At 56.0% G+C, this 56,917-nt stretch carries 52 protein-coding genes and 6 pseudogenes (2 of these 58 running past the window's edge); 24 read left to right on the top strand and 34 right to left on the bottom strand.

Annotated elements, in window-relative coordinates:
- The 3 genes in view from BLR63_RS31380 to BLR63_RS26110 are tightly spaced (each overlapping or abutting the next) and all read left to right on the top strand, a layout consistent with a single transcriptional unit that may run on beyond the window.
- On the top strand, nucleotides 1–252 hold the final stretch of the coding sequence (locus tag BLR63_RS31380; protein ID WP_042946276.1) for a tyrosine-type recombinase/integrase. Its footprint begins 981 nt before the window's first position; 252 of the gene's 1,233 nt are visible here — the last part of the coding sequence; the start codon falls outside the window, past its left edge; its stop codon occupies nucleotides 250–252.
- The gene (locus BLR63_RS26105; protein WP_010562368.1) at nucleotides 239–1,210 is read left to right on the top strand and encodes a tyrosine-type recombinase/integrase; all 972 of its coding nucleotides are present in this window, start codon (nucleotides 239–241) and stop codon (nucleotides 1,208–1,210) included. Before BLR63_RS31380 ends, BLR63_RS26105 begins: the two co-directional genes overlap by 14 nt.
- Complete coding sequence (locus BLR63_RS26110; RefSeq protein WP_042946277.1) at nucleotides 1,207–2,232, top strand: tyrosine-type recombinase/integrase; 1,026 nt, start codon at nucleotides 1,207–1,209, stop codon at nucleotides 2,230–2,232. The genes BLR63_RS26105 and BLR63_RS26110 overlap by 4 nt, the downstream gene beginning before the upstream one ends.
- An 86-nt stretch (nucleotides 2,233–2,318) precedes the next feature.
- Here the strand turns inward: BLR63_RS26110 and istB are convergent.
- From istB to BLR63_RS26135, 6 genes and pseudogenes are all read right to left on the bottom strand, one after another.
- Nucleotides 2,319–2,819: pseudogene (gene istB, locus BLR63_RS26115) on the bottom strand (IS21-like element ISPsy14 family helper ATPase IstB); the annotation flags it as partial.
- 19 nt (nucleotides 2,820–2,838) lie between these two features.
- Nucleotides 2,839–4,353: an IS21 family transposase gene (gene istA / locus BLR63_RS26120; protein WP_010562371.1), complete on the bottom strand. Its 1,515-nt coding sequence runs from the start codon at nucleotides 4,351–4,353 to the stop codon at nucleotides 2,839–2,841.
- A gap of 80 nt (nucleotides 4,354–4,433) precedes the next feature.
- Nucleotides 4,434–4,760, bottom strand: a complete 327-nt coding sequence (locus BLR63_RS26125; RefSeq protein ID WP_042946279.1) for a reverse transcriptase domain-containing protein — start codon at nucleotides 4,758–4,760, stop codon at nucleotides 4,434–4,436.
- Nucleotides 4,761–4,767: 7 nt separating this feature from the next.
- Entirely contained in the window at nucleotides 4,768–5,604 is an 837-nt protein-coding gene (locus BLR63_RS32005; RefSeq protein WP_231998117.1) for a zinc ribbon domain-containing protein, read from the bottom strand.
- A 156-nt stretch (nucleotides 5,605–5,760) separates the two neighbouring features.
- A complete protein-coding gene (locus BLR63_RS32010) occupies nucleotides 5,761–6,480 on the bottom strand; it encodes a recombinase family protein (RefSeq protein WP_231998118.1) in 720 nt (239 codons plus the stop codon).
- Nucleotides 6,481–6,774: 294 nt separating this feature from the next.
- Nucleotides 6,775–7,392 (bottom strand): reverse transcriptase domain-containing protein, encoded by a 618-nt coding sequence (locus BLR63_RS26135; RefSeq protein ID WP_010562372.1) that lies wholly within the window; start codon nucleotides 7,390–7,392, stop codon nucleotides 6,775–6,777.
- Between the two features lie 982 nt (nucleotides 7,393–8,374).
- Between BLR63_RS26135 and BLR63_RS26140 the strand changes: the two genes are divergently transcribed.
- Both BLR63_RS26140 and BLR63_RS26145 read left to right on the top strand, forming a co-directional pair.
- Nucleotides 8,375–9,427, top strand: a complete 1,053-nt coding sequence (locus tag BLR63_RS26140) for an HlyD family secretion protein (RefSeq protein WP_010562373.1) — start codon at nucleotides 8,375–8,377, stop codon at nucleotides 9,425–9,427.
- Nucleotides 9,424–11,064, top strand: a complete 1,641-nt coding sequence (locus BLR63_RS26145; RefSeq protein ID WP_130926026.1) for an MFS transporter — start codon at nucleotides 9,424–9,426, stop codon at nucleotides 11,062–11,064. The genes BLR63_RS26140 and BLR63_RS26145 overlap by 4 nt, the downstream gene beginning before the upstream one ends.
- 412 nt (nucleotides 11,065–11,476) lie before the next feature.
- Here the strand turns inward: BLR63_RS26145 and BLR63_RS26150 are convergent, their stop codons facing one another.
- Nucleotides 11,477–12,100 (bottom strand): TetR/AcrR family transcriptional regulator, encoded by a 624-nt coding sequence (locus tag BLR63_RS26150; RefSeq protein ID WP_010562375.1) that lies wholly within the window; start codon nucleotides 12,098–12,100, stop codon nucleotides 11,477–11,479.
- 290 nt (nucleotides 12,101–12,390) lie between these two features.
- Here BLR63_RS26150 and BLR63_RS26155 point away from each other — a divergent pair, with 290 nt between their 5' ends.
- Nucleotides 12,391–12,798 carry a carboxymuconolactone decarboxylase family protein gene (locus tag BLR63_RS26155; RefSeq protein ID WP_010562376.1) on the top strand — a complete coding sequence of 136 codons (408 nt, stop codon included), beginning with the start codon at nucleotides 12,391–12,393 and terminating at the stop codon, nucleotides 12,796–12,798.
- A 222-nt stretch (nucleotides 12,799–13,020) separates the two neighbouring features.
- Here the strand turns inward: BLR63_RS26155 and BLR63_RS32015 are convergent.
- Both BLR63_RS32015 and BLR63_RS26160 read right to left on the bottom strand, forming a co-directional pair.
- Nucleotides 13,021–13,176, bottom strand: a pseudogene (locus tag BLR63_RS32015) (IS5/IS1182 family transposase); the annotation flags it as partial.
- 433 nt (nucleotides 13,177–13,609) lie between these two features.
- Nucleotides 13,610–14,239 carry a glutathione S-transferase family protein gene (locus tag BLR63_RS26160; protein ID WP_010562378.1) on the bottom strand — a complete coding sequence of 210 codons (630 nt, stop codon included), beginning with the start codon at nucleotides 14,237–14,239 and terminating at the stop codon, nucleotides 13,610–13,612.
- A 403-nt stretch (nucleotides 14,240–14,642) separates the two neighbouring features.
- On the opposite strand from BLR63_RS26160, the gene BLR63_RS26165 reads away from it, so the two are divergent.
- From BLR63_RS26165 to BLR63_RS26205, 8 genes are all read left to right on the top strand, one after another.
- Complete coding sequence (locus BLR63_RS26165; protein ID WP_010562379.1) at nucleotides 14,643–15,236, top strand: TetR/AcrR family transcriptional regulator; 594 nt, start codon at nucleotides 14,643–14,645, stop codon at nucleotides 15,234–15,236.
- A 119-nt stretch (nucleotides 15,237–15,355) separates the two neighbouring features.
- Nucleotides 15,356–16,390, top strand: coding sequence for an NADP-dependent oxidoreductase (locus BLR63_RS26170; RefSeq protein ID WP_010562380.1), 1,035 nt, complete (start codon nucleotides 15,356–15,358; stop codon nucleotides 16,388–16,390).
- A gap of 462 nt (nucleotides 16,391–16,852) precedes the next feature.
- Nucleotides 16,853–17,314, top strand: coding sequence for a (2Fe-2S)-binding protein (locus BLR63_RS26180; protein WP_010562382.1), 462 nt, complete (start codon nucleotides 16,853–16,855; stop codon nucleotides 17,312–17,314).
- A 1-nt stretch (nucleotide 17,315) separates the two neighbouring features.
- On the top strand, nucleotides 17,316–19,508 hold the full coding sequence (locus tag BLR63_RS26185; RefSeq protein ID WP_010562383.1) for a xanthine dehydrogenase family protein molybdopterin-binding subunit: 2,193 nt from the start codon (nucleotides 17,316–17,318) through the stop codon (nucleotides 19,506–19,508).
- Nucleotides 19,509–19,518: 10 nt separating this feature from the next.
- Nucleotides 19,519–20,739, top strand: coding sequence for a cytochrome c (locus BLR63_RS26190; RefSeq protein ID WP_010562384.1), 1,221 nt, complete (start codon nucleotides 19,519–19,521; stop codon nucleotides 20,737–20,739).
- 13 nt (nucleotides 20,740–20,752) lie between these two features.
- Nucleotides 20,753–21,958, top strand: coding sequence for an XdhC family protein (locus BLR63_RS26195; RefSeq protein ID WP_042946283.1), 1,206 nt, complete (start codon nucleotides 20,753–20,755; stop codon nucleotides 21,956–21,958).
- A 28-nt stretch (nucleotides 21,959–21,986) separates the two neighbouring features.
- On the top strand, nucleotides 21,987–22,325 hold the full coding sequence (locus tag BLR63_RS26200) for a putative quinol monooxygenase (RefSeq protein ID WP_010562386.1): 339 nt from the start codon (nucleotides 21,987–21,989) through the stop codon (nucleotides 22,323–22,325).
- Nucleotides 22,322–23,290, top strand: coding sequence for a GTP 3',8-cyclase MoaA (locus tag BLR63_RS26205; protein WP_010562387.1), 969 nt, complete (start codon nucleotides 22,322–22,324; stop codon nucleotides 23,288–23,290). The genes BLR63_RS26200 and BLR63_RS26205 overlap by 4 nt, the downstream gene beginning before the upstream one ends.
- On the opposite strand, the gene BLR63_RS26210 is transcribed toward BLR63_RS26205, so the two are convergent.
- Nucleotides 23,268–23,867, bottom strand: a complete 600-nt coding sequence (locus BLR63_RS26210; protein ID WP_010562388.1) for a nucleotidyltransferase family protein — start codon at nucleotides 23,865–23,867, stop codon at nucleotides 23,268–23,270. The genes BLR63_RS26205 and BLR63_RS26210 overlap by 23 nt on opposite strands.
- 118 nt (nucleotides 23,868–23,985) lie before the next feature.
- On the opposite strand from BLR63_RS26210, the gene BLR63_RS32020 reads away from it, so the two are divergent.
- Complete coding sequence (locus BLR63_RS32020; protein WP_010562389.1) at nucleotides 23,986–24,111, top strand: hypothetical protein; 126 nt, start codon at nucleotides 23,986–23,988, stop codon at nucleotides 24,109–24,111.
- 168 nt (nucleotides 24,112–24,279) lie between these two features.
- On the opposite strand, the gene BLR63_RS26215 is transcribed toward BLR63_RS32020, so the two are convergent.
- The 9 genes and pseudogenes from BLR63_RS26215 to BLR63_RS26255 form a co-directional block, all read right to left on the bottom strand.
- On the bottom strand, nucleotides 24,280–24,585 hold the full coding sequence (locus BLR63_RS26215; protein WP_010562390.1) for an ArsR/SmtB family transcription factor: 306 nt from the start codon (nucleotides 24,583–24,585) through the stop codon (nucleotides 24,280–24,282).
- A 138-nt stretch (nucleotides 24,586–24,723) separates the two neighbouring features.
- On the bottom strand, nucleotides 24,724–25,707 hold the full coding sequence (locus BLR63_RS26220; protein WP_010562391.1) for an LLM class oxidoreductase: 984 nt from the start codon (nucleotides 25,705–25,707) through the stop codon (nucleotides 24,724–24,726).
- A gap of 66 nt (nucleotides 25,708–25,773) precedes the next feature.
- Entirely contained in the window at nucleotides 25,774–26,898 is a 1,125-nt protein-coding gene (locus BLR63_RS26225) for an alkene reductase (protein WP_010562392.1), read from the bottom strand.
- Nucleotides 26,899–26,961: 63 nt separating this feature from the next.
- Complete coding sequence (locus BLR63_RS26230) at nucleotides 26,962–28,461, bottom strand: aldehyde dehydrogenase family protein (RefSeq protein WP_010562393.1); 1,500 nt, start codon at nucleotides 28,459–28,461, stop codon at nucleotides 26,962–26,964.
- Nucleotides 28,462–28,722: 261 nt separating this feature from the next.
- Complete coding sequence (locus tag BLR63_RS26235; protein WP_010562394.1) at nucleotides 28,723–30,114, bottom strand: NAD-dependent succinate-semialdehyde dehydrogenase; 1,392 nt, start codon at nucleotides 30,112–30,114, stop codon at nucleotides 28,723–28,725.
- 92 nt (nucleotides 30,115–30,206) lie between these two features.
- Entirely contained in the window at nucleotides 30,207–30,500 is a 294-nt protein-coding gene (locus BLR63_RS26240; protein ID WP_010562395.1) for a DUF1330 domain-containing protein, read from the bottom strand.
- 10 nt (nucleotides 30,501–30,510) lie between these two features.
- Nucleotides 30,511–31,188 carry a type 1 glutamine amidotransferase domain-containing protein gene (locus BLR63_RS26245; protein ID WP_010562396.1) on the bottom strand — a complete coding sequence of 226 codons (678 nt, stop codon included), beginning with the start codon at nucleotides 31,186–31,188 and terminating at the stop codon, nucleotides 30,511–30,513.
- Between the two features lie 81 nt (nucleotides 31,189–31,269).
- Nucleotides 31,270–32,427 carry an iron-containing alcohol dehydrogenase gene (locus BLR63_RS26250; protein WP_010562397.1) on the bottom strand — a complete coding sequence of 386 codons (1,158 nt, stop codon included), beginning with the start codon at nucleotides 32,425–32,427 and terminating at the stop codon, nucleotides 31,270–31,272.
- Between the two features lie 65 nt (nucleotides 32,428–32,492).
- Nucleotides 32,493–33,085, bottom strand: a pseudogene (locus tag BLR63_RS26255) (TetR/AcrR family transcriptional regulator).
- A 7-nt stretch (nucleotides 33,086–33,092) separates the two neighbouring features.
- On the opposite strand from BLR63_RS26255, the gene BLR63_RS31385 reads away from it, so the two are divergent.
- Entirely contained in the window at nucleotides 33,093–33,296 is a 204-nt protein-coding gene (locus BLR63_RS31385; RefSeq protein ID WP_130926025.1) for a hypothetical protein, read from the top strand.
- A gap of 593 nt (nucleotides 33,297–33,889) precedes the next feature.
- Here the strand turns inward: BLR63_RS31385 and BLR63_RS26260 are convergent.
- The 9 genes and pseudogenes from BLR63_RS26260 to BLR63_RS26295 form a co-directional block, all read right to left on the bottom strand.
- Nucleotides 33,890–34,900: a zinc-dependent alcohol dehydrogenase family protein gene (locus tag BLR63_RS26260; RefSeq protein ID WP_010562400.1), complete on the bottom strand. Its 1,011-nt coding sequence runs from the start codon at nucleotides 34,898–34,900 to the stop codon at nucleotides 33,890–33,892.
- 55 nt (nucleotides 34,901–34,955) lie between these two features.
- The gene (locus BLR63_RS26265; RefSeq protein WP_042946287.1) at nucleotides 34,956–35,252 is read right to left on the bottom strand and encodes an ArsR/SmtB family transcription factor; all 297 of its coding nucleotides are present in this window, start codon (nucleotides 35,250–35,252) and stop codon (nucleotides 34,956–34,958) included.
- Between the two features lie 378 nt (nucleotides 35,253–35,630).
- Complete coding sequence (locus BLR63_RS32480; protein ID WP_373419523.1) at nucleotides 35,631–35,915, bottom strand: integrase; 285 nt, start codon at nucleotides 35,913–35,915, stop codon at nucleotides 35,631–35,633.
- The gene (locus BLR63_RS32485) at nucleotides 35,912–36,481 is read right to left on the bottom strand and encodes a tyrosine-type recombinase/integrase (protein WP_231998119.1); all 570 of its coding nucleotides are present in this window, start codon (nucleotides 36,479–36,481) and stop codon (nucleotides 35,912–35,914) included. Before BLR63_RS32485 ends, BLR63_RS32480 begins: the two co-directional genes overlap by 4 nt.
- Before the next feature lie 277 nt (nucleotides 36,482–36,758).
- Nucleotides 36,759–37,732 (bottom strand): annotated as a pseudogene (locus tag BLR63_RS26275) (FUSC family protein).
- A 652-nt stretch (nucleotides 37,733–38,384) separates the two neighbouring features.
- Nucleotides 38,385–39,574: pseudogene (locus BLR63_RS26280) on the bottom strand (MFS transporter).
- 103 nt (nucleotides 39,575–39,677) lie between these two features.
- Entirely contained in the window at nucleotides 39,678–40,655 is a 978-nt protein-coding gene (locus BLR63_RS26285; RefSeq protein WP_010562407.1) for an NAD(P)H-dependent flavin oxidoreductase, read from the bottom strand.
- Nucleotides 40,656–40,691: 36 nt separating this feature from the next.
- A complete protein-coding gene (locus tag BLR63_RS26290) occupies nucleotides 40,692–41,354 on the bottom strand; it encodes a 3-oxoacid CoA-transferase subunit B (protein WP_010562408.1) in 663 nt (220 codons plus the stop codon).
- Nucleotides 41,351–42,037 (bottom strand): CoA transferase subunit A, encoded by a 687-nt coding sequence (locus BLR63_RS26295; protein ID WP_010562409.1) that lies wholly within the window; start codon nucleotides 42,035–42,037, stop codon nucleotides 41,351–41,353. The genes BLR63_RS26290 and BLR63_RS26295 overlap by 4 nt, the downstream gene beginning before the upstream one ends.
- 181 nt (nucleotides 42,038–42,218) lie before the next feature.
- Here BLR63_RS26295 and BLR63_RS26300 point away from each other — a divergent pair, with 181 nt between their 5' ends.
- Nucleotides 42,219–43,145 (top strand): LysR family transcriptional regulator, encoded by a 927-nt coding sequence (locus BLR63_RS26300; protein WP_010562410.1) that lies wholly within the window; start codon nucleotides 42,219–42,221, stop codon nucleotides 43,143–43,145.
- A gap of 107 nt (nucleotides 43,146–43,252) precedes the next feature.
- Here BLR63_RS26300 and BLR63_RS26305 read toward each other — a convergent pair whose 3' ends face one another.
- From BLR63_RS26305 to BLR63_RS26315, 3 genes are all read right to left on the bottom strand, one after another.
- Entirely contained in the window at nucleotides 43,253–44,527 is a 1,275-nt protein-coding gene (locus BLR63_RS26305; protein ID WP_010562411.1) for an MFS transporter, read from the bottom strand.
- 64 nt (nucleotides 44,528–44,591) lie between these two features.
- On the bottom strand, nucleotides 44,592–45,746 hold the full coding sequence (locus BLR63_RS26310; protein WP_010562412.1) for an acyl-CoA dehydrogenase family protein: 1,155 nt from the start codon (nucleotides 45,744–45,746) through the stop codon (nucleotides 44,592–44,594).
- A 57-nt stretch (nucleotides 45,747–45,803) separates the two neighbouring features.
- The gene (locus BLR63_RS26315; RefSeq protein ID WP_010562413.1) at nucleotides 45,804–46,670 is read right to left on the bottom strand and encodes an IclR family transcriptional regulator; all 867 of its coding nucleotides are present in this window, start codon (nucleotides 46,668–46,670) and stop codon (nucleotides 45,804–45,806) included.
- Nucleotides 46,671–46,906: 236 nt separating this feature from the next.
- Between BLR63_RS26315 and BLR63_RS26320 the strand changes: the two genes are divergently transcribed.
- The 7 genes from BLR63_RS26320 (at nucleotide 46,907) to BLR63_RS26350 (ending at nucleotide 55,023) form a co-directional block, all read left to right on the top strand.
- Nucleotides 46,907–47,692, top strand: a complete 786-nt coding sequence (locus BLR63_RS26320; RefSeq protein ID WP_010562414.1) for an enoyl-CoA hydratase — start codon at nucleotides 46,907–46,909, stop codon at nucleotides 47,690–47,692.
- A 3-nt stretch (nucleotides 47,693–47,695) separates the two neighbouring features.
- Nucleotides 47,696–49,225 carry a 3-hydroxyacyl-CoA dehydrogenase gene (locus tag BLR63_RS26325; protein ID WP_010562415.1) on the top strand — a complete coding sequence of 510 codons (1,530 nt, stop codon included), beginning with the start codon at nucleotides 47,696–47,698 and terminating at the stop codon, nucleotides 49,223–49,225.
- Between the two features lie 27 nt (nucleotides 49,226–49,252).
- On the top strand, nucleotides 49,253–50,455 hold the full coding sequence (locus BLR63_RS26330) for a 3-oxoadipyl-CoA thiolase (protein ID WP_010562416.1): 1,203 nt from the start codon (nucleotides 49,253–49,255) through the stop codon (nucleotides 50,453–50,455).
- 25 nt (nucleotides 50,456–50,480) lie between these two features.
- Nucleotides 50,481–51,719 carry a CaiB/BaiF CoA transferase family protein gene (locus BLR63_RS26335; RefSeq protein WP_010562417.1) on the top strand — a complete coding sequence of 413 codons (1,239 nt, stop codon included), beginning with the start codon at nucleotides 50,481–50,483 and terminating at the stop codon, nucleotides 51,717–51,719.
- A 60-nt stretch (nucleotides 51,720–51,779) separates the two neighbouring features.
- Nucleotides 51,780–52,544: an electron transfer flavoprotein subunit beta/FixA family protein gene (locus BLR63_RS26340; protein ID WP_010562418.1), complete on the top strand. Its 765-nt coding sequence runs from the start codon at nucleotides 51,780–51,782 to the stop codon at nucleotides 52,542–52,544.
- 2 nt (nucleotides 52,545–52,546) lie between these two features.
- A complete protein-coding gene (locus tag BLR63_RS26345; RefSeq protein ID WP_010562419.1) occupies nucleotides 52,547–53,476 on the top strand; it encodes an electron transfer flavoprotein subunit alpha/FixB family protein in 930 nt (309 codons plus the stop codon).
- Between the two features lie 278 nt (nucleotides 53,477–53,754).
- Entirely contained in the window at nucleotides 53,755–55,023 is a 1,269-nt protein-coding gene (locus tag BLR63_RS26350) for an OprD family porin (RefSeq protein WP_010562420.1), read from the top strand.
- 98 nt (nucleotides 55,024–55,121) lie between these two features.
- Here BLR63_RS26350 and BLR63_RS26355 read toward each other — a convergent pair.
- The 3 genes and pseudogenes from BLR63_RS26355 to BLR63_RS26365 form a co-directional block, all read right to left on the bottom strand.
- A pseudogene (locus tag BLR63_RS26355) lies at nucleotides 55,122–55,348 on the bottom strand (type II toxin-antitoxin system RelE/ParE family toxin).
- A 576-nt stretch (nucleotides 55,349–55,924) separates the two neighbouring features.
- On the bottom strand, nucleotides 55,925–56,713 hold the full coding sequence (locus BLR63_RS26360) for a hypothetical protein (protein ID WP_010562421.1): 789 nt from the start codon (nucleotides 56,711–56,713) through the stop codon (nucleotides 55,925–55,927).
- 110 nt (nucleotides 56,714–56,823) lie between these two features.
- Nucleotides 56,824–56,917, bottom strand: partial view of a hypothetical protein gene (locus tag BLR63_RS26365; RefSeq protein ID WP_010562422.1) — the end only. Its footprint extends 260 nt past the window's final position; only the last 94 of its 354 coding nucleotides appear in the window; the start codon falls outside the window, past its right edge; its stop codon occupies nucleotides 56,824–56,826.

Genomic DNA, 56,917 nt, shown 5'->3' on the forward strand with positions numbered 1-56,917 from the left:
TACGAGAAGCGCGCGCGGCAAAGCGGACTGTCGCTCGGTGGCAGCTCTTCCTATTGCCTGCGCCACGCCTTCGCCATGCGACTGCTTGAGCGCGGTGTAGGCGTCAAGGCGATCGGCGATCTGCTTGGGCATCGCTCGCTGGAAAGCACTTGCGTTTACCTTCGGCTGCAAACCGAGTCGTTACGTGACGTGGCACTACCCCTTCCATGCCGGCATGCTGCGCAAAAGGGGGATCACCATGTTCTCCACTGAGACCGCACTCGACCTGAGCATTGCGCGCTATCTGCAACTTCAGCGATCGCTTGGTCGAGCTTATGAAAATGAAGAGCGTGTCCTCACGTCGGTCCGCCGGTTCCTGGTGGCGGCGACAGGTACAGATCTGGACTACGATCGCTTCCTTGAGTGGTGCAACACGCTCGCCGGGCTTAGCAGCACGGTGCGACGCAACCGGCAGCGCATCGTGCGCAATTTTTGCCTGTATCGACAGCGCACCGAACCGCAGTGCTTTGTACCCGACCCCAACCACTTCCCACGACCCTGTCCCGCTGTCACCCCCGTCATCTTCGGTTCGAGCGAGGTCGCGAGTATGCTCGCGGCTGCGGAGCAATTAGGTCCGGTGCCCACGTCGCCTCTGCGGCCAGCGGTCCTGCGGCTGGCCGTCGTGCTCCTCTATACGGCAGGATTACGTCGCGGCGAACTGCTACGGCTGACCCTAGCCGATGCCGACTCGGCGCAAGGCGTATTGCATATCCGCGAATCGAAGTTCCACAAGTCCCGCTTCGTTCCACTATCGCAGGACGCCCATCGTGAACTGCGCGCCTATCTCAAGCAGCGGCTGGCGCCGCCCTTCAGCATCACGCCGAATTCTCCCTTGCTGTGCAACTGCGCCAGAGGCTTGCGCGGCTATACGGGGACAGGAATAAGCCGTGGCATCCAAACGCTATTCCAAACGGCAGATGTTCACAGTAGCGATGGTCGACGGCCGCGGATTCATGACTTTCGGCATAGCTTTGCCGTTCAGGCACTGCTGCGTTGGTATCGGCAAGGCGCCGATGTGCAATCCAACTTACCGAAACTAGCGCTGTATATGGGACACGTGTCGATTGTCTCTACCGCTTATTACCTGCGCTGGATGCCGGATATTGCGGCAGCGGCCAGTGATCGCTTCCAAGACCACTTCGGCCATTTGATTGTTGGAGGTGCGCCATGAAGCCCGCTCGGCCCAACTCGCTTGGTAATTGCATCACGCACTTCTTCCGGGAATACCTGCCCGAGCTCCGTGGCATGAGCCTGCACACGATTCGCAGTTATCGCGATGCTGTCGTGCTGTACTTGCGATTTGCCTCAGCTCGCAGCAAACGAGGCGTCGAGGATTTGGACCTCGACGATTTTACGGCAGATCGAGTCAGCCAATTCCTGACGCATCTGGAACAGGAGCGTCACAATGGTGTCGCGACGCGCAATGCACGGCTGGCCGCTATCCATACCTTTGCCCGATTCCTGGCCAGCGAACACCCGGAGCATCTAGCCGAGCTGCAGCGGGTACTTGGGCTGCCGTTCAAGCGCGGCGCCCGAAGCGTACCCATGGCGTATTTCGAGGCTGACGAAGTCGACGCGATGCTCAATAGCATTGATCGCACTACCAACTCGGGGCGGCGCGACTATGCGTTGTTTGCACTGATGTTCAATACCGGTGCGCGCGTGCAGGAGGTACTCGATCTGCAGGTACGCGACGTGAGAACCGAGCCACCGCACCAAGTACGTCTGCGTGGCAAGGGCGGGAAGATTCGTTTATGTCCCATCTGGCCGCATACCGCGGGGTTGTTGCGGGAACTGGCTCAGCAGTCGGTACAGACCCTAACGCCGGAGGCGTTTCTGTTCACCAACCGACACGGTGCCAAACTCACGCGGTTCGGTGTTCGCTACCTCCTCAAGAAATATGTGGCCGCGGGTACACCGGTGGCCAACACCATGCGAGAGAAGCGACTTCATCCGCATTCGCTTCGACACGCCACAGCGGTTCATTTGCTCAAGGCTGGCGTTGACTTCGCCACCATTAGCCAGTGGCTGGGCCATGCGACGCTGAACACCACCATGGTCTATGCCCGGGTGGATTTGGATATCAAGCGCCAAGCGCTTGCCCAGGTGTTCCCCGAAGTACTGGCACCGCCACGTGCCGGCCATCTGTCGCCGGCTGCGGTCGATGTGGTCGATTGGCTGAAACGGCTGTGAGTGGTTATGTGGAGTTCGGGCGGCTGGAGTCGGCGCAGCGCGCCATGTTTACTGCTCAACTCCACATAACGAGGTGCGTAACATAAGTCCAGGATCAGGAGGTCGGTCTTGGCATAACCCGCCATCAGTTTCGCGAAGCGCCCGTCGCCGTGGGCCAGGCCTAGTTCTTCCATCAAGCGCGGCAAGCGCAGATAACGCACGCTGTAACCGTCGCGGCAGGCCTTGTGAGCCAGCGCGCAGGCGAGCCAGGTTTTGCCCACGCCAGTTGGGCCGCCGATGATCAGGTTCAGGCCGTCGCGCAGCCACTGGCCGCTGCCCAGTTGCAGGATCAGAGATTTGTCCAGGCCGCGCGGGCTGCGGTAGTCGATGTCTTCCAGGCAGGCGTTATGGCGCAGTCGTGCGGCTTTGAGGCGAGTAGTCAGGCGGGCGTCTTCGCGCTCGGTCAGCTCGCGGTCGACCATCAGACCGAGGCGTTCGTCGAAGCTGAGATCGTTGATGTCAGGCGTTGCGTGTTGTTCGCCAAGCGCCTTGATCATGCCGTGCAGGCGCAGGGTTTGTAGCTTGTCGAGTGTCGGGTTGGGCAGCATGTTGGTGCTCCTTTTTCAGTCAGTGGTAGTAGCCAGGGCCGCGCAGATTGATGTGTTCTTCGGGCAGTAACGGCAGGTTTTGCTGGGCAAGCGGCAGCCGTTCCAGCCCTTGGCGCAGGATCGATTCCAGGCTTTTGTAGCTGCACGCGCCCAGTGCCAGCGCTCGCTGGCAAGCGGCTTCCAGCCGCTCTTCGCCGTGCTGTTTGCTCAGGCGCAGGATCCCCAGGCAGGCGCGGAAGCCGTGCTGCGGATGGATTCGGCGTTCGAGGATGTAGGCGATTACACCTGCGGTGTTCGGCCCGGTCTGCTCAGCCCAGTGGATCAGTCGCTGCGGCGTCCATTCGGCATGTTCGCGGTGACTTTTGGGCATGTGCTCGGTTTGGGTGGTGTGGCGGCCTTTGTGCGGCGAGCGCACATGGCTGGCCACCCGCTGGTTGGCGTGGAAGCACTCGACGGTCTTAGCGGTTAGCCGCACTTCGAGTTGGTGCTTCACCAGCTGGTACGGCACCGAGTAGTAATGGCCCTCGACCTCGACGTGGTAGTCGATGTGCACCCGCACCTTTTTCCATTCGGCGTAGACATACGGATGTTCTGGTAGCGGTTGCAGTGCGGGTTGGTCAATGGTCTCGAAGGCCGAGCGGCGTGAGCCGGGCAGCTTCTTGAAGGGCTTCTGATTGAGGCGATCCAGCAGCAGCGCGATGGCTGTGTTGAGTTCGCCCAAGGAGAAGAACTGGCGGTTGCGCAGCACCGCCAGGATCCACCGCTCGACTACCTGTACGCCGACTTCAACCTTGGCTTTGTCCTTGGGTTTACGCGAGCGCGCGGGTAGCACGGCTACGCCGTAATGCTCGGCGAGATCGCGGTAACTGGGGTTGATGTCCGGCTCGTAGCGATGCGCTTTGGTAACGCCGCTGCGCAGATTGTCCGGTACCAGGATCTGCGATGTACCGCCGAGAAAGGCGAAGCAGCGTACGTGCGAGCCCAGCCAGTCGGGCAGTTTCTGCGACCAGGTGGCCTCGGCGAAGGTATAGCTGGACGCGCCGAGGACGGCGACGAAGATCTGCGTCTGGCGGATCTCGCCGGTTCGCCGATCAATGACCGGCACCGTCTGGCCGGCGTAATCGACAAACAGCTTTTCGCCCGCACGGTGCTCCTGGCGCATGACCACATCGACCTTGGCAGCCCAGAGGCGGTAGTGCTCGCAGAACCAGCTGTACTGGAAGCCTTGCGGATGGGCGAGTCGATACTCTTGCCAAAGCAGGGCCAGGGTGACGCCGGAGCGGCGCAACTCGGCGTGAACCCATGCCCAGTCGGGCATCGGACGCTGATCGCTGGGAACGGCGGGCGGCGGTGGAAAAAGCCGCCGTTGCAACTCGGCGTCCGTTAGCGCAGACGGCCAAGTCAGGCCGCTGGCAGCAAAGCGATTGAGGTACTCACCGACGCTGGCTCGACCCACTTGCAAGCTGACAGCGACCTGGCGGGCAGATAGGCCGACCTCGAATTTGAGACGTAGCACTTCTCGAATCTTACGCATGGATAACCGCTCCACGACGACCTCTCTGCTTCGATAAAAGAGGTCGATGGTAGTGAATTAATCCTGCGTTGCTGCCTGCTTTAAGGGTGGCCGGATGAGCGTGGAACGGGTGGCCGGATCACCGTGGAATCAGTGGCCGGATGTTCATGGAATAGGTGGCCGGATGGCCGTGGAATCCGCACCTTGAAGTCATAACCGAGAAAAGTGAAGCTCGTGGCGACATTGTGCCGCTCGAATATGTCGATGTAGACAATCTTCGACTTTTCTTCGTTGATAGTTAGGCCCACTTCACCCATCCGTTGCGTCAGACTTTCCCTGATACGAACAGCCTCGCTCATCCTTGTGCAGTGAATAACAATATCGTCAGCATACCGTTCGAACGGCACACCGCGATGCGTCCTATCCATCCAGCGATCAAAGGCATAATGCAGGAATAAATTGGCTAACAAGGGCGAAATTACGCCGCGTACGTTCTTGCATACTTTTCTCTCCGGTGCCTGAGCCAGTCGACGTCACGCTGGCGTTGAACCCGGGATCCGGATCAATCCGGAACACCACCAAAATTTCGTCCTTATGAATTTCGACACGCTTGACCAGGCTGCGGATGATCTCGCGTTTTGTGACGAAATCCAGTGCGCCCAATCGGTCATGGGCAGCCGCGGCAAACTCTTCGAGACGATTAATGACGAGAAACAACTCGCGCTGACCCACCTGATGACGCCGTGAGTCCTGAATCTGCTGATCAAGCTGTTCCAGGCGGCGCTTCAAGTTCCGCATCTTCGGATCAAAGTCCGTTTTGTCGATCATACCCTCGGCATAACTATCGATGAGCCGCGACTTGCCTTTATCCAGCTGCAGTCGTTGTCGTTCCAGCGCTGCGGTATCAGGATTTGTTTGTTCTTTTTCTTCGAGGACACCCAGCCGGCGTTCATATTCATTCTTTAGCCTTCCAGGGTGCGCGAGCAGTTCAACAACCTGCTGCCAGACCAGTTCATCGAGACGATCCGTTCGTATTTGCTGATTGTCACAGACGCGTTCGCCACCAAAGCGGTAGGCATCGGTTCCAATGCAACGATAATAGGCATAGTCCCGGCGTTGGCCTTTGGCCGCTGCCTTGCTGACCTTTTTACCGTAATAGGCGTAGTGACAATGGCCGCAAACGGTCAAGCCCTGAAGCAAATAGACCGCACCATGACTGCGCTGACGTGCTCTGCGATTCTCGGCAAGCTGCTCTTGAACAGACTGAAACAATCCTTCGCTGACGATTGCCGGTACAGATATCTCGACCCACTGACCTGGATCCGTACGTACGGTTGAATACCCCTTCCTGGGCACCTCGGCACTGTGGCGTTGTGCGCGTATCCGAGGTAAACGATCACGCGTCTGTGTTTTGCCGAAAGCAGCTCGTCACATGTAGGCTGGATTTTGCAATATCCCCCACACGGTACTGCGATCCCAGTACGGTTTACCTGAGGCGGTTAAGGTGCCTGTTGCCCCAAGGCGCCGTACCACTTCGCCGATGCTCAGTCGCTCCATCCCAATCCACTGAAATATGGCTCTGACCGTCGCCGCTTGTGGCAATTCGATGACGTACTGTGCGGGTGCTCCATCAAGTTGCTTACGAATGTAGCGATAACCGTAGGGCGCAGTCGAAAGCACATTGATGCTGCCGCGTTTGGACGCATGAAGCTTGCCGCGACGATTGCGCTCCATGATTTTGGCACGTTCATATTCCGCGATCATGCCCTGCATTTGCAACAGCAACGACTCCTCCGGCATGACGCCAATGGCATGATTGAGAAACACAACCTGCACGCCACACGCCGATAGCTCTTCCATCAGCAATGCCTGATGAGCATATTTTCGCGACAGCCGGTCTGGGGACAGAACGTAGAGACGATCGACCAAGCCAAGTGCAGCGCGGTCTCTGAGCCGTTCCAATTGTGGGCGAATCAGCGTCGCGCCGCTGACGCCGACATCGACAAAGCGCATGTCTTCAGCAACCTGGGCTCCATCAGCCACGATCCGCTCTGTCAACGCGGCAATCTGGCTTTCAATCGTGCCGCGTTTAGCATGTTGGTCAGAGGACACGCGGGCGTAGAGCGCCACCATCACCGTCTGGCTCATTGCTCACCTCGCTTGGCAGCACGATGCTTTGTCACAGAGGGCTGGGATGGCGACAATTCTGAGGACGCCCGCGATTCTGTCGGCTTAAGCTGCTCGTAGGCCCTCTCGAGCTGCTCACAAGAGAACCGATTTGGCTCAAAAGCCAGACGAATATGCCAGATACGCGGTTTTCGGCTCATGACTGAAGTCTCCCATCAGTGGGGGTAATGCCCTCAATGACGAGAGCAATCTCGACGTCGGGGCATCCTGCATGCCTTGGGGCGAAACTGTCCCTGGCAATGCGCAGCCCCCATTTTATCCGAGAGTTTGCTCTGTTGTTGCCGGCGTAATAACACCTCCTTGAGGTGTTCCCCGTCCACGCTCCTGAAGCAACCCCGCCTCACTCCGCATCGACGCTTGTAGCCAGCGTCGACAGTACAAGATCACCCAATTCGTCATCTGATGATGCTCCAGAGCCTTGATGATCAGGTCATGCCCAACGTGGTCAAAGAACGCACTTATGTCCACTTCCAGTACCCAGTTCTTGCGTCGGCACCGAATGGAACACTGACGCAGAGCGTCGTGGGCCGATCTCCCTGGTCTATACCCATACGAGTCAGCATGGAAAATCGGATCGATCACAGCCTCCACGTATCTTTTCACCGCGCCTTGGGCTACCCGATCAGAAACAGTTGGGATGCCAAGGATGCGTTCCTTGCCGTTGTCTTTCGGAATGCGTTTTTCCCGCACAGATGGCGGGAAATACGATCCTGAGCACAACCGGTTCCAGATGCGGTAAAGGTTTTGATCTCGTTGCCGACCAAAGTCCGTGAGCGTCTGACCATCACAGCCCGGCGCACCACGGTTACGACGTACATCTTGATATGCCATCCACACCAGCGACTTCGGTATTTCGAATGCTTTTCGCTGCACTAAAACGTCATCCTCGTTCGAGTTGTGTCCTGCACAACGAAAGTGATCCCCACCCCTTCGCTCCAGTCCCATTACAGGCCCTTCGTCACTACTACGGGTGAGTCCGTCCCTATCCCTGCGATACGTGCCGAGGATAGGTTCTCACGTTCCCCAAAATGGCTTGGCTCAGGTTCTTGCTGCCTTAACAACGGGTGCCGTGCAGTCGGTAGACAGGTGTCCTCTGCACTTCTCGGGGCCCGGCTTTACAAGCCCGTTTTGACACCAGCTAAGATTTCGTCGCTTCATCAGTCAGTTCACTTGCGTTCAACTACCTGAGCCTTACGTGACAGTAGTTTCTCTGCCTTTACCCGAATCGCTCACCACCAGCATGCTGAACATGCTCGCAGCATCGGGTCGTTTGGTCAGTGCGCCTGTACGCCCTGACCGGAGGGCCGACCTCCATCCATTTTGGAACATGGATTGTCACGCCACCATTTTCATGCCGTCATGACTTCTCCTTCGTGACACACAAAACCAATTCTTATGTCCTAGCCGTCTACAGTCGTGTGTTGCCTATCGGCACCGTGCCGTCGTTCAGGTAACGACTCAGCGCTGTCCAGCGCCTGAATTTTTCGCGTGTCCATACATACGCAGATCCTCTCCAGTGATGAGCGTGCTGAGCCAAAAGTGAGCACGCCAAATCCCCGACAGCAGTCGATACCGTGGGGCGTTCACGGAGGTGAAATAGATCTGAAATATTTTCGGATGTGATTTCGATCGGTAACAGCTGGTGCTTGCGGTAACTGAACTTGGGTTGACTTGCCGATCTCAAGACCTATAATTACCAAATGGTAATTAATGGTGGTTGTAGATGCTCCGACAATCTGCGGCAAAAAGTGGGGATGCGACGTGCAGATCTCGTCGCAGAATAAAAAGTAGATGGGCGTTAATAGTGGGTTGGCCGCTTGTTACAACCAGAGTGCGAATGTCAAGGCGCTTTGCTATGGCATCGTCCGTGCTGTTCGCTTCTGCGGTGGCAGTCTGGTACCCGATTCCTTACAGGGATAGTGTGACTACTGATGATGCCTACGTCCGGGCCGATCTGACCCCGCTAGTATCACACGTTGAAGGATATCTCGTGGATGTGCCGATCCGCGACAATCAGAGAGTGCGCTCTGGCGATTTGTTGGCATTAGTGCAGGATACTGATTATCGAGAAAAGGTTGCCGAAGCTCAGGCTAAGGCTGATTTAGCCGCTGCCGCGCTGGTCGAATCTCGCAGCCAAAAGCAATATCAACAGATTCAAGTAGAAGCGGCTGCGGCATCCTTACGGGCTTTACAGGCTGAGTTGGATCGCGCAGTTGCTGATCACAGTCGCTATCATGCTTTACTGCCAAGTGGATCGGTGTCTCGCCAGCAGGTTGATGGTATTGATGCAGACGTTAAGCGTTTGAGCGCTAATCTTGCCCAGAGGCGCGCCGAGTGGATGGCGGCGCAACAGCGGGAGAAAATGAGCAATGCGAGTATAAACAAGGCGAGAGCCAATCTTCAGGCTGCACAGTCGAGTCTGAATCTGCGCAATATAGATCTTGGCTGGACACGTATCACGTCTCCGGTTGATGGCGTCATTGGCGAGCGTCATGTGCGTCCTGGTATGTATGTGCGCACCGGAACGCTGATCGCCGATGTAGTTCCGCTGCCACATGTTTGGGTGGTCGCAAATTTTAGGGAAAGCGAGATAACGCATATACGCCCAGGACAGCGCGTTACTATTTTGGTTGACAGTCTGCCTGGCCAAGCATTCGAAGGTAAGGTTGACAGTCTTCAGCCTGCCAGCGGGGCGCAGTTTGCTTTGCTTCCAGCCGACAATGCGACAGGTAATTTCACTAAGGTAGTTCAGCGTTTTCCGGTGAAGATCACACTTGACCCGAGTCAGGATTCGCAGTCCTCTCTGCTCCCGGGTATGTCCGTTACTACGACCATTCACACATCAACCGGACTGAGTTCAGGAAATTTTATTGATTGGTTAACCGGCTGGCTGCGAGGGCGGGTGTGAGTGACTCTTTAGGCCCTGCCGTATCAGAAGTGAATAGTCGGCTGAAGTCGCGACTTTTTCCCGGATCTTTGATTCGATGGGATCGTCGGCGTTTTTCGGCCTGCGTGGCCGCTATTGCTGCAGCCTGGATGACCGTGCTCGGTGCCCGATACGTTGTGCTGGGATTTGCCGATGTACGGGGTGGTTTAGGCCTGGGGGTTGACGAAGGTACTTTGCTTTCTTCAGCTTATGCCGCTGGAGATGTCGTCGGCGTGGTGATTGGCTGCTGGTTGGCAACTGCGTTATCACTTCGACGGGTGTTGTTAGGGGCAACGTTGCTCTTTATGGCTACCTCGGTATTAATGGCGTTCAGCCCTCCTTATGCTGCTCAGGTCATCGTTCGCTTTGCACAGGGTATGGCCGGCGGGGTCCTATTACCGATGGCGATAGTTGCGCTATTGCGAACTCTACCGGCTAGGCATCGTGCTCTTGCTTTGGCACTGTATACCTCCGCCTCGACTCTGGCCCCGCAGTTGGCCGCTGCAATCACAGGCTGGCTGCTCGACCACTGGGGATGGCGCGCACTGTTTCTCGCAAACCTACTGCCTGGCATATTCGCATTGATCGCGGGTTTCTATGGTCTGCCGCGCGAAAGACTGCGTTTGCGGCCTTTGCTTCATATGGATCGGTTTGGAATGCTCCTGTTCGTTGGCGGGCTTGGCATGCTCGCCTGTGCTTTCGATCAGGGTAATCGGCTTGATTGGTTACAGGCAACCCCAATTAGAGTGTTGCTATTCGCCGGTACGGTTGCCATATGCGGATTTATATATCACGTGGTCAGAGTGAGGCATGATCGCCTGCTAAATGTAGAACTGCTGTCGAGACGCAATATAGTACTGGGCATTTTGGGAATTTTGCCTTTCAGTGTCGCCGTGACAGGTTGCAGCTATGTGATTCCCCAATTCCTTATACAGATACACAGCTATCATCCGCGCGAATTGGGAGCGGTACTGTGGGATGCAGGCTGGCCGCAATTGATTAGTTTTGCGGGCGCGGTAGTGTGCTTGGATAGGAAATGGTTGGGAGGTCCCCGTCGTTTACTTGTATTGGGGGGCGTATTGGTCGCCACGGGTGCTCTGCATGACAGCTTGAACATCGACGGCTCATGGGAGGGCGGTGAGTTGCGCATTGGGCAGATATTGCAGGGCTTAGGGCTGCCCCTGATCTTGTTGCCACTGCTGTATTTGTATGTTGGCGATCTTTTGCCGCGCGAGGGATTGCATGCTGCTATGGCATTCAATGTTATGCGCAGTATCTGCGGTACGGCGGGTTTGGCTTGGGTTAGCACTTTGGATCGAGTACGTGAGCAAACCCGATCTAATGTACTTATGGATCATGTGAGCACATCCTCGGCCGCTGTTTCAGCGAGGCTGGATGCCCTTATCTCGGCAGTCAGTATGCGGTCCAGCGGCAGTGATCAGGCGACGGAACAGGCATTGCATCTACTAGCTAGTAATGTGCGGCTTCAATCTCAGATTTTGGCGCATGCCGATACCTTGGCAGCGATCGCTGTGGTTACATTAATAGGTGCAGTGTTGGCGGCATTTATGATGCCCTACGGATCGGGACATCCCAGTTCTAATGTCCGCCACGCTTGAGTACCATCTTATTAGCACTCCCGCCAGAGTGTATGATATTTAATGGTATCCATACTCAAAGGACTTCATTGATGTTGAGTCTGAATAATGCCCTTTAGTCTATTGCGACGGCGCAATTTAAGACTGAGCGAATCAGTCAGCCGATGAGGATTGCGGTGGAGGACGCTGGAGGGGATTTAATCGCGCATATCCGGATTGGTGAGTTCGGTATTAGCCCTTTAGATCTGGCTCGATATATTCAGTCAGACGGACTGCTCTTCGCTATAAATAGTTCGCACGGGGAGGGGGGCAGTTGCGATATATTCTTGGCGAATACAGTTGCTTTGCGACGGTACTGTTATAGGAGCCGTCGGAGTGATTGGCGGTGCGCGTGAGCGGGACGATTTAATCGTGTGAGCTGGCGTCGCAACTTTTAGTTAGCTCCGTCGCGCGTCAATGCCTGCATGGCAGCAGGTGCTCCATGCAGGAAGCGAATGATAGATATTTCGATAAAGCGATCCAGATCTTCCGGAACTGTCATGTCATATACCCAGCGACGTTGGGCAAGATAAAATAATTCACCATGTAATCCCCATGCAACTTCAAGCTCAGCCGACGATAAGGTCTCACCGGGCGGCTTTTCGCAGGAAAGCTCACGTAATTCCATCGCCACTGGTTCGATCACTTTGGTCTGGATTAGGGAAAGATAACGTTGACTGATGTCGACGCCCTTGAGTCCTGCAAAAATAAAAATCCTAACCCAGTCATATCGAAAGATCGCAGGCAAATATGCCTTGTAAAAGTCGATTAATCGCGCTTCCAAGGTCTTTCCAGGCTGCTTTAGCATTGCCTCCCATTCAGGTTGCCAGCGGCTAAGGTAGACCTCTTGGTACACTCTATCTATCAACGCCTCTTTCGTTGCGAAATAACGAAACAGGTTCTGGTGTGTGATTCCAAGGCGTTCGGCTAACTCGCGTAGGGTACCTTCGAATCCGACCTCGGCGAAAAAGCGTACCGCCTCTTCAATAATCTCCCTCTCACGCTCTTGGGGGGGCATGCGTTTGCGTTTGTTTGGCGTTGGCCTCGAGGAGTCGTCGATCGTCTCGGTGGGGGCACATTTGCGTTTCGATTGTGGTGATCTGATCATGCTTTCAGCATAACGATAGACAATCGCTTGGTAAACAAGGTGGGACGCTTTGCAGTGAAATGTCGCACCACGCTCACTAATTACTGATTGGTAAATAACTGTTGATCGGTTGATTTTTTGCCCTATAATTACCATCCGGTAATTATTCGCGTTGAGGACAAACTGAAGCGCATTTCAAATCAATTAGGAGGATTTCTGTAATGGCTAAAGCCCCCGAAACTGTATCAGTCAACGATCAGCGTTTCCTTGCTGGCCAGGCGGCGTTTGAGGAGATCACTGGGCTGCGTTCTAGTGAATTCTTGGACGGGCTAAAGGACCTTGCTCCTGCTATAGGCCGATTTGTTATGGAGTGGGAATTTGCCGATGTCTATGGGCAGAGTTCGTTAGATCTGCGTACCAGAGAACTCATTATGGTAGCTGGATGTGTTGCGCTAGGAGCAACTGCTGCTCCCATTCTGAAACTGCGAATTGGCTCAGCCTTGCGTGCCGGTGTTTCGCGTCAGGAAATTATTGACACAATTATCCAAATAGGTATAGCTGCCGGAGTTCCTGCTGCACTAGCGGCGATTCAGTCTGCTGGAGAAGTATTTGCAGTGCTCGATGCTTAAAGTGTTATCTGTTGCTTTTTTAGTAGGGAGCTCGAGAATAAAAAAAGGCTCTGCGATGTTTGGAAGGCCCGGCTAGGGGTGGTCTGAGGTAGCCATATTTTTTTGTAAAATTCGGCTGCCTCCAATTTTGAAAGTGCCGATTTGATCCAAAACGCTCAGATCACTCACTCATTCCTATCTTTATTAGCCGCCGTGAGAGCCTCACGGCGGCTATTCCCTATATTACAGGCACACCTCTCCTGTATCGCTCGCTAAATGTCGGAATGCCATCCACAGATTCGACATTGCAAATCGCGTCGCCAGATGTGCCGTGTCCTTTGCCAGGCTAGGGAAGCGTGTTTTCACAAAACTGAACTGGCTATTGATCATTGGAAAGGGTGTTAGAACTTATTCAACATTACTTTACCGGTCGCTTCTGTAGGCTCGTTATATACGTCGCTCTGAATCGCATGCCTACCTGCAGTGGGTGTCGATGCGACTTCAGTGGGGATACTACTGCCAAGCTTATCCACTGCTACTGGGGCACAAAAACATAAATCTTTCTTGGGTCATTTTTCAATAAGCTCCAACATGTAAGCCTGTGCTTGCTATTGTGTAGCTGCGAAGCGACGCCCGGTCTGGCTCTGACGTAACAGCCGTATTCATCGTTAGCCGAGTAAATTTTTAAGCCCGGTTACTGACAAGCTTTTAAGCAGGTTGATCATCACTCCAGTGTTCCGTCACTTGAAGGATGTCAGCTTTGGTGGTCTTAGCTTCATGATGGTGAGAGCCATGGCAGTTTGAGAGTCTGCCACAGCTATTTGTTAAAAAGCTAAACTCGCTTCGCGTCTATATTCAGCGCTAGCTTGTAACTTTTCTGGTTTTCAAGGTTTTTAATGTAGTTTTCAATATGTGGAAATTCGCTCTTGGATTTGAGCAGGTTGAGCGCGCCTTTTACCACAAATCCTAGCATGAAGTCTGCTCCTGTGAGTCTCTCCTCGATTAAAAACTTTTTGTTATTCAAGTGGTTGTTTAGATAGGAAAAAACTTTATTGAATTCAGCTTCGGCGTAGTTGTTAAGGAATTTTAGTTCGGTTCCAGATTGTGTTTCAAACTCATTAAATATTTTCAGTAAGAACGGAAGCATTGCCGAGCTTTCTGAGAAATGGATCCATTGTAAGTAGTCAAGGTATTCTGCAGAGCTTTCTGTTGGTGCTAAATGAGGTGCAAATTTTTTTATCAGGATTTCTGCGATCGCGCCTGACTCCGCAATTATTTTTCCATCAAGCTCGATAACTGGAGATTTGCCTAGGGGGTGAATGCCCCTCAGTGTCTCGGGGGCTAGATGTGTTTTTTTATCACGCTGATACCGAATAATTTCATATGGTTGGCCTATTTCTTCCAGCAGCCACAGAATACGAAACGACCTGGAGTCATTGAGGTGGTGAAGTTTTATCATCATTTTTACGCCTTCTGAGTGATCTCGGTAAGGGAAATGTGCATTGTCTGAGGCTATCGATAGGTAATTTGCGGACTCGCAACGAGTAGGCAAGAAATTGTATCTGTCAATATGCGACCAGTCTACTATTCTGGTGGGCTGAATGCTCCGATAGCACTTACGGTCCGCTCCGAGTCCTTTGAGATCTGCATCTCGATGCTTGTCTTCTAGCGAGAGAGGAGTGCGCCCACAGAAATCCAAGGAGCTTTGGGAGGCTTAGGATTGGTTCTTTGCGTGTACTGCGGCGCTATGAGGATGCCGAGCGTGGGTTGGTGTTTAGACCTGCGGCGGCCATCAACAATTGCTACAATCTCTGGAGCAAAAAACTCACATAGACGACTGGTCTATTTTATGGTAGCTTGCACTGATGAAACCACGTTACGATGATACGCGCCAACATTTGCTCGATACGGGTCACCGAATGATGGTGGTTAAGGGGTTCACGGGTGTTGGGCTTAACGAGATTCTGCAAGCCGCAAGTGTGCCAAAAGGTTCGTTCTATCATTACTTCAAATCCAAGGAGCAGTACGGGCAGTGCTTGCTCGAGGATTACTTTCGCAATTATCTGGCGAACATGGATGAACGATTTGCCGCTACCGGCAATACAGCCCGTGAGCGGCTTATGGGATATTGGCAGAAATGGCTTGAAAGCTATTGTAAGCCCTGCGATGAGCAAAAGTGTCTTGTAGTTAAACTGAGCGCTGAGGTTGCAGATCTTTCGGAGGTTATGCGCCTCACTCTCCGTGACGGAACAGATCAGATAATTGAACGTATTTCTGGCTGTCTTGAGCAGGGTCAACTAGACGGTTCTTTGCCGCAAGGTGATGCTTACCGAACGGCCTTGGCGCTATACCAGCTTTGGCTTGGTGCAAGCCTGCTGAGCAAGCTGCACCGTAACAGTCGGTCGCTAGAAAATGCCATGGCTACTACTCTGATGATGCTGGTCCCTGAGGAGGCGTGATTACGAGATCGCCCACCCTCCCGCCTCGGTAGGGTGGCTTTTTTATGTGAAAAATAGCAGACTGGTCTAATTTTTCCGTTGATGCGGTTGTTTTTCCCCGCCATCCAAGGAGTGTGAAGATGTCTCAATCAAAGCAAATCAATCGAAGCGTTGTTCTGGCATCGCGTCCACATGGTGCGCCTGTCGAAGCGAATTTTCTTATTGAACAAGGTCCAATTCCTGAACCCGCAGAGGGGCAGGTACTTCTGCGTACTATCTATCTATCGCTAGACCCTTACATGCGTGGTCGCATGAGTGATGCGCCGTCCTATGCCCCTCCTGTCGAAGTGGGCGGAGTAATGGTGGGGGGCACTGTATGTCGTGTGGTTGCCTCAAAGCATCATGCCTATAAAGTGAATGACTGGGTGCTGTCTTTTAGTGGTTGGCAGGACTATGCGCTGTCTGATGGCAGCGACCTGACCCCTTTGGGCGATTCGCCAGCGCAGCCGTCTTATGCATTGGGCATATTTGGAATGCCAGGCTTCACCGCATACATGGGCTTACTGGATATTGGTCGGCCGCAGGCGGGTGAAACGCTGGTGGTGGCGGCTGCTACCGGGCCGGTCGGTGCGACTGTCGGGCAAATCGGCAAGATCAAGGGCTGTCACGTGGTCGGTGTGGCCGGAGGGGCGGAAAAGTGCCGGCATGCTGTCGAGGTGCTAGGTTTCGACGCCTGCCTCGATCATCGAGCGCCGGACTTCGCCGAGCAACTGGCCAAGGCCTGCCCGTCGGGTATCGACATTTACTTCGAGAATGTCGGTGGAAAAGTCTTCGATGCTGTGCTGCCGCTGCTCAATGCCAAGGCCCGAGTGCCGGTCTGCGGAATTATTGCGCACTACAACGATACCGCTTTACCCGACGGGCCAGATCGCTCGCCTGCCTTGATGGGGGCTATTCTGCGTAAGCGTATTAAAGTCCAAGGCTTCATTATTTTTGATGATTACGCGCACCGCTACGACGAATTCTTTAACGATATGTCAAGCTGGTTTGCGCAGGGCCGGATTAAGTATCGTGAAGAATTGGTGAGTGGTCTAGAGGAGGCGCCTAAGGCCTTTATCGGCCTGCTAGAGGGGCGTAATTTTGGCAAGCTAGTGGTTCGGGTAAGTGAAGACTGATTGCCTGTTGTTGGAATGACAGTGTTTTTTGCTCTGCCAGCTCAAGCTCCTTGCTGGTAGGGCTTTTTTATTTAAAAAGATCCAGGCCACTAAGTACAAGTAATGCCTGTGGGGGGATTATGCACGCACGCAGTAAGCGCTCGCATCAAATAAACGCCGCGTTCTGGCGTGTACTGGTTGGCTGCTTGGGGCTTTACCCAACGCTTTTGTTGGTGCTGAGTATATTAGCCCCGCTGACCCGTGATTTGAGTTTCCCAGTAATGGTATTGGTGGAGGTGCTGGTATTGGTACCAATCACCCAGCTTGTCTCCTTTCCGCTGGCCGGGTGGTTGGTTGCCCGTTTAAGGCGGATTAATTCGTGAACGTATGAGGCTGTTTTGGCCTGTTTCCCATACCGCACCCACATGATTAAAGCGATAACTAAGGTTGTCAGCATTAAAAATACTAGTATGAGGAATGAAGATGCAAACGCTAATCATCAATGGACAGTCGCACCAAGTCGACGTGCCGCAGGATATGCCTCTGCTTTGGGTCTTACGCGATGTGCTTGGCCTCACCGGGACAAAATACGGCTGTGGTATTGCTCAGTGTGGCGTTTGCACCGTGCATCTTGATGGTCAGCCGATACGTTCGTGCGTGACCCCTGTTGCTGCTTTGACGGGCCGCTCAATCACCACCATTGAAGCCATCGGTGAGACTGCTGTCGGTCAAGCCGTTCAACAGGCTTGGCTGGCGCATGAGGTGGTGCAATGCGGTTACTGTCAGTCAGGGCAGATCATGGCGGCCACTGCTCTGCTGCAGAGCCAGCCCGCGCCAGACGATCAGGCGATTGATGCTGCAATGGCAGGCAATCTTTGTCGCTGCGCCACCTACACCCGTATTCGCACAGCCATCCACAGTGTTGGCCGTGTAGAGGAGGCGTGAGATGAAGAAGACAATCGAAATGAATGTTGATATGTCCCGTCGCCGTCTCTTGCAAGGCAGCGGTATCGCGGTCGGCGGCTTGGTGTTGAGTACCTGGCTACCGCCGTTGGTGTCCAAAAGCGCTGCCTCCGAGGCTGCTGCCTTAGGCCGGCTGGGTGATCGCTCCGCTGAGGGGTTCGGGGCCTTTGTGCGGGTGGGCCCAGATGGCGTGGTCACGGTGATCTCGCCGAAGATTGAAATGGGTCAGGGCGCGCAAACTGGTATAGCAATGATGGTGGCGGAGGAGCTTGAGGTCGATTTGGATAAGGTAGTAATCCAGGAGGCCCCACCGAACTCCGCACTGTATACCGATACCTTGCTTCAGTTTCAGGCCACTGGTGGCTCGACCTCTACCCGTTACACCTGGGAGCCGCTGCGTCGGGCGGGCGCTACAGCGCGCATTCTGTTGATTCAGGCGGCAGCGCTGCAATGGCGCGTCGCGCCGAGCCTGTGTCATGCGCAGAATGGCCAGGTGTTTGGCCCCAAAGGCCTGCAGGCTGACTACGGCGATTTGGTCGAGGCCGCTGCGACGCTGCCGTTGCCCGACGCGGTGCCGCTGAAAACCCCCGAGCAGTTCAAGCTGTTGGGCACTCCCGCGCAACGCCTGGACACGCCCGCGAAGGTCAACGGCAAGGCGCGTTTTACCATTGACCTGCAAATCCCCGGGATGCTGGTGGCCTCCAGCATCACCTGTCCGGTGTATGGCGGACGGCTGCGTTCGGTTGATGAAACTGAGGCGCGACGGGTGTTAGGGGTTCGCGACATCGTGCGTTTGGACAATGCCGTGGCCGTTACCGCAAGTAACTTTTGGGCCTGCCAGCAGGCCATCAAAGCGTTAAAGATCGAGTGGGAACTTGGGTCGAACGCTACTATCGGATCAAAGCAACTGGACCAGGAGCTGCTAGCCGCAAGTAGCCGTGATGGCGTGGTCGCTAAGCGCACAGGCGATATTGAGCAAGCCAAACAGGGATCTTCCAGCCAGTTCGAGGCCGTTTACGAGCAAGCGCTGTTGTCGCATTCGCCGCTTGAGCCCATGAGCTGCGTGGCCCATGTGCGTAAAGATGCGTGCGAGCTATGGGTGGGCACCCAAGTGCCGGTCTTCGCCCAACAGACGGCCGCCCAAGTCACCGGGCTGCCCTTGGAAAAAATCCAGGTGCACAATCAATTGATCGGTGGGGCATTTGGCCGGCGTCTGGAGTTCGACTTCATCACCCAAGCAGTGGCCATCGCGCGTCAGGTCGATTACCCGATCAAGCTGGTCTGGAGCCGTGAGGAGGACATGACCCACGACCTGTATCGGCCGCTCTATGCCGATCGTATGCAAGCCGCCCTCGATAAGCAGGGGCGTCCGCTGGGCTGGGAACACCGTATCGCTGGTGCCTCGATTCTCGCCCGCTATGCCGGCAGCTTGCCTCCCAGCGGCGTGGATGCCGATGCCGTTGAAGTCGCGGTGGAACCCATCTACCGCCTGCCGCATTTGCAGGTTCGCTATATCCGCCAGGAGCCGAGTGTCGTGCCCGTGTCCTGGTGGCGAGGCGTGGGCCCTCTGCGGGGGACCTATGCCCTGGAGTGTTTTATTGATGAGCTGGCGCACAATGCCAAGGCCGACCCGGTGGTCTACCGTTTGGAGCTGTTGGCGGACCAGCCACGTGCCCAGGCGGTGCTGCGCTTACTTGCTGAGAAGAGTGACTGGTACCAGTCTTTACCTGCTGGGCAGGGTCGGGGTGTGGCAGTAAGTTCGGTGTTTGGCAGCTATGTAGCAACTCTCGTTGAGCTTGAGATGCAGGGTGAATTTGGCTTGCGCATTAAACGCTTGATCAGTGTTGTGGACTGCGGCTTCGCGACTAACCCGACGTCGGTCTTGGCGCAGGTTGAAGGTGGGACATTATTCGGTCTGTCTGCTTCGTTGTTCAACGAAATTCTTATCGAGAACGGTCAGGTTCAGCAGACCAACTTCCACAACTATCGGCAGCTGCGCATAAGTGAGGCGCCAGCAGTTGAGGTGCACCTGCTGCCTAGCCTGGAAGCACCGGGCGGAGTCGGGGAAGCCGGTACTGCGCTGATCGGTCCAGCTTTGGTTAACGCTCTCTACGCTGCTTCCGGTACGCGCATTCGTCGGTTACCACTTAGCCGTGCTGGCTATTATCCGGTTTGAGGAGTTACTCGTGAATTTGATAACAAGTTGGCTATTGCTCGCTAGCGGATTCCTGGTGGCGCAGTTTGCGTATGCGCAGGAGGACTTACTTGCCAGGGGCGAGTATCTTGCGCGCGCTGCAAATTGCGTGGCTTGCCATACCGTGCCCGGTGGTAAACCCTTCACCGGTGGTGTCGAATTTAAGCTGCCATTCGGCTCGCTTTTTTCGCCCAATATCACTCCAGATAAGCAAACTGGCATCGGAGCCTGGACTGATGATGAGTTCGTTAGCGCGCTGCGAACCGGCGTGGGGCGCGATGGCAAACACTACTATCCAGCATTCCCTTATACGTCCTACAGCAAGATGTCGCGTGACGACATCCTGGCCATCAAAAGCTATCTCGATAGCCTGGAGCCAATCGAGCAGGTGGCTCAAGAGAACCAGCTGAACTTCCCGTTCAATCAGCGTTGGGGGATGTTTTTCTGGAATATGCTGTTCCTGGACGACAAGCAATTTCAAACCGAGGCCCAGCACTCTAGCGAGTGGAATCGAGGCAAATACCTAGTGGAAGGTCCTGGCCACTGTGGTGAGTGCCATTCGCCTCGGAACCTGTTCCAAGCTGTCAGCAAAGACCGTTCGCTTGCCGGTAACCTGATACAGGGTTGGAACGCTTACAACATCAGCTCTGACCCGATAAATGGCGTCGGTGCCTGGCCCACGGACGTGCTGGCGCGTTACTTGAAAGACGGCGCAGCGCCAGGATTCGGGTTGTCCACCGGGCCGATGGCGGAGGTGGTGGAGCACAGTCTGAGCCATCTGACCGACGCCGATCGTCACGCGATCGCCGTTTATCTCAAGGACTCACCGGCGCGCAGCGAAGGTGTGGCTCGTCCCCAGAAGGCTAAGCTTGCACCGCAGGGGGGCGACAATGCCCTTGGCAACAAACTGTTCGCCGAAGCCTGTTCTAGTTGTCACCGCTGGGACGGGACCGGAAACCAGAGTCAGACGGCCATGCTACGGGGTCTAAAGACGGTCAACGATCCTGCCGCCAGTAACTTGCTGGGCGTCCTGCTAAATGGGCATGGTTCGACCGACACTCGGGTAGATCGACGCATGCCGTCGTTCGGGACCATTTACTCCGACCAGGAATTGGCTGCGCTGAGCAGCTTCGTACTGAAACGCTTTGGCGAGACTGGTGCGCAGGTATCGGAGCAAGCTGTGGCCAAGCGCCGTACTGAGTCCCTTCATTGAGCCGAGGTGCCTCATGTCTGGTCTGATTCCACTGCTGGATGTACTCCTGGCGGAGCGCAATGCTGGCCGAGAAGCGGTGCTTGCGACCGTGGTAAAAGTCGACGGCTCTGCGTATCGGCGACCAGGAGCGCGGATGCTAGTCTCGCGCTTCGGCAGGCCCGAGGGGACCATCAGTGGTGGCTGCCTGGAGGCGGAAGTCGCCAGAAAAGCCTGGTGGTTAACTGAAGCTGGGCCTGCACTGCGTAGCTACAGCACCTCCGAGGCGGATGAGGGCAGTGAGGAAGCGCTGAGTTTCGGGCTGGGCTGCAACGGTAAGGTTCACGTATTGTTCGAGCGGCTGCCTGCCAGTGGACCTTGCGCGTTGATTACTGCGTTGCTTGGCGTTCGCGACACCCAGCAACCGGCGGCCATCGCCACGGTGATCGCCAGCTCGGCTGATGGTTCACACCGGTTAGGTGATCGCCTGTTATTAGTGTCAGGACAAAGCGCCGAGGGCGAGTTGCTGCAGTCGGCGCTGGCTGAGCAGATCAGGATTGATCTCCAACAGACCTTGGTGCGTGGAAAGTCATCCCGATATCTTTACCCGAATGGCACCGGCAAGATTGAAGTGCTTATGGAGTACCTGCCGCCCGTGCGGCGTTTGGTAGTGTTTGGTGCGGGCCATGATGCCCAGCCGCTGGTGCGCATGGCCAAGCTCTTGGGCTGGCATGTGACAATCATCGATGGGCGGTCACACTTTGCCCGAGCAGAGCGTTTTCCCGACGCTGACCAGGTGCTGGTTGGCGATGTTGAGCAACCTTTCGCCTACCGTGAACTTGTACGCGGCGCAGCGGTGGCGGTGATGACTCACAGCTTGGTGCAAGACGCGCACTGGCTGCAGGGAGTGTTGCACAGTGAGCCCTGTTATGTAGGGCAGTTGGGCCCGCGTGAGCGCACCGAGCGCCTGCTGGCCGGTATCCACGAGCAGCAGGGCGAGTTGCCGGGGCTGGCGTGTTTGCATTATCCGATTGGCCTGGACCTGGGCGGCGACACTCCGGAAAGCGTGGCTATGGCGATGCTGGCGGAAATTCAGGCGGTGCTCAATGGCCGCAATGGTGGCAGCCTGCGTTTCAGGTCCGCGAGTATCCATGATAGCGACCCAGTGCTGATCGCTAGCGAGACCGAAACCGAAATCGCTTTTGCTGCAGAGGCTTATCGGCGGTTCGCCGTGCAGCCTTGACGACTGATCAACCGAGGAACCTATCAGCATGAATCAAGCCATACGCGTTGTAGCGATACTGACCGCCAAAGGCGGCAAAGAGCAGCAGGTCGAGCAGATTCTGCGAGCTTGCGTGCATCCCTCGCGGGCCGAAGACGGTTGCCTGTCTTACGTCCTGAGTCGGTGCATTGAACAGGTCGGACGGTTTGTCTTCGTCGAGCGCTGGGCAAGCCATGAGGCGATAGCGCTTCATCGGCAGATGCACCATTACACGACCATGGCCAATGCCCTTGGCGAGCTGCTGAGCGATCGTCAGGTTTATGTGCTGGAGGCGTTGGCTGAGGATGGCGAGTCAGCCACTGGCTTCGACACGGACATGGCAGGGTGATCGTCGATCGACAGGGTCGGCGTTTCCGCAAACTTCGCCTGAGCCTCACGGCTGCCTGCAATTACGCCTGCACCTACTGTGTGGCCGATGGCCGCCGCTTGGTGGCCGCGCGTGATGAGCTGACGGCCGCGTCGATGCTGCGCGCCGTCGAACTGCTCAGGGATGTCGCCGGTATCGACGCGCTGCGCATTACCGGCGGTGAGCCGCTGCTGAGTGATCGGCTGGAGCCTTTTCTGCAGGGCATCGGTGCGCTAGCGTTGCAGGACATCAGCCTGACCACTAATGGACAATTGCTGGCCGGCAAGTTGCCGTTATTGCGCAGCGCGGGCATCCAGCGGGTCAATGTGTCCCTCGACACACTTGACCCGCGCGCCTTCCGCAAGATCGCAAAGGGCGGCGATCTGCAGACTGTGCTTAACGGCATTGAGCTGGCGCGTCGATCTGGTATGAGCATCAAAATCAATATGGTGCCGATGCGTGGCAGCAACCTCGACCAGGTCATGCCCATGTTGGCGTTCTGCCTGGAGCAGGGCTACGAATTGCGCTTTATCGAGCTGATGCGCATGGGCCATCTGGCCCAGCATGCAGAGGCTTTTCGTACCCAGTTCGTCGGCCAGCGCGAGCTGCTGGAGCTTATCGGCGAGTGTTATGTCTTCACACAAACCGAGGCAGCGCTAGATGCCACTGCGCTGCGTTATAGCGTGGGCGAGCGCGGGGCGTTCGGTATTATTGCCAACGAAAGCGCGCCCTTTTGCCGGAGCTGCAGTCGTCTGCGGTTGTCGTCTACGGGCTGGTTATACGGATGCCTATCATCCAATCGCGGACATTTTATGGGCGCGCTGTTGGATCTGCCGACTGAGCAGGCGCAGCCGCAACTGAAAGGGTTGCTCAGTCGTGCGCTGCAGGACAAACAAGACGCCACTTTTACCGGCAGTGCCCTGATTATGAAATCGGTGGGTGGCTAAGGTCGGCCGGCTTGTCGACGTCCAGCAGGATGCCCCTGTCAGCAAGCGTCACTTCTATCACCTGTTGCGCATGGGTGGCGATTAAAGCCTTGGCCCCATTCTCCCCTTGCAGTTGCATCAACTCCGGCCAAAAGCGCCGGCCGAACAACACGGGGTGTCCGCACTGGCCATCGCAGTAAGCGACAACAATATGTTCAGCGTGCGCATGCGCGCGCAACTGCAACAGCGTTGCGAGAGTAATCCACGGCATATCCCCGAGCAGCACCGCCACCGCAGTGGCCTGCGTATTTGCCAGGCTCTGGATGCCGGCGGCCAGGCTTGAGCCCATGCCCTGTTTGGCGTGGGCCGCACGTACCAGATGAATGTCATGCGGAATAGCCAAGGCCTGTGCATCATCCTCAGCCTTTAATACGACTCGAACATCGCTGAAGGCTTCTTTCGCGCGCAACAACGTCGCGCGCAAAAGGCTGCTGCCGTCTGCCAGCTGGGCAAGGCGTTTGTCGCTGCCGAAGCGTTGCCCGGAGCCGGCGGCGAGAACTAGGCCGACATATTCAGGCTTGCGGTGCGGTTCTGTCATGTTGAAAAAATCCTATGCTGCCCCCTGAAGAAGAGGGCCGGCCGTAAAAAACCACTAGGAGGCTTCGCGCTTCTCTCTGGAATGTGCAGTATTTTGCGTATACCGCTCCGGTTTCAGAGTGATTAAGTGGCAGTTTGGCGAAACCAAAGTGCGTTTCCACTGGGTAGTGAAGAACGCCGCGCCACAGGTCAAGTTGTTCGATCTGTCGAACCTGCACATGTCCTGGCTGGCCGGTATTTGCTGATCACCCCAGGCGAGATGGGGGCGTAATGCAGAGTATGCCCGCTACCAAATGCTCGCTGCGGCTAAAAACTCATAAATGAACGGGTTAGTTGATCGTTACTTGGTCAGATTGCTGTTTTTGAAATCGGCAAGCACTGAAATCAGCCAGAAATACAAGGTTTCTTCAGCCTTAGATTTTTTCTTGCAGCGCTTTGAAAAAGGCATCGATATTTTCGTCGTGGCGTTTGTAGTAGGTCCAGGGGCCGATCCGCTGCGATGTCACCAATTGCGCGCGCTGCAGAGCTGCGAGATAAAGCGATGTGGTGGACTGCGAGAGGCCCGTGCGCTCTTGGATGATACTGACGCACACGCCTACCGTTTCTGGGTCGACCTCCTGCTCTGGAAAGATTGTCCTGGGATCCTTGAGCCAATTGAGGATGGCAAGGCGCATCGGGTTTGCCAATGCTTTCAGTGCTTCGTTGACGTCAATGGTCATGGAATTTTGATACCTGTTTTTTGCGATATTTAGATATCTTCCGGGTTTGCGCAGAAAAATGGAAGGTATTGACGTGACCTCTGCGCCCGCCGTCTGTTGCAAGGACTGGCCGCTCCTGGCTGAAGTATTGTTGCTCTGTCAGGCAGCACTATCAGAAGCCTGGACGCCGAATTGCGGGACGATATGCTTGCCAAGTTCCTCGATAACCTCTGCTGCGGGGCGTTTACCATACTTGAGGTTCAGGATGACGTGATCTACACCGATTTCCTGAAGTGTATCCAGCAAGGCCCGAAGGTGGTTACGTCCTAGTCGAAATCCTAGATGGATATGCGAGGGCGGCGTGGACGGGTGTTCGTCCAGGTCGATATAAAGCGATTGCAAGAACGGCTTGTAGATAGTGCCACACTGTTTAACTATTTCCTGTCGCCAATCCTCCACGATCAGTCGCTGTATTTTTGGCGGACGTGGATAGTTGATCCATCCATGGCTTTCACGTGCGATCCAATCGAGCGGCTGGCGGCTGTGTCCGGTTACGAATAGCGGTATTTCCCGAGTCGTAGGTTTGGGAACGAGGTCGGCCCCCACTAACTCGCCGCCACTCCAGCGAATGGGCTCGAAGTGTGTTCGATGGGCTTGGCGTATCACATTGAAGTTTTCTTGAAAGGTCTCGCCACGCTTTTCTGGATCAATGCTGAATGCGGGAAACTCCACGGGACGATCGCCAGAGGCTACTCCCAGGAGCAAGCGACCTCCGCTCAACTGATCAATGCTCGCTGCGGCCTTTGCCGTGTGCAAGGGATTACGCAAAGTAAGGGCGATGGAGGCGGTACCTAGTGCGATTTCTGTTGTATGGGCTGCCATGTAGCCCAGATACACCCAAGGGTCGAAAACCTGGCCGACATCGCCGAAGCTAGGGTCCCTGAGTGGGACGTCGCGAAACCAGAGCGCCGAAAAACCAAGTGCCTCTGCACGTTTGGCCAGCGCGACCTGATCTAGCATGCTCGGTGTATCACCTTCGAAAGCCTCTAGGGGAAAGAACAGCCCAAGGCTTAGATGACCCTGCCTGAAGGTTCGTTTGAATCCCCTATGCTCTTGGTAGGGGATCGTGCTCGGTTGGTACATGCTTAACTTCCTCGGTCAGCAAACGCTGAGCCACGCCCCTGAGTTATGGGGCGTGGCATTGAGCGTTTAGGATTTGTAAGTCGGGTAGTCGGTGTAGCCCTTATCGGTACCGCCGTACATGCTGCTTGGATCAACTGGGTTAAGCGGCCAGTTGTTGGCGATACGAGCGGGCAGGTCGGGGTTCGCAATGAAGGGGCGACCAAAAGCGATCAGGTCGCCCCAGCCAGCTTTTATCACGCGATTTCCTCGTTCAGCGGTGTACTTGCCGGCATAGAGAATCTTGCCGCTGAAGGTCTTACGAACATCTTCCCGGAACGTCTCAGGCAGCTCGGGTGCGTTTTCCCAATCGGCTTCGGCGAGCGACAGGTAGGCAATGCCCACTTCCTCGAGGATCTTCACTGCCTCGATGTAGGTTTGGTGAGGATCTTCTTCGACCAGGCCAAGGTATACGCGGTCTTCGTCTGTGGTCGCGAACAGCGGGGCGAAGCGAACGCCCATGCGCTCCTTGCCGACGACACCAGCAACGGCCAGGGTGATTTCGCGCAGGAAGCGAAGACGGTTCTGCAGCGAACCGCCATATTCATCATCACGCTGGTTGGTATGGGCCGAAATGAACTGGTTTACCAGGTACCCGTTCGCGCAATGAAGCTCCACCCCGTCAAAACCTGCGTCCAAAGCATTTCGGGCTGCTTGGGCGTAGAGCTCAACCAGTTCCTTTACCTCCTTGGTGGACAGGGCTCGTGGGGTCGATGGGTCGGCCAGTGCACCCGTGCCGGGTCCAGTTTCGATGAACACCTTGACGTTGTCCGCGCGGATGGCTGATGGCGCGACGGGCGCTTCACCACCGGGTTGCAGCGATGTGTGTGACACGCGGCCTACATGCCAAAGTTGAGCAAAGATCACCCCCCCTTCGGCGTGAACAGCGTCGGTGACCTTACGCCAGCCTTGTATCTGTTCTGGGCTATGAATGCCGGGTGTCCAGGCATAACCCTGTCCTCGGGGTTCGATCTGTGTGCCCTCGGTCACCATGAAGCCAGCACCGCTGCGCTGACGGTAATATGTGGCCATTAGGTCGTTCGCAATATTGCCGGGTTGGGAGCTGCGCGAACGCGTCAGTGGCGGCAGAACGATACGGTTCTTGAGGGTGTATGGGCCCAGCTGAGTGGTTTTAAAAAGTTCTGATTGTGTCATTTCGTTTACCTGCATATCTAAAATATTCGATGTTATAGGTCAAAAAAACATGGATCAGCGAGGTCAGAAGAGCCCGAGCGGTGCTTCGTTGAGGCTGACGTAGATGTTCTTCTTCTGGCTGTAGGCTTCCAGCATTGACTTGTGAGTTTCCCGTCCTAGGCCAGATTTCTTATAGCCACCAAAGGGGGCGTGGGCAGGGATCTCATGGTAGGTATTTACCCACATACGTCCGGTTTCCACCGCGCGTGCCACACGTAACGCCCGGTTGATGTCTTGGGTCCAGACTGCGCCCGCTAGGCCGTACTCGGAGTCGTTGGCCATGGCAATGACCTCCGCTTCATCCTTGAAAGGAATGACGCACAGAACAGGGCCGAAAATTTCCTCGTAGGCGACGCGCATATCGTTGCGCACACCGACCAGAATCGTTGGCTGGATGAAGAAGCCGGCATCGTAATCGGCACCTGTAAGGCGACCGCCGCCGATCAGTACCTCGGCACCTTCCTGTTTGGCGATATCAACGTAGCCGAGGATCCGTTCCATCTGGGTCTTGCTGACCTGTGCGCCCATCATGGTGTCTGGGTTCAATGGGTCACCCACACGCACAGCTTCGAACTTATGCTTGAGCTCAGCCAGGAATTGCTCGTAGATGGACTCGTGAACGAACAGCCGTGCGCCGGATTCGCAGACTTGGCCTTGGTTCCACAGGATGGCGAGGACTGCGCCTTCCACGGCCTTGTCCCAGTTCGCATCGGGGAAAACGATGTTGGCTGACTTGCCGCCCAGTTCAAGGGTGGCAGGAATGATTTTCTTCGCTGCCGCATTGGCGACGAGTTCGCCGACACGCGTCGAGCCAGTGAAGGCAAGCTTGCGCAGGTCTGGATGATCCAGTAGCGCCTGGCCAACTGAGGTGCCTAAGCCTGTGACGATGTTGACCACGCCGGCCGGAAGTACCTTGGCGAAGATCTTCGCCAGTTCAAGGATGGTTACCGGGGTTAGCTCAGAAGGTTTGATGACTACGGTGTTACCCGCCGCGATGGCTGGAGCGATCTTCCAGGCGGCCATAAGAAGCGGGAAGTTCCACGGAATCACTTGGCCCACGACGCCGAGGGGTTCACTGAGAGCGATGCTGAGTGTTTGCTCATCCAACATGACCGCCTCATCCGATTGGCTGCGGATTGCGCCGGCGAAGTAGCGGAAGTGATCAATCGCCAGTGGGATGTCGACGGAGCGACTTTCACGAATGGGTTTGCCTACATCAAGGGTTTCCAGAACGGCGAACCGATCGGCATCGGCTTCCAGCAGGTCGGCGATCTTCAGCAACGCATTGGCGCGTTCCGCTGGCGAGGTGGTACGCCAGGTCACGAAGGCGCGTTTTGCGGCCTGCACCGCGCGGTCGACGTCGGCAGCTGTGGCGTTTGGGATGTTGGTGAGAATTTTTCCGTTGGCGGGGTTGATAATGTCGAGGGTTTCACCGTTTTCGGCCGCCACCCACTGGTTGTCGATAAACAGGCCGTAGCTGTTGTCGGGAAGGTAGCTCGGATGGGTATCACTGGAATTTTGCATGGGTTACCTCCTGAGGTAAGTGCGATGGGTTTGGTTGAGATTATTTTAGATATTGATATATGTCAATATGTAGTTGTGTATTCGCGCAGGCATTCCTATCGCCGCACCTTTTCAGCCTGCTTCTGGATCGGCGGGGAGCGCGCTGTGCTGCGCGCCAGGCTTTGCTACGTAGTCCAGCCCCCCCCCCGATCTCTTCATCAAGGAGGGGGGGCTGCTGCATAAAAGCACTGAGGCCTGTTTGCGTTGAGGTGAAGATGTAAGTTAGAACGGCGCGTCGATATCCATGACGTTAATCAGCTTGTGGTTGACGAATTCCTTGATTCCCAAACCAATCAGCTCGCGACCGTAACCAGATCTTTTGATTCCGCCGAAAGGTAGGTCGGCTTTCGATGACGTTGGGTGATTGACGAACACCATGCCTGTCTCGATGCGCTTAGCAACCTCAACACCATGCTGTCCGTCTGCGGTGAATACCGAACCACCGAGCCCGAACGGAGAGTCGTTGGCGATAACTATCGCGTCTTCTTCGTTTTTAGCTCGTAGGATCATCGAGACCGGACCGAAGAACTCCCAGTAGTAGGCAGGGTTATCAGGCGTCAGGTTGGTCAGAATGGTCGGTTGAACAAATGCACCCTTGCTTGGTACCTTGGGCCCAACCTCGGTGGCCGTAGCACCGTAGTTGACTGCTTCACGAATCTTCGCGCGGATTTCGTCGGCGGCAGTTTGAGATGACAGGGGGGCTAGATTTGTTTCCGGATCGAACGGGTCGCCGGCCTTCAGTTGTGCTACACCTTCGGCATAAAGGCGCAGGAACTCGTCGTAGACTTCTTCCACTACAATCATGCGTTTGGATGATATGCACACCTGTCCAGCATTCCAGTGACGGCCTACAACAGCCCACTTCACGGTCTTTTTCAGTTCAGCGTCGCGCAGAACTATGAAGGCATCTGCCCCCCCCAGTTCCAATGTAGATTTCTTCAGTGCCTTGCCAGCCTGGGAGGCGATTATGGCACCTGCGCCTTCGGAACCGGTCAGTGCCACACCGTGTACTCGAGAGTCGTTGAGGATTGTCTCGATTTGCTGGCGAGTTGCGTACATGTTGCTGAATGCGCCAACAGGTAGACCAGCATCAAGCAGTAGTTGTTCGAAAGCTTCGGCACATTGCGGTACGTTTGAAGCATGTTTGAGCAGCACGGTATTACCCGCTGCCAACTGCGGTGCGAGAATGCGAGCAATTTGATAGTAAGGAAAGTTCCATGGTTCAATGGCCAGGATAGTGCCCAACGGCTCATGGACCAAGATTGCTTCACCCTCGGCTGGGTCGGCTACCGGCAGCTTCTGCGGAGTTAACAACGCTTCTGCATGTTTAACGTAATACTCAAAGATACTTGCTGAGATTTCTACTTCACCTAATGCTTCGGCAGTGATCTTGCCCATTTCCAGTGTTAGCAACCGGGCATAGTCGTTTGCTCGCGCGCGCAGCAGGTCGGCAGCTCGCTGAAGGACGGCCCCACGCTCTGCGATTGAGCAATTCTTCCAGACAAGAAATGCGTTGTGAGACGCCTCAAGAGCCTGTTCAATCTGAATATCTGTTGCATCTGGAAAACTTTTTAGAACTTCACCTGTATAGGGATTAACGGATGCGTATGCCATGCTGTTTCTCCAGTAATTTAAGTAAATTTGATTTGTTAATGAGACTGGTAAGTAGACAGAACCTAAACTGCGGGAATATTTTGGTGCATTTACTAATGATTGATGCCATCAATCAGGAATACTCGGTAAACCGCACCTTTAAGACGATGTTGCAGTGCCTCTTGGTAGGCGGGGCTGGAGTACCACTCTCGAGCTGCTGCTATGTCCGGAAATTGAAGAATGACTGCGCCCTCAATCGGTCCGCCTTCGAGCACCTCCAGTTGGCCGTAGAAGGCCAATGGTGTGAGGTTCCGACCCTGGCGTGCCGCCGGTGCTTTACGGGCATAGAGTTTCAACTCAGCCTCGTCTGTGGTGTGTTCACGTGTGAAGACTACGTAGGCGGACATTGACGTAGTCTCAGGCCAACAGTTTGAGCAGCGAATGAGCCGTAGCTTCAGAGGAAGCTGGGTTCTGGCCAGTTACGAGCAACCCATCGACTTCGACATGAACGCTCCAGTCAGCACCCTTGGTATAGCGCCCACCATTTGCCTTGAGCATATCCTCTACCAGGAAAGGCACGATTTGAGTTAGACCCACCGCAGCCTCCTCGCTATTGCTGAAACCGGTTACTTTCTTGCCTGCAACCAGAGGTTTGCCATCTACACACTTGACATGGCGCAAAACCGCTGGTGCGTGACAAACCGCTCCGACAGGTTTGCCGGATTGGATTGATTGCTCGATCAGAGAGATAGAAAAGGTGTTCTCCGCAAGATCCCACAGCGGACCATGGCCGCCAGGGTAGAACACCGCATCAAACTCGGAACTGATCACGTCGCTCAGTTTCTCGGTGTTGGTCAGCGCGTGAGTGGCGACTGAATCGGTCTCAAAGCGACGGGTGGCGTCTGTCTGGAAGTCGGGCTCATTGCTCTTCGGGTCGATGGGTGGTTGGCCGCCTTTCGGCGATGCTAGGGTCACTTGCACGCCAGCGTCGATGAAGGCGTAGTAAGGCGCGGCCAGCTCTTCGAGCCAGAAACCGGTCTTCTCGCCAGTGTCACCAAGCTGGTCGTGGGAAGTCAGAACGAGGAGAATCTTCATGTCGTATACCTTGCAGTTGTGCGTGCTTGTGGATGTTTTGTAATGCGCTGCCTGTGTGGATAAGCAGTGCGGGAAGTTGGCTTATAGGCTCGCTTCAAGCACACGGCGGCTGACGTCTAAACTGACGTTTTTGTGTTCGCCGAGTGCGGTGAGGTGGTGTGTGTCGAGCTGGTTTATTAGCGCGTCTATAGCGTCAGTGCCGAGCTTGTAGGCGGATAAGTGCGTCGGTAAGCCCAGGCTCTCGAAGAACATCCGGGTCTGTTGTATGGCCGTGTCAATCCGTTGTTCTTCGTCCCCTTGGCTGATCTGCCAAACCCTCTCGGCGTACTGCAGCAGCTTCGCGCGCTTGGCTTCACGACGAATCTCTAGGTTCGCAGGAAGCACGATGGCCAGGGTCCGTGCGTGATCGATGCCGTACAGTGCGGTGAGCTCATGGCCGATCATGTGGGTGGACCAGTCCTGTGGTACGCCCGCTCCGATCAGGCCATTGAGCGCCAAAGTGGCCGTCCACATGAGGTTGGCACGCGTGTTGTAGTCCGCGGACTCTTTCAGTACAAGTGGGCCAATTTCGATCAGCGTTTGTAAAAGACCTTCGGCAAAACGATCTTGGACGCGCGCATCGATTGGGTAGGTCAGGTACTGCTCAATGACATGCACGAACGCATCGACAACGCCGTTTGCGAGTTGACGGGTGGGGAGGGTTTGGGTTTTGGTGGGATCGAGAATCGAGAATTGTGGAAACATGTAAGCGCTTCGAAACGGCAGCTTGTCTTGTGTCGCCCGGCGAGTAACCACGCCTCCATTGTTCATCTCCGAGCCAGTTGCCGGTAGGGTCAGAACGGTGCCAAATGGCAGCGCTCGTCGAATACTTGCACCCCGCGTTTCCAGAATGTCCCAAGCATCACCCTCGTAGCCAACAGCAGCGGCAACGAACTTGGTGCCATCGATGACCGAACCTCCACCGACAGCCAGGAGAAAATCCAAGCGATGGGTGCGAACCTGATCAACAGCCTTGATTAGCGTTTCATAGCTGGGGTTTGGTTCTATACCCCCGAATTCTTGCACTTCCCGAGAGCCTAATGCGTCACGGACTTCGCGGAGCGTACCGTTTGCACGAGCGCTCTGGCCACCATAGAGCAGCAGGATGCGGGCCGCAGCCGGAACCAGTTCATCCAGGCGGCTGATGGTTTCGTTGCCGAAGACAATTCGCGTAGGGTTGTAGAAGTCAAAATTAAACATTGCTTTAACTCCGATTAAATAGACCAGTCGTATATTTTTTGAGTAAATTTTTTACATTGAAAATCTCATCGGTCGGATATCTGACTGAGTAACAGAGAAGTAGTCTCGAAGGCCGCCTGCAAAGGCATCTGATCACGCGTGACCTTGGCCCTTAGACTGGCTCCGAGCCAAAGTTGGTACAGCATGGTCGCCAAGCCACGGGTGTCAGTACCGCCCGGCAGAGATCCATCGTTTACAGCGTCACTCACCGCATTGGCTAGACGAGTAATTACTCCTTCCATGCCATCCTGGACCACCATGCGCATTGGCTCCGATAGATCACTGACTTCCGCTGCAAGCTTCACTGCCAAGCATTTCCCCTCGGGATAACAGGCTGATTGGGTTTCAATCCAGGTAGCCCAGTAGGCCAGCAAGCGTTGTGCTGCTGATACACTTGGACGGTTCATAGCGTTTCCAATTGCACCATGTAGTCACTGAAATAGCTCTCCAAGAGCGCCTCGCCAAAGGCTTCCTTGGAATTGAAGTAATGATAGAACGAACCTTTTGGCACATTCGCAGATAGAAGGATTTCGCTCAAACCAACAGCTGTGAATCCTCGCCCGACGATGATGTTTTGAGCAGTGTCGAGGATGTGTTGCCGTACATCGGTGGTTGTCATCGTATTCATGGATGTACCATATCAACAATTAGACCAGTCGTCTACTTTGGGTTTTGAGCAAGCCCTCAACGAAATTTTGGTAATCGCAGTTCGTGAGCCAGCCATCACTTCATTTGATGCGCAGCATTATGTCGGTGCGATGATCGCCGCCGCGTTAGGAAGAAAGATCTATGATGCTCGTTGGAGGGGAGCAAATTGCAGCTCTTCTTGAACCGAGCTGATTTTGCTACAGCATTGCTTAGGCTGGGAACGAGTTTTGACATCCATCGTGAACCAAGCGGCTCGCCATAGTTTTGGACAACGAACTGTACGCATCAAATTTGACGAAAAATAGCGCGCTGCCTGCACTGTGGTTTGAGTCGGAACGGCTGCTGGGCGGATTATCCGGATCTGTGGACTGGAACAGTGGGTAATTGCACAGGCTTGCCCAGCCATTTGCATTCGACCTGACCAAGCATTTGCCTCGGATTTCACCATCACGTTGCGTGAACCATGACCGGCAGAGAGCGACCATGGCTCTGTGAGAATGCCTGCGATTGTCTATTCTTCAACCCAATAACTGCATGACAAAATTGTTGTAGCCCTAATGATTCTGCTTTGACTAGAGGGGCTAAATCGAATCGTTTTCATGACACTTAGAATGACTGCTTCTTAGCTGATTGCCTCGGAGCACAGCATGGGTGAGTCGACCCAATGCTGCCGGTTGCGACAGACAGCAATGGGCAAATCCGTCTCGCGCTGCGTCGGCAGCCACCTCGACACGACTTTGAGGAGGGCATACGGATCTTGCCCATTCATGCGCGCTTAGATATCCAGGCAAATTTTGCCGAAATGCTGGTTGGTTTCCTGATACTTGAACGCTTCTACAATCTCGCTCATAGGGAAATGACGATCAATAATCGGGCGTATACCGTTAACGTTGATGGCTCGGACCATGTCTTGCTGCTGGCTGCGGCTGCCTACCAACACACCCTGCAGGCGCACTTGCTTGATCAGTGCCGGTACAAAATTCATTGCACCGCTTACGCCACTCAGTATCCCGATGACGGAGATGTGACCAGCAACCCGAACTGCAATCATCGATTGCTCAAGCGTCGCAGGGCCGCCGACTTCTATGATGTGATCAATACCGCGGCCCCCCGTTAGAGCGCGTGCAGTTTCGCCCCAGTTAAGGTCTTTGCGATAATTGATCACATGATCAGCGCCTAGTGCTTTCAGACGTTCAAGTTTTTCGTCGCTTGAAGAGGTAGCAATGACGGTAGCACCGGCCATTTTAGCGAACTGCAGGGCAAAAATTGAAACGCCACCAGTGCCTTGAACGAGCACGGTGTCGCCCGGCTTGAGTGAGTCATCGGCCATCAGAGCGCGCCATGCAGTAAGGCCGGCGGTGGTGAGCGTCGACGCTTCAGCGTGGCTGTATCCGGTCGGCGCGAGGGTGAACGATGTGGCTTGGGCAGTCACTTGCTCACGAGCGTAGCCGTCAATGCCATCACCTGGCACGCTAACAAAGCCTTCAACCAGTGGTGCGCCGCTGATCCACTCCGGGAAGAAGGTACTGACGACCGAGTCACCCACCTTGAATTCAGTGACATCTGGGCCGACAGCAATGACTTCGCCTGCACCATCGGCCATGGGGATGCGTTTTTCGCTAGGGCCCCACATACCGCTGACTACCGCGAAGTCGTGGTAGTTAAGCGAGTTGGCGTGCAGGCGCACGGTGATTTCGCCATGGGCTGCGGCTCGGGCTTCGCTGCTGCCAACCACAACCTTTTCATAGCCGCCACCGGGTTGGACGAAGATTGTTTTGCTGCTCATAGGGGTTTCCTTGTGTTTTCTAATTACGCGAAATAACGAAATGAAAGGTTAAAAATTACAAATCGCTGGTCAGCCTAGCCGCAAAGTCATCAATCGCCTCCTCGTTGCGTCGGTAATAAGTCCATTTTCCGATGCGTGTGGTTAGCACGAAGCCTGCACGTTGTAAGATAGCTAAGTGTGCAGACGCGGTAGAAGGTGAAAGCCGTGCCTTGTGCTGCAAATGGGTTACGCACACCCCTATGGCAGGATCGCCATGATCCTGAGGTGGGAAATTACTGAGAGGGTCTTTGAGCCACTCCATCATTTGCATGCGAGTGTCATTGCCCAGGGCTTTGAGCTGTTCGAGTATCATGGCGGGCAATGTTACGGATTTTTACGAAATGTTCAATAAGTATTCTATTGCCCGGCGCAAGGGTTTGAAATCAAAAAAAAACGCATCTAGCTGAATCGCCCCGGGTTTTCGAGATACTCTTCAAGCTCGCTTGACTGCGGACGATCCAGTCGTTGGGAGAGTTTTACTCGTATTTATGCGCCTTTTAATGGTGCGATCTGCGTATTCGAGCAGAATGCTGCCCAGTCTTCCATTACTGCTCTGCGTTTCTCTAAGAAGTCAGAGTGGAAGTCGTCTGGTGAAGCTCATTGTCTTCGCGCTAGTGCTGACCATTTCGCGGCCTTCCCTTGACGGCAACCGCAGCCTTTATCGCAGCCTCGCTCCCCGTCTAGCTATTGCTTAGTACTGAATTTCATACTTTAAACTCACGAAGGTGGCCCAGTCAGCCATCAAGCTACGGCGTTTTTCTAGCAAATCACTGCGCCAATAAGCAGCTTCTGCTCCGCTCGCGACCACATGAGCCAGAGACATTTCGCAAACCTCGAGTGCGTAGTCGGTTTTCTCTGCGGCCCAATCTCGGAATGTGCTGCGAAACCCATGCGCGGTAATGATTCGGTCATTGTTGTTACGCCAACCTTTACCGCCATCTTCCAAATCCCTCTGATCCATGCGTTGCAATGTCATGAGCATGGCCATATTGATGATCGGCTTACCCGTGCGTGTACCCGGAAATAGAAGCGAGCTATCGTTGAATCGGGGCACCCGTTTAACAATGTTACGAGTGCTTCGCTGAACGGGACGGTATGAGTTTTGCCAGCTTTCATGCGCTCTGCGGGAATAAGCCATAGCTTGGCTTTCAAGTCGATTTCACTCCAGCGGGCGGCAAGGACTTCGCTGGTTCGACACGCCGTGAGAATGGTCATTTTGAGTGCGCAAGCGGATTGTCCTTCGACACGGTCAAGCGCTCGCATAAAACGAGACAACACTAAGTAGGGCAATGCGGGATGATTTTGAGTCCGTTTCGTCTTGGATGTTGAAGGTAGCACTTTGTCCAGGTGTCCACGCCAGCGTGCTGGATTTTCACCATCGCGCAACCCGCGTGCTTTAGCTGCATCGAGAACCAATTCGAGTCGATTGCGTACCCGGCTAGCAGTTTCGGCTTTGCTGGCCCAGATGGGTTTGAAAATTTCGAGAATATGCTCGGTGGTGATCTGGTTTGTTGCGAGGTCACCGATAATGGGGGGCGGCATAAGTCGCCAGTGTGTTTGTCCATTGCTGGGAATGGTTTACGTTTTCCCAGCCGGGACGATGGGCCTCTAATTAATCGACTGACACGTCTTGGAAGTTGATTGATTTGCTTTTTCGTTGCTGTTCAGTAGTGAGTTGCACAGCTCGTTCGTTGTCACGAGCTTGTAAGGGGTCAATGCCATCTCGCAGTAAACGACATCTATCACTGCTTTTTTGTCGAGCCTCCTTCAGGCCTTTTGCAGGATCGGCGCCTAAACGTGATATCAATACTTCAAGCGATCACTCACCCAGAAAATCTTCGTGTTCTGTCGCTGCCTCGGTAATGGATAACGATAGAATTGCCGCGCGCAACAGGTCCTGGCGTTTGCGTTCATTGGCGCCACGAGATTGCCAGGTGAAACTGCGTGCACTGGAACGGGCTGCGGTGGCCAGGCGCAATGAATCGGCGTTGGTGAGCCGCCCCAGGATGACAACCACAGGCCGACGTACCGGGTGAAAATCTTCGGCGAGATAATGTAACGCAATGGTGGCATAGCCTATCGTCCAGGCGCCCAAGAGCCCTCGGAGTTCACGTTCGGCCTGGGTATCGATGTCGCCGTTGGCGGTCGCTAGTTGGCGGCCCAGACGGTCCGCGGTCCGGGTCTGCCACCCCCTGAAAGACCATCTGTTCGGATGGCGGCCAATACGCCTAAAATCCCTGCGGACGGCGCGATGCAGCCGATATCGGGTTGCAAGGAGGTTGGAGGGGAAGATCAGGGCGAAAATCAACGTGCCGCATGCGATGCCGAGCAGCAGTATCAGCACACCATTGAAGAAACCGGCAGCGTCGAACATCTGCGATGTGTTTTGCGGTGGGACAGACTCCAGAAAATAATCGCGAAACTGGCCCCCGGCGCAGCGGTACGTGGATGACGCATTGCCAGTCCTGCGGCAAACATGAATCCGCCTGTAATGACCGCCAGCATGGCAAAGTCGGATACAGCAGGCAGCAGCACGAAATTGCACAGCGCCGCAGCGACGGCCGCGCAAGCCGCGCCCGACATGAAGCCGATACCGCCCGCCACGGGGTCCGCCCGGGTGGCAAACAGTGAGCACATCACACTCACGATCGTCACGAAACCAGGACCGGACGACCAGCCGGTAACAATGCAGAACAACGCTGCCGCAGTACGGTAAGAAACGTTCGCAAACCATTGTGTACAGCGCGACTGAATCGATGTGAAAAGCCAATGGCAACGCACGTGCCTTCCCATGAGCGAGCGACTCCCATTGTACCAATGACTGGTGTAGCGATTCGAGCAATACGCTCAGCCGGTCGAGCAAAATTAGCCTGGACGTGGGCAACTGTTCTACGGTGAGCGCTTCCCGCGAGTAAGCCACTTTGACACGTTCGTTCAGTGATGCGACAGCCATGTGCATGGCTGATGGATTGACGGCGATAGCTTCCAGCAATGCCTGCGATTCACCCGTCAGTTCGAGTCCGCCAACTCGCGATGCTTTTGAAAGCTTTACCTGCAGCGACTGGGCCGCAGCCAATTGCGCAAACGTCGCTGCGGTGCAGACCTGAAAACTGCCCATTGAGTGTTTCATGACCGTCGAGCCTGCCGCCGAGTATTCCAGCGCGGTATGCAGATTTATCGCCTTGGCAAAGAGCCGATGCAGTGCAACATCGTTCACTTCGCCTTTGAGTGCTACGGCGCAGGTCGCCGCCGATTGCTGGATGTAACTGTCAAGCTGCGCACGGACATCGTGACGACTAGCACACTACCGCATTGATCCAGAGTGACTGCGTTGCTGGCCGATTGCATCTGTGCATTGCTCATCGAGTGTTCTCCGCAGGTTCGAACGGGGCCGACTGCTAAAGATGAAGGTTGCTGGTCAGAGGAGGGCCGTGCGGGCCCGGCATCAGTGCATCGGGTCATATTGCTTCTCTTTAATGAACAGCGCCGGGATCAGGCCGCAGAACAGATAGGCAACACCCATCGCCAGGAAACCCATGCCGATTGAGCCGCCGGTGGCGAGATAGCCGATACCGGCCGGTGCAATCGCAGCACCTACGCGACCAATGTTGTAGGCACCGCCCACGGCCGAGCCGCGAATCTTGGTCTCGAAGCTCTCGGTCATATAGGTGGCGTTCACGCCATAAGGGATGCCGTACAGGAAGCCAAAGAAGATCAGCAGGTAGGCAATGTTTTCTGGCGATTGGTAGAACACAATCAGTGGCAGGAACAGCGCAGTGCCAAGCGCGCCGAAGGAGTACATCACGCGCCGCCCGAACTTGTCGGCCAGCCAGCCGGCGACCACCTTGCCGAGGATCATGGCGACATAGGTGCCGACCATGTAGAGGGTCATCGCCTTGAAGCTCATGTGCAGTTCTTTTTCCAGGTAGGTCGGCATCCAGTTGTTGGATCCGTAGTAGCCGAACTGCAGAAAGCTGGCGGTCAGCGACCATAGAATGAACATACGGCGATGCTTCGGATTGCCGAAGATCAGCTTGATCGCGCTTTCAGGTTTTTCCTGACTGACGCTGTGCTTTTGACCATCGCTTTTTGCCTGCCCAGCGACCCAGGCAGGTGGTTCAGGAATAACGCGGCGCATCACTACGGCCATTAACACTGGCATGATTGCGATGTAGAACAACCAGCGCCAGCCGTAGGTCGGCAGGATCCAGCCGCTCAGTAGTGTGGCCACCACGTCTCCTGGAGTGCGCACAAGGCAGTACTGCGCCGCTTAGTCGGTACATACTCGGCCAGCAGCGTGTTGCAGACCACGTATTCGGCACCCAGGCCTAGTGCAGCAATGAAGTGGAATACCGCAAACTCGGTGTAGCTGTGGGTCATGCCGAGCGCGGCAGTACCGACCGAGAAGACGACGATGGTCCAGACCACAGTCCGCACCCGGCCATAGCGGTCAGCAGCCCAACCGCCGAAAATGCCACCGATCGCCATTCCGACCAGCGTAATGCTGCCGAGCATGCCTGCTTCAAGACTGGTCAGTTGGAACTCTTTCGTCAGGCTCGACAGGCTGTACGACAAAAACATCAGGTCGGCGCCATCGACCATCAGACCGAGAAAGGCAAACCCGAACACCAGCATCTATTTCCTGTCTTGCGTAGGCGCTAAGGTGTCAATTTGGGCTTTTACCAATGCCATGATTGCGTCCTCTAATTGTTTTAATAGGATGGCTGGCGGACTAAGGTCAGGCAGTCCGCAGGCTAGCCAGCCGGTTGGCAATCAAGTCTCCCGCGTCGCCGACAATGCGCGAGACCAATTGCTCGACGGTGGGGATGTCGTAAACCAGACCCTGGGCCATGCCGACGCTCCATACCCCGTTGTCCCAGTCACCGCTGCTGTAGACCGCGCGGCCACGCGTGCCGGCCACCAACGGCGCCACATCCGGGAACTGCGTACCCGTCTGCTTTTCGAGACTGACTACCTGTTCGGTCAGTGCATTTTTGTGCACGCGCCAAGTATTATTGAAACTGCGCAGAACCAGCTCGGTCTGGCGCTCGTCAGCCTCGACCAGACGACGCTTGATGTCGGGGTGAGCCGGCGCCTCTTGGGTGGCCATGAAGCGTGTGCCCATGATGATGCCGTCGGCGCCCAATGCCAGGGCTGCCACCAGGCCGCGGGCGTCGGCAAAACCACCCGAAGCGATCAGAGGGATTTTGATTGAGTCGGCCGCACGAGGGATGAGTACCAAGCCGGGAATGTCATCCTCGCCCGGGTGGCCGGCGCACTCGAAGCCGTCGATCGAGACTGCATCGACGCCGATCTGCTCGGCCTTGAGCGCGTGCCGCACCGATGTGCATTTATGGATGACCTTGATCCCGGCTGTCTTGAAGCGGTCCATATAGGCGACCGGATTGTTGCCTGCAGTTTCGACAATCTTGATGCCGCTGCGGATGATGACGTCGATGTACTCGTCGTAGGGGATCGGCCGGATCGCCGGCAGGAAGGTCAGGTTGACGCCAAACGGCTGAGTCGTCATCTGGCGACAGCGCTCGATCTCCGCATGCAGATCATCTGGGCTGGGCTGCGTCAGAGCGCTGAGAAAACCCAGAGCGCCACTGTTGGCAACGGCGGCCACCAGCTCGGCGCGGGCAATCCATTGCATGCCGCCCTGGATGATGGGGTGCATGACCCCGAAGGTTCGGGTGAAGTTGGTTGATAACATGAGGTCTCCTGATTAAGCGTCGTGTGGTAGTGGGTGTCAGGCCAGCAGGTTGGCTTCGGTACGGCTCTGCAGGTAGTCGAACGTGACGCCGGGCGCCATGGCCTTGACTTGTAGGCCGGCTTGGGTGACGTCCAGCACGGCCAAATTGGTGTAGATACGCGTCACAACACCCGCAGCTGTCAGTGGTAAGTTGCAACGTCGCAATAGACGAGGGCGACCCTGGGTGGTGTGCTCCATCAATACCCATACCTGCTTGGCGCCAAAGGCGAGTTCCATGGCCCCGCCAACGGCCGGAGGCGTCCCAGGATCAAGCCGGGTCCAATTAGCCAGATCACCGTTTTCAGCAACTTCGTAAGCGCCTAGAATCGCTAGATCAAGATGACCGCCGCGCATCATTGCGAAACTGAGTGCCGAGTCGAAAATGGCCGAGCCTGGCAGCAGTGAAATGGGCTGCTTGCTGGCGTTGATCAGGCAAGGGTCGGCCTCGTTAGCGGGTGGGCGAGCGCCGAAATGCAAGATGCCATTTTCACTGTGGAGGAAAATTTCACGCTCAGGTGCCATCAGGTTGCCGACCAGTGTGGGTAAACCGATTCCCAGGTTGACGTAGGCGCCATCCGGTATGTGTTGTGCGGCATGTGCGGCGATCTGCTCACGGGTCCACGGCGTCACCCCGTTTTCAAGGTTGAGAACGGGGTTCATAAGTACTCCTGAGTTGCCGATTTATTGGCCAATACAACACGGTCGATGAAAATGCCGGGTGTGACCACGGCTTGCGGGTCAACTGTCCCCAATTCCAAGAACTCGTCCACCTCCACGGCCACCAGATCGGCGGCGGTCGCCATGAGGGGATTGAAGTTCCGGCCTGTCAGGTGATAGATCAAGTTGCCGTAACGGTCAGCCGCGCGCGCGCGCAGCAGTGCGAAGTCGGCTCGCAGGGGCAACTCAATCAAGTAGTCTTCGTCGCCGACACGGTGAATGGTTTTTCCGTCGGCCAACATGGTTCCGATGCCGATTGGACTTAGAAAGCCTCCGAGGCCGGCTCCCCCGCAACGTATCCGCTCCGCGAGGGTGCCTTGCGGAACCAGCTCCAATTCAATCTTCTTGTCGCGGTAGGCGTTGCGGAAGACGGTCGCACCCGCAGTCAAGGGGTAGGAGCAAATCAGCTTGCGTACAAGGCCGGCAGCGATCAGCATCGCCACCCCTTCACGGTCGTAGCCAGCGTTATTCGAGATCACCACCAGATCCCGAGCACCTTGGTCGAGCACTGCTTCAAGCAGCCCTGTCGGCAAACCAGCGCTGCCAAAGCCGCCGATCATCACGCAACAACCATCTTTGAGGTTCTCTATGGCTGCGGTGTGGGACTCCACATATTTGTTAATCACAGCATTGCCTCCTGAACACGTCGCTTTGCAGGACTTCATCTTCAGGAATGCAGTTGATAACATCAATCAACCGTAAGTTTTGATTCTATAAGCTAGTCTTATGATGTCTGGCAGTATCGACCTGGATCACAATTAGGTGGAATGGCTGTCTATAGAGCCGTTGATAAATGGGTTATTTGTGATGGAAATTGAATTACGCCACTACCGCTATTTTTTGGCGCTGGCCGAAGAGTTGCACTACGCCAAGGCCGCCGAGCGCTGCGGCATTTCGCAACCAGCACTTAGCCAACAAGTGCGCGCACTGGAAGAGCGCGTGGGCGCCAGCCTATTGTCGCGTAGCCGACGCCATTTGGAGTTGACGGAAGTCGGCAAGGTGTTCTATGCCCAGGCGGTTGCCATGCTACGTCAGGCCGATGCTGCCAATTCGGCCATCGTAGAGGTGGCTCAAGGCCGGTCAGGTCGGGTGGTGATCGCCTATCTCGCCTCGGCCGCGTTGTCAGGTGCATTGCCCGGTATCGTGTACCTGTATCGACAGCAAAGGCCCCACGTCGAGTTGGTCCTGCACCAGATGGATATGGAGGAACAGATCGATGCTGTGACCAAGGGGCTGTGTGATGTTGGGTTTATTCGTCCACCCATTGCATTGCCCGAGGGGGTGGCGTTGTTTGATGTATTGCGCGAACCGTTGATGGTGGCACTGCGCAGCAATCATCGCTGCGCCGCAATGGCTCGCGTGCGCCTGGAAGATTTGCAGGATGACACGCTCATCAGCGTGCACCGCAAGGAAGGTATCGGTTTCTATGACACAACGATGAAGGCTTGCGCTGCTGCGGGCTTTGTTCCGCGGGTCGAAGTCATTTCGTCGCAGATGTCGATCGTGATCAGCATGGTGGCGGCCGGTTTTGGCGTTGCAATCGTGCCCGCATCGACGCGTACTTTCATGCCGCCCGACGTGGTGTTTCGGTGCATTGAAGGGTGTGATGTGACGACGGCATTGTCGATGATCCATGCCCGCAATAATCAGTCACCAGCCGTCCAGTTATTCACCAAGATGGCACGCGACTGGGCCCGCAGTACGTCCATAGCGAGCGTCAGCATTAGCAGGTAACCGATGGCGTCAGAGTGAGTCAATGGTGCCAGGCCGCGTAGGTTTCCACCGCCACGAGGCAAAGAGGCGAGGCGGCGAACCGCTAGGCCTCCCGGAATTACAAAGCGCTATTGCTTTTGCGGGTCGAACTGCTTATCTCTGATAAACAACGCCGGGATCACGCCGCAGATAAAATAGGCTGCGCCCATGACCAGAAAACCCAAGCCAATCGAGCCGTGAGAGGCGAGAAATCCAATTGCTGCCGGAGCAATCGCTGCGCCCAGGCGCCCGATATTGTAAGCACCGCCTACAGCAGATCCTCGGAATTTTGCCTCGAAACTTTCAGTCATGTACGTGGCGTTTACACCGTATGGAATACCGTACAAGAAGCCAAATACCACCAGCATCCACAGGATATTTTCCGGGCTTTGAAATAACACGATCACCGGCAGGAAGAGTGCCGTTCCCAATGCTCCAAAGGCGAAGACGGCGCGGCGCCCAAGACGGTCAGCCGCCAGACCTGCGAGTATTTTACCGAGGATCATGGCGGTGTAGGTACCAACCATGTAGGCCGTCATGGACTTGAGGTTCATGCCCAGTTCGCTTTCCAGGTAGGTTGGCATCCAATTGTTGACACCGTAATAGCCGAATTGTAGAAAACCAGCAGTCAAAGCCCAAAAAATGAACATGCGGCGAGCCTGTGGGTCGCTAAAAATAAGTTTGTACTTACTATCGCTTTTTTTGCTCGCTACTTTCGTGATGCCATCGATTTTTTGCTTGGCACGCTCAGCCTGAGCGTTGATCCACGCTTGTGGTTCTGGGACAAAGCGTTGCATCACTACGGCCAAAATCACCGGGATAATGGCAATGTAGAATAGCCAGCGCCAGCCATGGATCGGTAGGATCCAGCCCGCCAGTAGCGTCGCAACGATATAACCTACTGACCAACCTGCTTGCAGCGTGCCGAGTACAGTTGTGCGGTAGCGAGTGGGTACGTATTCAGACATCAGCGTATTGCAAGCCACATACAGTGCACCGATCCCTAGCGAGGCCACAAAACGGGTGATCGCGAATTGCCAATAGTTATGCGTCATGCCGAGCACTGCCGTGCCAACTGAAAAAAGTATGATACTCCAGACTACCGTTTTCACTCGACCGAAACGATCGCAGGCCCAGCCACCGTAAATGCCCCCGATCGCCATTCCAGCCAGGGTAAAGCTTCCCAGGCTGCCGGCCTCTATGTTGCTCAGACCGAATTCGGCTTTCAAGCTACTGAGGCTGTAGGAAAGAAACATCAGATCGGCACCGTCGATCAAAAGTCCTAGAAAGCAGAAGATAAATACCAGCACCCAAGTGTTTGTCTTGGCCTGCGCACTTGCGCCGACATGAGCAGAAGCTTCCATAACGTTTCCTTATTGTATTTATAGGGAAGGGGGGGCTTTAACGCGTATTTGAAGGTTTGAGGGGTCAGCCTTGTGCGTCGCGAATCATGTTGCGGGCGATGACGATCTGCTGGATCTGAGTGGTACCCTCGTAGATGCGGAACAGACGGACGTCCCGATAGAAGCGCTCGATCGCGTATTCGCTGACGTAACCGGCGCCACCGTGGATCTGCACGCAACGGTCGGCAACCCGTCCGCACATTTCAGTGGCGAACATCTTGGCGCAGGAGGCTTGCGTGCTGACGTTAAGTCCGTCGTCACGCTGGCGTGCGGCATCCAGGACCATGCAGCGGGCTGCATAGATTTCCGCCTTGCTGTCGGCAAGCATCGCCTGGATCAGCTGGAACTCGGCAATCGGCTTGCCGAATTGTTTGCGCTCAATCGCATATTGCAGTGAATCGGCCAACATGCGCTCGGCGGCGCCGACGCTCAGGGCGGCAATATGCAGGCGACCTTTATCCAGGACTTTCATGGCGGTTTTAAAACCCACGCCTTCAACGCCACCGATCAGTTGGCTGGCGGGAACGCGGGCATTTTCAAAGATCACGTCGCAGGTGTGAGCGCCTTTGTGGCCCATCTTGTGATCGGGTTTACCCAGGGAAATCCCGACCGTGTCACGCTCGACGATGAACGCACTGATGCCACCGGCACCCTTGATGTTCGGATTGGTGCGCGCCATCACGGTGAAGATGTTGGCGTGGGGCGCATTGGTGATGAAGCGCTTGGTGCCGTTGAGGGTATAGCTGTCGCCGTCACGCACGGCCGTGGTTTTGAGCGAGGCGGCATCAGACCCTGAGTCAGGTTCGGTCAGGCAGAAGGCACTGAGCAGCTCGCCGCTGGCCAGCTTGGGCAGGTACCTGGCTTTCTGCTCCGGGCTGCCATCGAGCAGAATGCCGATAGAGCCGATGCCGTTGTTGGTCCCGATGTAAGAACGAAAGGCCGGGGAGGTACGCCCCAGTTCGAAGGCGATCTTGACCTCTTCTTCCATGGTCACGCCCATGCCGCCGAACTCTTCCGGCAGGGTCAGGCCGAACAGCCCCATCTCTTGCAAGTGCACGACGATGTCGTCCGGGATGTTGTCGGTCTCGGCCACCTCGTTCTCACGGGGAATCAGTACTTCGCTGACGAACTGACGAAGGGAATCCAGCAGTATCTGCAGGGTTTCGGTATCACGGATCATGTGCGCTCCCAAGGCTCGCAAGCGAGCCGGTTTTTTAGGGCGCCGTTACTCCGTGCGTCAGCGAGCAGCGGCGCCAATGTTATTGACCATGTTGATCAGGCGAGGCCCGATATCGTCCACGAGCTGCTCACGGGGTAGCTGAAAGCTCGGTCCACCGCAGTTGAAGGTCAGCAACCCGTACTGCGGGTGCAGCAACGGCACTGCGACGGAGTTGACGTCGCGGTGCCACTCACCGACTGACAGGCAGAAGCCGTAGTCGGCGTAATCCCTGAACGCTCTGTCCAGGCCCTTGCGGATGGCTGGCCATTGCTCCGTTTCACGCTGGCGAATGTGGTCGAGCAGAAATTCCCGCTCGGTTTCCGGCATCGCCGCCAGGCACGCCCGGCCCACCGAACTCTGTGCCAGCGGCAAGTAGCTGCCGATCTGCCGGCGCATGGTCATGTTGCCCTGACCCTGGACCACATCCAGGTACACCATCTGCAGTCGATCGCGGGCGGCCATCGCGACGGCCGCCTGAGCGTGATTGGCCAAATCCTCCATCAACGGATGGGCCACTGTGCGAATCGCCAGGTTCGACAACATGGCGTAACCGAAACCCAATACGCCGACGTCCAGCTGATACTTGCCTGAATGTACTTCACGCTTGAGGCAGCCCAGCCGCATCAGCGTATTGGTCAGCCGCGTCACGGTCGGTTTGGGCAGCCCGGTCATCCGCGCCAGGTCCTGATTGCCGAGCACATTGTCCCGCGGCGTGAAACAGCGCATCAGCTCAAGCCCGCGGGCCAACGCCGTCACGAACTGGCCAGTGCTTTCGTCATCGCTCAGCGCGCTGGCGGGATCGAGCATGCCCATCTTCAGCAAGCCGATTTCATCCGTTCCTTTCGACTGGTCCACGGCCTGGTGATCTGCCTTGTTGCGACCCATGGTAGAACCTCGCTTTCGAGAAATGCAAGAAAATAAAATACAGTTTCGCCTGGCGAAATTGTATTCGCTGCTTTAAAAAAAACCAACTCATTTATAGTTATTTAGTAAGACCCTGTATTTAAAGGATTAAACAATATTTATCAGTTTGCCTGTTTACAGGGATTTATAAGCGTCTCTATGATTAATCATTATTACGGTATTCAGTTTCGTATAGCGAAACATAATAAGAGGTAGGTATGGACTCCCAGCCCAACGCTGTAGTGACTCTGCACATTCGCGATGACGCCGTCGCTGTCGTACGGATCCAGCGGCCCGAGGTCAAGAACGCGCTCAACAGCGCCGTGCGCGAACAGTTGGCAGAAATCTTTCGCGCCCTGGCTGGCAATGAACGGGTGCGTGCGATCGTTCTCACCGGTGGTGAACAGTGCTTTGTCGCCGGTGCCGATATCCGCGAGTTCGCCGAGGCCAGCCCTATCGAGATGTATCGCCGCCACACGGAGTACCTGTGGGAGGCCATTTCTCGTTGCCCTAAACCTGTGATCGCCGCGGTGAACGGTTTTGCCCTGGGCGGCGGCTGCGAACTGGCGATGCACTGCGACATCATCGTTGCAGGGCAGTCGGCACGCTTTGGCCAGCCGGAGGTCAAGTTGGGCCTGATGCCGGGCGCCGGTGGCACCCAGCGGTTGATTCGCGCCGTCGGCAAATTCCAGGCGATGCGTATCGCCCTCACGGGATGTCTGGTCCCGGCCCCCGAAGCGCTGGCCATGGGCATGGTCAGCGAGGTGGTGAGTGACGAGCGCACAGTGCCGCGCGCCCTCGAGCTGGCCGCTGAAATAGCCGCCTTGCCGCCGCTGGCTGTGGCGCAGATCAAGGAGGTGCTGCTGCTCGGCGCTGACTTGCCCCTGGACAGCGCCCTGGCGTTGGAGCGCAAGGCGTTTCAGTTGCTGTTCGATTCCAGGGACCAGAAAGAGGGCGCCAATGCCTTCCTTGAAAAACGCAAAGCCACCTTCTCGGGAGAGTGAAGCATGACACGCGAGATCAACCGTATGGCTGTGGTGGGGGCTGGCATCATGGGCACCGGCATTGCCCAGATTGCAGCCCAGGCCGGTATCCAGGTGCTGTTGTTCGATAACCGCGAAGGCGCCGCCCAGGCTGCTCGCGATAACCTTGAACAGACGTTGGGCAAGCTGGCGAGCAGGGGCAAGATCCTCGGCGCAGATGCACAGGCCACACTTGATCGCCTGCAGGTAGCGACCGCGTTGACCGAGCTCAAGGAGGTCGACCTGGTCGTCGAAGCCATTATTGAGCGCCTCGATGCCAAGCAGGCGTTGCTCGCCCAGCTTGAAGCTGTCGTCGCTGACGATTGCATTCTGGCCACCAATACCTCGTCGCTGTCCGTGACCAGCATCGCCCGGGAGTGTCGTCGTCCTGAGCGAGTCGCGGGGTTCCATTTCTTTAACCCGGTACCACTGATGAAAGTCGTCGAAGTCATCGACGGCCTGGCCAGTGATCCGCTAGTCGGTGATCGCCTGCAGACGTTGGCGGCGCGCATGGGCCACCGGGGTATTCGGGCCAAGGATACGCCGGGGTTCATCATCAACCATGCGGGACGCGCCTATAGCACCGAAGCCCTGCAAATACTCAAGGAAGGCGTGGCCGAGCCTGCCGAAATCGACCGCATCCTGCGCGAAGGCCTGGGGTTTCGCATGGGCCCGCTGGAGCTGTTCGACCTGACGGCCCTGGATGTCTCGCACCCGGTGATCGAGTCGATCTATAACCAGTTTTACCAGGAGCCTCGCTATCGCCCGGCCGCATTGACTCGGCAGATGCTTGAGGCCGGATACGTCGGGCGTAAGGTCGGGCGAGGCTTTTACCGGTATGCCAATGGCCAAATGGTCGATGCGCCCCCGGCGCAGGCAGTGCCGATCATGGAGACCCTACCGCCGGTGTGGCTGGGGGCCGAGAACGAGACCGATCGTGTCAGCCTGATGGCGTTGCTGGAGCAGTTGGGCGCGCAGGTAGAGCAGGACGCCACGCCGTCCAGCGAAGCACTCTGCCTGCTGGCGCCCTATGGCCTGGATGCCACCAGCGCTGCGGTACGCTTTGCCACCGACCCGACGCGCACGGTATGCATCGACCCGCTGCTCGACAGCGCTCGCTACCGCACGTTGATGCTAAACCCGGCCACCCGAGTCGACATGCGAAATGCCGCACATGCAGTGTTCGCTCGCGATGGCGTCGGAGTCAGCGTGATCAACGACAGTGTCGGCTTCGTCGCTCAGCGTGTGCTGGCCATGATCGTCAACCTGGCCGGCGATATCGTCCAACAGCGCATCGCCAGCGTTGATGACCTGGATGAAGGTGTTCGCCGAGGGCTGGGTTATCCAAAGGGGCCGTTGGCCTGGGGTAACAGCGTTGGCAGCAAACGCCTGCTGACCATCCTGGAGCGCATGACCGAACTGACCGGCGATCCGCGTTACCGGCCGAGCCCTTGGCTGCGTCGACGCGCGACCCTCGGCCTATCGCTGTGCCACACCGAGCCGACACTGACCTGACCTGACCTTAACGCCTAGGATACTTTTATGCTCGACGCCTACATCTTCGCAGGGCTGCGTACTCCCTTCGGTCGTCACGGTGGTGCACTCGCACCGGTGCGCCCCGATGATCTTGCGGCTCATGTGATTCGAGAACTGCTTGCGCGATATGCCATCCCTGGTGACGCTATCGAGGACGTGATCCTCGGCAATACCAACCAGGCAGGTGAGGACAGTCGCAATATCGCCCGCCACGCGGCGCTGCTCGCCGGTTTGCCAGTGACGGTGCCGGGGCAGACAGTCAATCGATTGTGTGCCAGTGGTCTGGCCGCCGTGATCGACGCAGCCCGCGCGGTGACCTGCAAGGAAGGCGAACTTTTCATCGCTGGCGGGGTGGAAAGCATGTCTCGCGCCCCCTTTGTCATGGCCAAGGCTGAAGCCGCCTACAGCCGTGATTTGACGGTCTTCGACAGTACCATCGGCGCGCGCTTTCCCAACCCGAAAATCGTCTCCGAATTTGGCAATGACAGCATGCCTCAGACGGGAGACAACGTGGCCCATGAGTACGGTATCGACCGAACACAGGCCGATATTTTTGCCGCAGGCTCGCAAGCGCGGTACGAAGCAGCGCGCAAGGCTGGCTTCTTCGCTGACGAACTACTTGCGGTGAGCGTACCCACCGGCCGAAAGACTCCGCCCAACGTGATTGAACAGGACGAACACCCGCGTCCGCAATCGGATTTCGCGGCACTGACTCGCTTGCAGCCTTTGCTCGAAGGCGGCGTGGTGACTGCGGGCAACGCTTCTGGTGTGAATGATGGTGCCGCTGCTTTGCTGATTGGCTCCTCTGCCGCTGGCGAACGCCATGGGCTGGTACCTATGGTGCGAATCCTGTCTGCAGCGGCCGTTGGTGTGGCGCCTCGCATCATGGGCGTCGGTCCGGTAGAGGCGATTCATAAGGCGTTGGCGCGAGCCGGACTGAGCTTGGCGGATATGGACATCATCGAAATCAATGAAGCTTTTGCCAGTCAGGTTCTGGGCTGTCTTAAAGGACTTGGCCTTGCTTTCGACGATCCTCGCGTGAACCCCCATGGCGGTGCCATTGCCGTAGGGCATCCGCTGGGCGCTTCGGGTGCGCGATTGGCACTGAGCACCGCACGGGCGTTGCAGCTAAGTGGCAAACGTTACGCGGTGGTCAGTCTATGTATCGGCGTCGGCCAAGGGCTGGCGATGGTTATCGAGCGCGTCTGAATGCGCGCAAAAAAGGTGGTATGAAATGGGTGCTTTGACTGGATACCGCGTGCTCGACTTGAGCCGTGTGCTGGCCGGTCCTTGGTGTGGCCAGACCCTGGCCGACCTGGGAGCCGAAGTCATCAAGGTTGAACGACCGGGTGCGGGTGACGATACCCGTGGTTGGGGGCCGCCATGGATGAAGGGTCAAAACGATGAGACCACACGTGAAGCCTCCTATTACCAATCGACCAACCGTGGCAAGTTATCGGTGGCGCTGAACCTGGCGAGCGCCGAAGGCCAGGAGCTGGTACGCGCGTTGGCCACCGACTGTGATGTGCTGATCGAAAACTACAAGGCGGGGTCTTTAGCGAAATACGGACTGGATTATGCCTCCTTGTCTCAGCTCAATCCGCGGTTGGTGTATTGCTCGGTGACTGGCTTCGGGCAGACCGGGCCGCGAGCTGCAGAGCCGGGTTATGACTTCATCATCCAAGGCATCGGCGGGCTGATGAGCATCACCGGGGAACGTGATGACCTACCCGGTGGCGGGCCGCAGAAAGTTGGCGTGGCGTTCTCCGACCTGATGACAGGGCTCTACTCGACGGTCGCCATTCAGGCTGCATTGCTCAGCCGCGAGAAAAGCGGCGTGGGTCAATACATCGATATGGCGCTGCTCGACGTTCAGGTCGCCACACTGTGCAACCAGAGTCAGAACTACCTGTCTTCCGGTAAAGCCCCAGGCCGCTACGGTAATGCCCACGCCAACATCGTGCCGTATCAGGTATTCCGCGCCAGTGATCAGGATTTCGTTATCGCCTGCGGTAATGACTCCCAGTTCGTTGGACTCTGCGAGGCTATCGGTCTGACGGACCTTCCTTTAGACCCTCGCTTTGCGCGCAATGCGGACAGAGTGACGAATCGGGAGGCAGTCATCGAGATTCTTGCGCAGCATTTTCTCGGCGCCACCGCCGATGAATGGGTGCGACGTATTCACCCGCAGGGCGTGCCGATAGGGGTGATCAACAGCATTGCCCAGGCACTGGATGAGCCGCAGGTGAAAGCGCGCAATATGCTGGTGAACATCCCCCATCCGCTGAAGGCAGATTTCGTGACGGTGGGCAGCCCCATCAAGTTGTCGGGCACGCCGGTGGAGTATCTGCGCCCGGCCCCGATGCTGGGTGAACATACGGATGAAGTTCTCAAGCGTCAGTTGGGCCTGGACGATGAACGCCTGGCCGAGTTGAAGGCACGCGGCGTCATCGAGCAACTTGGCGAACGCTGATATGCATGACCTCGCACGCCACCTGAGCTGTCGGGTCAATTTTCACCATTGGAGCCTGTCATGAAAGTCCTCGTAGCCATCAAACGGGTGGTCGACTACAACGTGAAAGTTCGCGTCAAGGCGGACAATTCCGGCGTCGATCTTGCCAATGTCAAGATGTCGATGAACCCGTTCTGCGAAATCGCAGTGGAAGAAGCCGTACGCTTGAAAGAACTCTCTATAAAAGAAGGGCGCGTTGCGACTGAAATCGTCGTCGTCTCCGTCGGCCCGTCCACCGCTCAAGAGCAGCTGCGCACCGCGCTGGCTCTGGGTGCCGACCGCGCCATCCTCGTCGAATCCGCTGAAGATCTGACTTCCCTGGCCGTGGCCAAACTGTTGAAAGCGGTTGTCGACAAGGAACAGCCTCAGCTGGTGATCCTTGGCAAACAAGCCATCGACGGCGACAACAACCAGACTGGCCAGATGCTCGCTGCATTGAGCGGCTACGGTCAGGGCACCTTCGCGTCCAAAGTCGAAGTGTCCGGCGACACCGTTGCCGTGACTCGCGAAGTCGACGGCGGCGCGCAGACAGTTTCCCTGAAGCTGCCAGCCATCGTCACCACCGACCTGCGTTTGAACGAGCCGCGCTACGCGTCCCTGCCTAACATCATGAAAGCCAAGAAGAAGCCTCTCGAAGTGCTGACTCCGGACGCTTTGGGCGTTTCCACCGCCTCCACCAACAAGACCGTGAAAGTCGAAGCGCCGGCTGCACGCAGCGCGGGTATCAAGGTCAAGTCGGTGGCTGAACTGGTCGAGAAACTGAAAAACGAAGCGAAGGTAATCTAATCATGACTATCTTGGTAATCGCAGAACACGACAACAAGGTAGTGGCCCCGGCCACCCTGAACACCGTGGCTGCCGCTGCGAAAATTGGTGGCGACATCCACGTCCTGGTCACTGGCCAGAACGTTGGCGCCGTGCCTGAAGCCGCCGCGAAAATCGCAGGCGTAGCTAAAGTGCTGGTGGCCGACAACGGCGCCTACGCGCACCAACTGCCGGAAAACGTCGCTCCTCTGGTTGCAGAGTTGGGCGCTGGTTACAGCCACATCCTGGCTGCCGCGACTTCCAACGGCAAAAACATCCTGCCGCGCGTTGCTGCGCTGCTGGACGTCGACCAGATCTCCGAAATCATTTCGGTTGAATCGGCTGACATCTTCAAACGTCCAATCTACGCCGGTAACTCCATCGCCACCGTGCAATCGAACGCTGCCGTCAAAGTAATCACCGTACGTAGCACCGGCTTTGACGCCGTCGCAGCTGAAGGTGGTTCGGCTGCTGTCGAAGCAATTGCAGCTGCTCACAATGCGGGCATTTCTTCCTTTGTTGGCGAACAGCTGGCCGAGTCCGATCGTCCTGAGCTGACCGCGGCCAAGATCGTCGTTTCCGGCGGTCGCGGCATGCAGAACGGCGACAACTTCAAACACTTGTACGCCCTGGCCGACAAGCTGGGCGCGGCTGTTGGCGCTTCCCGCGCTGCGGTCGACGCAGGTTTTGTTCCCAACGACATGCAGGTCGGTCAGACCGGCAAGATCGTTGCTCCACAGCTGTACATCGCGGTCGGTATCTCCGGCGCAATCCAGCACCTGGCCGGCATGAAAGACTCCAAAGTGATCGTTGCGATCAATAAGGACGAAGAAGCGCCGATCTTCCAGGTGGCTGATTACGGCCTGGTGGCGGACTTGTTCGAAACCGTACCAAAACTACATCAATTGATCTGAAACGTCGTGATGACCAGTCCAGGCGCTATGACATCAGCCAGATCCGTGTGCATGAGCGCAGCGTGAGTCCGAGTCGAGCGCCCACGAGGCCGTAGAAGAATACCGTTACGGTATCCAATCCATTGAAGGACCGACGACATACATACATGCCCGCGCGAGCTGGCTTCTTTAGTCGCGGCTATTCGGAAAACTTCGCATCTGTTTCATCAACCGACCCCAGGGCCTCATCGCCCTGTGTGAGATCCACAACTAAAAAAATAAAAACTGAGGGCTCCAACATGGAATGCAACACTCGAATACTCGCCGCCCGACTATTGCTCGCGGGTGGTGTCATCAGCCTCTCGACTCCCGCCGCTGCTGACTTTATCAAGGACAGCAAAGCCAGCCTGGAACTGCGTAACTTTTATTTCAACCGGGATTTTCGCCAGTACAACGCAGCGCAATCCAAACAAGAAGAATGGGCGCAAGGTTTCCTGCTGCGTTATGAGTCGGGCTATACCGAGGGTTTGATCGGTGTCGGTTTCGATGCCATCGGCCTGCTGGGGGTCAAGCTCGACTCCAGTCCTGATCGCGCCGGCTCTGGCCTGCTCAAACGCCACAGCGACACACGCAAAGGAGCCCAGGACGAATATGGTGAAATGGGTTTGACGGCGAAACTGCGCACCTCGAAAAGCACGCTTAAGCTCGGCACGCTGCTGCCCAAACTGCCGACGGTATTGGCCAACGATTCACGGCTGCTGCCACAAACCTTCGAAGGCGTTCAATTGACCTCGCTGGAAATCGATGGCTTGACCGTGGATGCCGGGCGGCTGACGCAGGTTAACCAGCGCGACTCCTCAGACTATGAAGACATGAGCATCACCCGCACCGGCGCCAAGGGCATCATCAGTCGGCGGGTGGACAGCGACAGCTTCGATTTCGCCAGCCTGAACTACAAGTGGACCGGCAACCTCACCACCGGCTACGCTTACGGCCATCTCGACAATTTCTACGACCAGCACATGGTCAACCTAACCTACATATTGCCGGTGACCACCGGCCAGTCATTGAAGTCGGATCTGCGCTTCGCCCGTTCTAAAGACGATGGCGGCAGTAACGTCGATAACAATGCGTTTGGCGCGATGTTCACCTACAGCCTTGGCAGTCACGCCTTCGGCCTTGGTTATCAAGCTATGCGCGGCAACACAGGTTTCGCCTACATCAATGGTACCGACCCGTTCCTGTTGAACTTTGTGCAGATCAGCGACTTCGCCAGCAAGGATGAGCGGTCCTGGCAAGCGCGCTACGACTACAACTTCGCGGCCATTGGCATACCCGGTCTAACCTTCATGACCCGCTACCTCAACGGCTCCAACGTTGACTTGGGCAGCAACCGTCCCGAGGGCAAGGAATGGGAACGCGATACCGACATTGGTTATGTCGTGCAGGGAGGACCGCTGAAGAACGTTGGGGTGAAATGGCGTAATGCGACCGTACGCTCGACCAACTTTGGCAACGATCAAGATGAAAATCGATTGATCATCAGTTATACGTTGCCGATCTGGTGAGTAACGGACGTAGCCGACGGAAAAAACGCTGAAAAGCCCTCCGCGTCCTGGAGGCTAAGCCCGCCAGGTTGACGTGTTCCGCCTGGCCCAGCGCAAACCTATCGATCCTCGCGGGTTTGCCACAGGCGCAGTAGGTAGATAGTGGATTTCACTATCTCGTAACGCATCTCGTCGTGGCCGATCTGTATTCGGCGCACATCCGGGGGCTCAAATTTTTTCAGCTGTTCGCCAATCCGCGGATTTTCAGCAGTGTGGTCGGCGCGGCCGTGAGTGGCTGTACCGTTCGTGCGGCCGCAGGCTGATGGTTATGTCTGGGGCAGCAGATACGACCAGAACCTTGAACGTCATCTTGATCAAACCGAGGTGAACAAACTGTTCCCTGACAAGGCTCTGGCAAGGATAGTCGAACGGCCCGTCGCTGATCGATTCGGCCGACCAGTCGACTTCGACCAGCACTTTCTAGTCAACTTTGAACCACTGATAGCGCGCCGAGGACTGGGAAATTTTTGCTAGTTCTTCACCGAACTGTTGGCGGTGATGCATTTTTGACCGGGCGGCTGATTTTGATTGATCCAACTGCAGCTTCTCCACTCCCAGGACTATCGTTTGCTGGGTATTCGGGCGGGACAATGAGTTCCGGCAGTCCGGATCAACGACGCATCAGCGCCAAAACAGTTTGGCAATACAGAGTCTCAACACACTGGCGGTAATTACGCCAATGGGCGACTGGAGCCTGGCCCCGTTTACCGAAGGGCAACGGCGCAATATTTTGTAGCTGCTAGGCGGACTTGGTCGAGTACCTACCTATTGGAATCGGCTGAGGTCGAAAAAAGATAGAACGAGAATCAATAGGGGGCCTGCGCCCCCTATTACATCGACCGTGCTGCTGTGCTCAGGACTGTTATTGCAACAGGTAGCCCATCGGATGGTCATCATTGTCGAAGCAGAGGATGGTTTCACAGTGGCCGCCTAGCTGGTCGGCATTCGATTCGCTGATGTCCGGCAACCATTTGCCCAGTTCGGCAATAGGGACTTTTTTGCTGTTGATGTAGCAATCGTCATCCATACGTGGGTTGCACCAGGCGGTCTTGACGTCGGGCCATTCGGACTGGGCCGAGCTGGAAGGTGACTGAGCTGCTTCCTGGGCATTTCCCTTTTGAGCTTGCCAGGCGGCATAACCACCCTCATAGCGCTTGTCGAAAGTGGAAGCAAGTTGGTTATCAGGGACGCTAATATCTAGGTAGAACTGGTACAGGATAGAACCGGCTTCGGCATACGACACCTGATGAGAGGTATCGACACGGTAGGCCACCGGCTTGCCGTCGGTGCTGGTGCCGATGCGGTACCAGATTGATAATGTGAACAAAACATCTTGGTTCCATTCACCCACCATCGCATTGCTTATACGGCACTTGCCGCGCAGGCACTGGCCACTTACCTGGTTGACATAGCGCACGTCCTGTTTGCGCTGGGCATCCCAGATGAGCACATCGCGGGTGGTTTCCATCCACGTGCATTTCAGCATGGGTTGACCATTGAAAGCTTTCTTTGCAATACATGGGATCGCTTCGGGGAGGCCATTGGTTGAAGTCTCGTCTGGGAAGGCGATAGCACCCCAGGCGTAATGGTCCACCACGGCGTTGGCGTTGGCGCAAAAGATGAGCAGCAGGATGCTGATTATCCGTTTCATGGGTTCTCTCCAGTTTGTTGCTTCGTGCGAAATTAACGACCGGTGAAGAGGCAAACGAGCCCTGCAAAACAATAGGGTTACGCTGTTGGTAATTGTGGGAATGAGTGAGATTATTTCTTGTAGGTGACCTTGAGCCGCTGATTTACGTAGTCCTTGAGGATTTCGTAATCAGGGTTGTAGGTAACTAGACTGTGCCCCACGCTT

Source organism: Pseudomonas extremaustralis, assembly GCF_900102035.1.
Lineage (GTDB): Bacteria > Pseudomonadota > Gammaproteobacteria > Pseudomonadales > Pseudomonadaceae > Aquipseudomonas > Aquipseudomonas extremaustralis.

Bases quoted from the DNA above. Each gene is read 5' to 3' on its own strand.
- BLR63_RS26105 (WP_010562368.1), top strand. From the start codon at position 239: ATGTTCTCCACTGAGACCGCACTCGACCTGAGCATTGCGCGCTATCTG.
- BLR63_RS26110 (WP_042946277.1), top strand. From the start codon at position 1,207: ATGAAGCCCGCTCGGCCCAACTCGCTTGGTAATTGCATCACGCACTTC.
- istA (WP_010562371.1), bottom strand. From the start codon at position 4,353: ATGCGTAAGATTCGAGAAGTGCTACGTCTCAAATTCGAGGTCGGCCTA.
- BLR63_RS26125 (WP_042946279.1), bottom strand. From the start codon at position 4,760: ATGGATAGGACGCATCGCGGTGTGCCGTTCGAACGGTATGCTGACGAT.
- BLR63_RS32010 (WP_231998118.1), bottom strand. From the start codon at position 6,480: ATGAGCCAGACGGTGATGGTGGCGCTCTACGCCCGCGTGTCCTCTGAC.
- BLR63_RS26140 (WP_010562373.1), top strand. From the start codon at position 8,375: ATGGCATCGTCCGTGCTGTTCGCTTCTGCGGTGGCAGTCTGGTACCCG.
- BLR63_RS26150 (WP_010562375.1), bottom strand. From the start codon at position 12,100: ATGCCCCCCCAAGAGCGTGAGAGGGAGATTATTGAAGAGGCGGTACGC.
- BLR63_RS26155 (WP_010562376.1), top strand. From the start codon at position 12,391: ATGGCTAAAGCCCCCGAAACTGTATCAGTCAACGATCAGCGTTTCCTT.
- BLR63_RS26160 (WP_010562378.1), bottom strand. From the start codon at position 14,239: ATGATGATAAAACTTCACCACCTCAATGACTCCAGGTCGTTTCGTATT.
- BLR63_RS26165 (WP_010562379.1), top strand. From the start codon at position 14,643: ATGAAACCACGTTACGATGATACGCGCCAACATTTGCTCGATACGGGT.
- BLR63_RS26170 (WP_010562380.1), top strand. From the start codon at position 15,356: ATGTCTCAATCAAAGCAAATCAATCGAAGCGTTGTTCTGGCATCGCGT.
- BLR63_RS26180 (WP_010562382.1), top strand. From the start codon at position 16,853: ATGCAAACGCTAATCATCAATGGACAGTCGCACCAAGTCGACGTGCCG.
- BLR63_RS26185 (WP_010562383.1), top strand. From the start codon at position 17,316: ATGAAGAAGACAATCGAAATGAATGTTGATATGTCCCGTCGCCGTCTC.
- BLR63_RS26195 (WP_042946283.1), top strand. From the start codon at position 20,753: ATGTCTGGTCTGATTCCACTGCTGGATGTACTCCTGGCGGAGCGCAAT.
- BLR63_RS26200 (WP_010562386.1), top strand. From the start codon at position 21,987: ATGAATCAAGCCATACGCGTTGTAGCGATACTGACCGCCAAAGGCGGC.
- BLR63_RS26210 (WP_010562388.1), bottom strand. From the start codon at position 23,867: ATGACAGAACCGCACCGCAAGCCTGAATATGTCGGCCTAGTTCTCGCC.
- BLR63_RS26215 (WP_010562390.1), bottom strand. From the start codon at position 24,585: ATGACCATTGACGTCAACGAAGCACTGAAAGCATTGGCAAACCCGATG.
- BLR63_RS26220 (WP_010562391.1), bottom strand. From the start codon at position 25,707: ATGTACCAACCGAGCACGATCCCCTACCAAGAGCATAGGGGATTCAAA.
- BLR63_RS26225 (WP_010562392.1), bottom strand. From the start codon at position 26,898: ATGACACAATCAGAACTTTTTAAAACCACTCAGCTGGGCCCATACACC.
- BLR63_RS26230 (WP_010562393.1), bottom strand. From the start codon at position 28,461: ATGCAAAATTCCAGTGATACCCATCCGAGCTACCTTCCCGACAACAGC.
- BLR63_RS26235 (WP_010562394.1), bottom strand. From the start codon at position 30,114: ATGGCATACGCATCCGTTAATCCCTATACAGGTGAAGTTCTAAAAAGT.
- BLR63_RS26240 (WP_010562395.1), bottom strand. From the start codon at position 30,500: ATGTCCGCCTACGTAGTCTTCACACGTGAACACACCACAGACGAGGCT.
- BLR63_RS26245 (WP_010562396.1), bottom strand. From the start codon at position 31,188: ATGAAGATTCTCCTCGTTCTGACTTCCCACGACCAGCTTGGTGACACT.
- BLR63_RS26250 (WP_010562397.1), bottom strand. From the start codon at position 32,427: ATGTTTAATTTTGACTTCTACAACCCTACGCGAATTGTCTTCGGCAAC.
- BLR63_RS31385 (WP_130926025.1), top strand. From the start codon at position 33,093: ATGGATGTACCATATCAACAATTAGACCAGTCGTCTACTTTGGGTTTT.
- BLR63_RS26260 (WP_010562400.1), bottom strand. From the start codon at position 34,900: ATGAGCAGCAAAACAATCTTCGTCCAACCCGGTGGCGGCTATGAAAAG.
- BLR63_RS26265 (WP_042946287.1), bottom strand. From the start codon at position 35,252: ATGATACTCGAACAGCTCAAAGCCCTGGGCAATGACACTCGCATGCAA.
- BLR63_RS32480 (WP_373419523.1), bottom strand. From the start codon at position 35,915: ATGACATTGCAACGCATGGATCAGAGGGATTTGGAAGATGGCGGTAAA.
- BLR63_RS32485 (WP_231998119.1), bottom strand. From the start codon at position 36,481: ATGCCGCCCCCCATTATCGGTGACCTCGCAACAAACCAGATCACCACC.
- BLR63_RS26285 (WP_010562407.1), bottom strand. From the start codon at position 40,655: ATGTTATCAACCAACTTCACCCGAACCTTCGGGGTCATGCACCCCATC.
- BLR63_RS26290 (WP_010562408.1), bottom strand. From the start codon at position 41,354: ATGAACCCCGTTCTCAACCTTGAAAACGGGGTGACGCCGTGGACCCGT.
- BLR63_RS26300 (WP_010562410.1), top strand. From the start codon at position 42,219: ATGGAAATTGAATTACGCCACTACCGCTATTTTTTGGCGCTGGCCGAA.
- BLR63_RS26305 (WP_010562411.1), bottom strand. From the start codon at position 44,527: ATGGAAGCTTCTGCTCATGTCGGCGCAAGTGCGCAGGCCAAGACAAAC.
- BLR63_RS26310 (WP_010562412.1), bottom strand. From the start codon at position 45,746: ATGATCCGTGATACCGAAACCCTGCAGATACTGCTGGATTCCCTTCGT.
- BLR63_RS26315 (WP_010562413.1), bottom strand. From the start codon at position 46,670: ATGGGTCGCAACAAGGCAGATCACCAGGCCGTGGACCAGTCGAAAGGA.
- BLR63_RS26320 (WP_010562414.1), top strand. From the start codon at position 46,907: ATGGACTCCCAGCCCAACGCTGTAGTGACTCTGCACATTCGCGATGAC.
- BLR63_RS26325 (WP_010562415.1), top strand. From the start codon at position 47,696: ATGACACGCGAGATCAACCGTATGGCTGTGGTGGGGGCTGGCATCATG.
- BLR63_RS26330 (WP_010562416.1), top strand. From the start codon at position 49,253: ATGCTCGACGCCTACATCTTCGCAGGGCTGCGTACTCCCTTCGGTCGT.
- BLR63_RS26335 (WP_010562417.1), top strand. From the start codon at position 50,481: ATGGGTGCTTTGACTGGATACCGCGTGCTCGACTTGAGCCGTGTGCTG.
- BLR63_RS26340 (WP_010562418.1), top strand. From the start codon at position 51,780: ATGAAAGTCCTCGTAGCCATCAAACGGGTGGTCGACTACAACGTGAAA.
- BLR63_RS26345 (WP_010562419.1), top strand. From the start codon at position 52,547: ATGACTATCTTGGTAATCGCAGAACACGACAACAAGGTAGTGGCCCCG.
- BLR63_RS26350 (WP_010562420.1), top strand. From the start codon at position 53,755: ATGGAATGCAACACTCGAATACTCGCCGCCCGACTATTGCTCGCGGGT.
- BLR63_RS26360 (WP_010562421.1), bottom strand. From the start codon at position 56,713: ATGAAACGGATAATCAGCATCCTGCTGCTCATCTTTTGCGCCAACGCC.